A 55,535-nucleotide genomic window follows, 5' to 3' on the forward strand; every position below is an offset into this window, starting at 1 on the left:
CGTACGGCCGATCAGGTCCGCGCGGACATCCTCGCCGATCTCCTCCTGACCGCCGCACCCGACGCCGACCCCACCCGCGCCGATGACGGCCCCGGTGTCCTCGGGGCGATCCGCGCGCGCGTGCAGGTCGTCGTTCCCGCGCTGACGATGCGGCACCCCGGCACCGAGAACTCCGACCCCGCCACCCTCGTCGGACACGGACCCATCGACGCCGACACCGCCCGCGCCCTCGCCGACGCCACCCCGCTGCCCTGGGACCGGGTCCTCACCCACCCCGTCACCGGCGCCGTGCTCCACACGGACACCTACGCCCGCACCACCGCGATCGACCGACACCTCCGCGCCCGCGACCGCCACTGCCGCTGGCCCGGCTGCACCACCCCCGCCGTCCGCTGCGAAGTCGACCACACCCGAGACCACGCCCTCGGCGGCCCCACCAACGTCACCAACCTCGCCCACCTCTGCCAGCGACACCACACCCAGAAGCAGTTCACCCGCTGGAAAGTCCATCAACTCCCCGCCGGGGTACTCGAGTGGACCTCCCCCACCGGATGCGTCTACATCGACGAACCGCTGCCCTATTCACCCGCGGTCAGATTCCGCCCTGACGACCCCACCTCGCCGCAGCCCTCGACCGACCCGCCACCCCCGACCGACCATGAACGCGAACCGGCACCGTTCTGAAACCGGACGTGGGCGCATCCGCGCGGTCGCGCGCGCCTGCGTCACGTATCTCGGATCACACGCCAGAACTGCGCGGAGCGAGGCAGTCACGCGGCTGCGCCGACTCTTCCGCAGCGTGGCGAGCCGGCACCTACGCCAGCAGCTCGCGGAGCCGCGCGTACTCGTCTTCCATGCCGGAGTTCGCGCGGCGCGGGTCGGTCGACTCGCCGACCCGCCGCATGTCGGCGAGATATCGCCGGTCCGCCTCGAGCCGCGCGTGAGCGTCCGAGCCGACGTTGCCGTGCCCCGGGATCACCACCCGCGCCGCGCGCGCGTACGGCGCCAGCACGTCGAGCGCCCGCTCGTACGCCGGAACGTCGTCCGGGTCGAACGGCAACGGCAGCTCGACGTCGCTGAGCATGTCGCCCGCGACCAGCACGCGCGACCCCGGGAGCCAGACCGCCGTGTGCCCCGGGGCATGCCCGTCGTGCACGACGAGCTCGACGTCGAACGTGGGGGAGCCGGCATCCACTCGCCCCATCAGTTCGACCAGGTCACCAGGGAACTCCGGCCCGAGCGCCGCGACCAGAGCATCCCTTTCCGCACGCGCGAGCTCGGCCGTCCGCGCCGACGCCCACCTCGGCACTTCACCGAAGGAGGGATGCCACAGCAGATGATCGTGATGCGCGTGCGTCGCGAATCCCTCGGCGACCGTCAGACCCTTCTCGCGCAAGGAAGCCGCGAGCGCGTCGAGCTCATCCGGCATCCAGCCCGGATCGATCAGCAATGCGCGACCCGAGGCCGTCACCACCGTCGTGTTCATCTGCATGACACGACTGGTGGCGACGAGCACCCCCGGTGCGACCTCGTGAAGCGACGGGAGCGGGGAAGACATGGTCCGGCTACTCTGTCACCTCCGCACGGTCCACGCGGAACGTCTCCGTCCGCCCGTCGGGAGCCGTCACGGTCACCTCGGCCACGCCCGAACCCCCCGGGAAGACCCGCAGCGTCAACCCGTCCAGGTAGTCGTAGTCGGGCCGGTCCTCGCGCGCCCCCCAGGGCAGCACCGCGCCCGGCCGCACGTACAGAGGCAGCGAGTCGAAGCCGTGCGTCTCGCGACGCCACACTCCGCCGGTGACCCGCTCCCCCGAGAGCAGGTGCGTCCACTCCCCCGGCGGCAGGTAGAAAGTCACGTCCCCGGATGCCGAGAACACCGGCGCCACGAGCACGTCGGGTCCGAGCATGTACTGCCGGTCGAGGTGCAGCGTCGTCGGGTCGTCGGGGAACTCCAGAGCCATCGGCCGCATCATCGGAACGCCAGTGGACGCCGCCGCGCGCGCCGCAGCGTACAGGTACGGCATGAGCCGGAGCTTCAGGCGCGAGAACTGCCGCGTCACGTCGACGGCTTCGTCGTCGAACGCCCACGGCACCCGGTACGAGTCCGAGCCGTGGAAGCGACTGTGCGACGACAGCATCCCGTAGGCGATCCACCGCTTGAACACGGCGGGGTCGGGGGTGCCCTCGAACCCGCCGATGTCGTGGCTCCAGAACGAGAAGCCGCTCCACGCGAGCGACAGACCGCCGCGCAGCGTCTCGGCCATCGACGCGAACGTCGAGGAGTTGTCGCCGCCCCAGTGCACGGGCATCGTCTGCCCGCCGGCCGTCGCCGAGCGCGCGAACAGCACGGCTTCGCCGACGCCCCGCTCCTCGACGAGCACCTCGTGCACGGCCTGGTTGTACAGCTGCGCGTAGAGGTTGTGCATGCGCTCGGGGTCGGTGCCGTCGAAGTACACGACGTCGGTGGGAATCCGCTCGCCGAAGTCGGTCTTGAAGCAGTCCACCCCCTGCGCGATGAGGCGCCGCAGGTACGACTGGTACCAGCGCACGGCATCCGGGTTCGTGAAATCGACGAGCGCCATGCCCGGCACCCACAGGTCCCACTGCCACGGCGTCCCGTCCGGCCGCCGCACGAAGTAGCCGTGCTCGACACCCTCGGCGAACAGCGGCGAGCGCTGCGCGATGTACGGGTTGATCCACACCGACACGCGCAGGTCACGGTCGTGGAGGCGCCGGAGCATGGCATCCGGATCCGGGAACACCCGCTCGTCCCACGTGAAATCGGTCCAGTTGAACTCGCGCATCCAGAAGCAGTCGAAGTGGAACACCGACAGCGGCAGGTCGCGCTCGGCCATGCCGTCGATGAACGAGTTCACGGTCGCTTCGTCGTAGTCGGTGGTGAACGACGTCGTCAGCCACGTCCCGAACGACCACGCCGGCACGACGGGCGGCCGCCCGGTGAGGGCCGTGTAGCGCTCGAGCACCTCCTTCGGGGTCGGGCCGGCGATCACGAAGTACTCCAGCGCCTCGCCCGAGACCGAGAACTGCACGCGCTCGACGTTCTCCGAGCCGATCTCGAACGACACGTGGCCGGGGTCGTTGACGAGCACGCCGTACCCGCCGGACGACACGTAGAACGGCACGCTCTTGTAGGCCTGCTCGCTCGAGGTGCCGCCATCGGCGTTCCAGATGTCGACGGTCTGCCCGTTCTTCGCGACGGGCCCGAAACGTTCGCCGAGGCCGTAGATCGCCTCGCCGACGCCCAGGTCGAGCTGCTCGTGGACGAAGTGCCGCGAGAACGGCACGCCCGTGTCGGCGCCGGCGTTGCCGATCACCCCGGTCTCGACGTCGGCGCCCTCGGCGAGGCTGACCCGACCGAGCGACCGGATGCCACTGCCCGTGACGCGCGTCCCATCGACCTCGAACGACAGGTCCCACGGCGCTCCCGGCGCCACCCGCGCGGTGAGCCGCCCCGCGGTGAGCGTGCCGGCCTCGACGTCGACGCTCCCCCCGCCCACCACCGCACCCGGCAGGGCGAAACCGACCGGTCGGCGGGCACCGTCGTGGTGGACGACCCGCACCCGCACGACGCCCTCGAGCGGCGACGACAGCGTCACGGTGAGGACGCTGCGGTTGAGCACGTCGCCGCGTTTGGCGATGACCTTCGTCGGGGCGTGCACGATCAGCCCCGGCCCGTCAGGGGTGTCGGTGGGCGCGATGTCGTACGCCTCGGCGGCGTAGTCGACGGTGACACCCGGCCGCATGAGCCAGAAACCATCGGTGAACTTCATTGCGTGACTGCTCCTGCCGTGATGCCGCGGGTCGGCGTAGACGAAAAGGGGAAGATCCTCACTTCACGGCCCCCGCCGTGATGCCGCGCGTGAGCGTGCGCTGGAAGATCAGGAAGAAGATCAGGGTCGGGATGATGCCCAGCAGGGCCGAGGCGCTGATCGTGGTGACATCCATCAACCGGTCGCCCTGCAGCACGCTGATGGCCACGGGGACGGTCTGGTTGTCATTGGATGCCAGGAACGTCAGGGGGATCAGGAACTCGTTCCACGTCCAGATGAAGAAGAAGATGACGAGCACCGACAGGGTCGGGCGGCTGATGGGGAAGACGACGCGCCACAGGATCTGCCAGCGGGTCGCGCCGTCGATCGACGCGGCCTCGAGGATCTCGCGGGGGAACGTGCCGTACACCGACGACAGCAGGTACGTGCCGAAGGCCGCCTGGATCACCGTGAAGACGATGATGACCGACAGCAGGTTGTCGTAGAGGCCGACGGATTTGAACATGTAGTACAGCGGGTACAGGAGCGCTTCCTGCGGCAGCAGGTTCGCGAGCAGGAACAGCAGCACGATCCCCGTGCGACCCCGCACGCGTCCGATGCCGATCGCGAAGGCGTTGAGCATCGAGATGCCCACGGCCAGCACCGCGACGACTCCGGAGATGAGGATCGAGTTGCCGACCTTGCGGGGGAAGTCGACGCGGTTCCAGAAGTCGATGATCCCGCCGAAGTCGAGCTGCTGCGGCAGAGCGAGCGGACCCGACGTGGCGTAGTCGACCGGCGACTTGAACGAGTTCACGAGCACGAGGTAGAACGGCGCGAGCACGAGCAGCGCGCCGACGACGACGAGCGCGAGCAGCAGCCAGTCGACGGGACGACGACGTGTCATGCCACCCCGGCCGCTGCGCCGCGGCGGGCGTCCGGTGGTGATGACGGCGGTGGCGGTCACAGTCCGGCCCTTTCCTTGCGTTCGAGCGAGGTCTGCACGCGGATGAACACGATCGACACGATGACGACGAGGATCGTCAGCACCGTCGCGATGGTCGCGCCGTAGCCGACGTTCCGCTTCGTGAAGAACTCGAGGTAGGCGTAGTACGCCGGGACGATGGTGGATCCGGCCGGCCCGCCCTGCGTGATGACGTACACGGGTCCGAAGACCTTCAGCGCCGCGATCGTGCAGGTGAGGGTGACGACGAAGATCTCGGGGCGGATGATGCTGACCGTGATCGCGGTGAACCGCTGGAACCAGTTGGCCCCGTCGAGTTCGGCGGCTTCGTACAGCTCGGGGTCGACGCGCTGCAGGGCGGCCATGAACACCACGACCGGGTAGCCGATCTGCACCCACACGAGCACGACCATGAGCACGATGAGCGCCGACGGCATCTGTCCGAGCCAGTCGTACGAGGGGATGCCGAGGCTGCCGAGGATCTGGTTGAGGGCGCCGGTGTCGCCGGGCCGGACGATCCAGCCGATGACGATGCCGGCCACGGCGATGGGGAGGATCTGCGGCAGGTAGTAGGTGGCGCGGAGGAAGCTGCCGACCTTGCCGCCGAACTTCCGACCGACGACGTCGAACAGCAGCGCGGCGACGGCGAGGCCGATGACGGTGGGGACCACCACCATCGCGAGGACCATCCACACCGAGTTGGTGAAGGAGGTCCAGAAGTCCTCGTCGCCGAGGAGCTTCACCCAGTTGTCGAGGCCGATGAACTCGGGGTCGCCGACACCGCGCCACTTCGTGAAGGTGAGCAGCACGTTCCACAGGAGGGGGACGATGACGATCACCAGCAGCAGCACGAAGCCGGGCAGCAGGTAGAGCCAGTACCCGGCGGTGCCGCCGCGGCGTTGGGGGATGGCCGGCTGCTCGGGCGGGAGCGCCACCCGAGCAGCCGGTCGGTTGAGAAGGGCCATCAGCGGAAGTCCGCCGTGCCTTCGTCGTACTTCTTGCCGAGGTTGGCGTTGGTGGTCGCCGGGTCCTGCGAACCGGTCACCAGGCCCTGCAGCTCCTGCACGAGCACGTCGTAGAAGCCGGGCGCGGGCCAGTCGGGGTAGAACGACAGACCGTCGTCCTGCAGGATGCCGTTGAACGTGTCGATGAGCTCCTTGCTCTTGGCATCCGTGATGTCGGCGGTGTCGGCCGCGACGGGCACGCCGCCGTTGTTGCCGATGATGGCCTGGATCTCGGGGCTCATCGTGATGTCGATGAACTGGTACGCGAGGTCCTTCTGCTTCGAGCGCTCGGGCACGACCCACAGGTTGCCCGACGATCCGAGCGACAGCTTCGACCCCGGGAAGGCCGAGAGGGTCCAGTCGAAGGTCGCGTCCGAGGCGAAGCGGCCGTACCACCACGAGCCGGACACGAAGATCGGCGAGGTGCCGTTGATGAACGAGACGCCGGCGTCCTCGGCCTTCACCGACGAGACGTCCTTGGCGATGTAGCCCTTGTCGACGTACTGCTTGAGGGTGTCGGAGGCGTAGGTCACCTCGGAGCCGTTCCAGTCGACGGGGTTCTTGTACAGCTGGTAGTCGTCGACCCACGAGCGGTCGGCCTTCGACAGTGCCAGCTGGTACCAGAGCTGTCCGAGGGGGTATTCGGCACCGGCCTCGGCGAGCGGCGTGATGCCCTTCGCGACGAACGCGTCGAGCACCTTCGTGAACTCGTCGTAGGTCTTCGGCACCTCGAGGCCGGCAGCCTTGAACGCGTCGAGGTTGTAGTAGACGCCGACGAACTCGCCGTAGTTGGGCACGCCGTACCAGGTGTCGCCGCCCATGACGCCGTCGGAGCTGTACTTCGCCGTGGTCTGCAGCGACGGGGCGAGCTTGGCATCCCATCCGTACTGGGTGACGGCGTCGCTGATGTCGGCGATCAGGCCGGTGCTGGCGAGGAAGCCCGCGGTCGCGTTGCCCTTGTTGAACTCGAGGAGGTCGGGGGCGGCGTCGGTGTCGAGCACCTGGCTGGCGGTCTTCTGGATCTGCTCGAAGGACTTCTCCTCGACCTTGACGGTGGCGCCGGTCTGCTTCTCGAAGATCGGGATGGCGGCGTTCCAGGCTTTGGCCATCGCGCTGTCGGCGCCTTCGTAGTGCCAGAGCGTGAGGGTCTTGCCGGCGCCGTCGGTGGAACCGGCGTCGCCTCCTCCTCCGCTGCAGGCGGAGAGGGCGAGGGCGGCGACGGCGATCGAGCCGACGGCCGCGAGGGTTCGGGTCGCGCGTCGTTGTGCGGTGGTGCGTGCCATCGTTGGCACTCCTTTCACTGTGATCCGCTGGGTTGGTGGGTGTCCGCTAGCGGGGGCGGATGCGTCGAAGCGCTTCGATGACGGGCGAACGACGCAGGCTGTGGAGTTGGGAGGGTCAGGCGGAAGGGGCCGCGGCGACGGAGCCGCGGTCCAGGTAGGTCGGTGGGATGAGATGGAGACCGGATGCCACGGGGCGTCCGGCGATCAGCTCGATGGCGAGGTCGACCGCGAGCTCGCAGGAGCTCTGGGGCACCAGCGGGATCGAGTCGACCGGGGTGGGCTGCGCGTCGGTGTCGAAGCTGCTGCCGACCGACACGATGGAGACGTCGCCCGGCACGCTCTTGCCGAGCGCGGCGAGTTCGACGAGCACGACCTGCAGCACCTCTTCCGGGGCGTGCAGCACGATGCCGGTGACGCCGGCGGCGACGAACTCGCGCACCGACTCCCGCACGTGGGCGCGGTCGGTGACGATCTCGCCGGACGCCACGGCCCGGGCATTGCCCCCGCGCTCGGTCGCGCGCGACATGACGGCGGCGCGCACGCGGGGCGGGAAGTTCGACTTCTCGTACGCCCGCCGCGACCCGCCGATCAGGCCGATCTCGCGGTGCCCCGCGTCGGCGAGGCGGTCGACGGCCTCGACGGCCGCGCGCTCGAAGTCGAGGTCGACGCACACGAGATCGTCGTGGTCGTTCGGGATGCCGACGAACAGCGTCGGGGTGGCGCTGGAGCGCGCGATCTCCACGCGGGGGTCGTCGGGGGCGACGTCGAGCACGAGGATGGCGTCCACGAGTCCGCTCGCCGCGACGCGCTTCATGCCGGCCGACGCGTCTTCGTCGGTGAGCAGGAGCATGTCGTACTCCTTGCGGCGCGCGGCGACGGTCATGGCGTGCATGAACGCCATGTGGCTGGGGGCGTGACTGTCGGCGCGCAGCGGCTCGGACAGGGCGAAGATGTTCGTCTGGCTGCCGGCGAGCATGCGGGCACCCGCGTTGGGGCTGTACCCGAGCTCGTGCACCGCGGCCTGGATGCGGCGGCGGGTCTCGACCGAGACCGGACGCTTGCCGCTCAGCGCGTAGGAGACGGTGCTGATCGACACACCCGCAGCGCGGGCGACCTCGTCGATCCCTGCCATAGCGACTCCTTCGTTGCTGTCTAAGCGCTTCCGGGAAGCGCTTCGACGGCAAAGCTAGACCACATCCGACACCGAGCGCAAGGCTTAAGTTGGTTTCGACAACAAAAGCGTGAGGCGGCGGTACGCCCGACCCTTTCGTCAAGGTCCCATCCGTTCGCCCGCCACCTCCGAAAATGAAGGTGGTGCCGCGGATCGCGCACCGCGAAGCCTCGCCGCCGACCGGGGCCTCGCACGACCGACCGGAAGGCCGCGATGCGCGAGTCGCACACTCCTGCCCTGGTGTCCCTGGACGCCTTCGCGAACGTCACCGACCTCTTGGTCCGCCGCGCGGCAGCGGCCCCGGACCACGTCGCCTTCGAGGTCCCCCCGACGGCCGGAACCGGGGACGCCTGGAGCCCGATCACCACGGCGGCCTTCCTCGCCGAGGTGCGCGCCCTCGCGAAGGGCCTGATCGCCGTCGGCCTGGCTCCGGGAGACGCGGTCGCCATCATGGCGCCGACACGCTACGAGTGGGCGGTGGCCGACCTCGCGACGTGGTTCGCCGGCGGCGTGGTCGTGCCCGTGTACGAGTCGTCCTCGGCCTCCCAGGTCGCCGCGATCGTGTCCGACGCGCGTGTGCGCGTGGGCATCGGCGGGGGCCCGACGCACATCGCGCTGCTGACCGACGCCCTGGCATCCGTCGACGAGACCATCGGGGTGTGGGGCATGGACGACCTCCCGGCCCTCTCCGCCCGGGGCGCCGGGGTCTCCGACGACGAGCTCGAGCACCGCCGCACCCGCGCCGGACACGACGACCCCGCGACCATCGTCTACACCTCCGGCACCACCGGCGAGCCCAAGGGCGCCGTCCTGACCCACGCGAACTTCCTCGGCCAGGTGCGGAACATCGCGGCAGCCTACCGCGAGGTCGTGCATCCGGAGGGCAACACGATCATCTTCCTGCCGCTGGCGCACGTGCTCGCCCGCGGCCTGCAGCTCATCTGCATCGCCAGCGGCATGCGCATCGCCCACCTGACGGATCCCGCCGCCGTGGTGCCGACGCTCGCGACGCTGCGCCCCACGTTCCTGGTCGTCGTGCCGCGGGTGCTGCAGAAGATCCAGGCCGCGGCGGGAGACAAGGCCGCCGAGAAGGGGCTGTCGGGCGTGTGGGCGCGGGCGCGCTCCACGGCCGTCGCCGCCGGTCGACTCGCCGAGCGGGAGGATGCCGGCCTCCCCCGCCGCATCCCGCTCGGGCATCGCGTGCGTCACGCCGTCTTCGACACCCTGTTCTACCGGCGCCTGCGGGCCGTGATGGGCGGACGGGTCGACTACATGCTGTCGGGCGGGGCGAGCCTCGACGCCGAGCTGTCGCTGTTCTTCCGGGGGCTCGGCGTGCCGGTCATCGAGGGTTACGGACTCACCGAGACCACCGCGCCGCTGACCGGCAACCTCCCCGGCCGGATCGCGTCCGGCACCGTCGGTCTGCCGCTCCCGGGTTCCACCGTGCGCATCAGCGACGAGGGCGAGGTGCTCGCGAAAGGCGTGGGCGTGTTCGCGGGCTACCGCGATCCGCGTCACGACGCCGAGGCCTTCGTCGACGGCTTCTTCCGCACCGGCGATCTGGGTCGCCTCGACGACGCGGGACGGCTGATCCTCGAGGGGCGCGTCAAGGACGTCATCGTCACCTCCAACGGAAAGACGATCGTCCCCGTCCGCTGGGAGGCCGCGGTCGAAGCCGACCCGCTCGTCCAGCACGCCGTCGTGGTCGGCGAGGGGAAGCCGTACCTCAGCGCGCTGCTGATCCTGGATGCCGAGCAGGCGGCCGCGTGGGCGGCATCCGCGGGTCTGCCCTTCGATGCCGGCACACCCGCGGGCCTGCGCGCCGTGGACGAACCGCGACTGCACGCCCACTTGCAGCGCACCGTGGACGCCGCGAACGCGCTGGTGTCGCGCAGCGAGCAGGTGCGCCGGTTCGAGCTGGTCGTCGCCGACCTCGACGACCGCGAGCTGGTGACCCCGACCCTGAAGATCAAGCGGACCGTGGTGGTCGACCGCGCCGCCGAGACCATCGCATCCCTGTACCGAGGAGCCCCGTCATGAGCGCCCCCGTCACCACCTCCACCGGCTCGCCCGCGAAGCAGAACCGATCCGCGCTGATCGCGGTGGTCGTCGCCGTGCTGATCGGCGCGGGACTCGCCGTCGCCGGGAGCTTCTCGGGGGCGCGGGTCGCCGGCATCCCGGTGTTCGCCCTCGCGGTCGCGGCGGCGTTCCTGATCCAGTTCCTGGTGTTCATCCCCTCGGCCCTGCGTCGCACCGAGCGCTTCTTCGACCTCACCGGCAGCCTCACGTTCATCGCGGTGTCGGTGGCGGTGGCCCTGCTCGCGCCCGGCCAGGATGTGCGCGGCTGGATCCTCGCGGCGATGGTGGTCGTGTGGGCCGCACGTCTGGGGTCGTTCCTGTTCGCCCGGGTGCACCGCGCCGGATCGGACGGCCGCTTCGACGAGATCAAGACGAAGCCGCTGCGGTTCCTGCAGGTGTGGGCGATCCAGGGCCTGTGGGTCTCGCTGACCGCGTCGGCCGCGTGGATCGCGATGAGCGCGGATGCCGATCACCGGGCGCCCCTCGACGTGTTCGCGATCGTCGGCATCGTCGTGTGGATCGTCGGCTTGGTGGTCGAGGTCGTCGCCGACCTGCAGAAGCAGGCGTTCCGCGCCGACCCGGCGAACAGGGGCGAGTTCATCCGCACGGGCCTGTGGTCGCGCTCGCGGCATCCCAACTACTTCGGCGAGATCCTCGTGTGGGTCGGCGTGTTCGTCGTGGCCGCGCCGGTGCTGCAGGGCTGGCAGTGGGTGGCGGTGCTGTCGCCGCTGTTCGTGATCCTGCTGCTCACGCGGGTCAGCGGCATCCCGCTGCTCGAGAAGCGCGCCGACGAGAAGTGGGGCGACCGAGCCGACTACCGCGCGTACCGCGACGGCACTCCGGTGCTGATCCCGGCGCTGACCGCGCGCGGAGGCGTGCGGGAGTAGGTCCGGCTCGGTTCAGTCGGCGCGGCCGAAAGCCCGCCGCAACGCGTCGCGCGTCGCGGGCGTGCGCCACAGAGCGGTGGCGGTGACGGCGAGCGACGCGCCGCCGACGAGGGCGAGGATGATGACGGGGGTCATGGCTGCTCCCGAGGGGGGACGAGAGAGCGGATCCTCCCCCACTCTGCGCGATGGATGCCGCGGAGGCAAGCATCCGCCGGGGAATCAGGGCTGCCGCCGCACTCCCGCCCACGCGTCGCCGTCGCGCGTGAACACGATCCGGTCGTGCAGCCGCGACGGGCGACCCTGCCAGAACTCGATCTCGCGCGGTTCGATGCGGTAGCCGCCCCAGTGCGGCGGACGCGGCACGGGGGCCCCGTCGACGAACCGCGCTTCGACCGCCGCCATCTGCTCCTCGAGGGCGGCGCGGGATGCCACGGTCTCCGACTGGTGGCTCGCCCAGGCCGACAGCTGCGACCCGCGCGGACGCGACGCGAAGTACGCGTCGTCGCGCTCGGGCGGCAGCGGGATCGCTGTGCCGAGCACGATGACCTGTCGCTGCAGCGCGTACCAGGGGAAGAGCACCGACACCGCCGGATTCTCCGCCAGCGCGCGCCCCTTCCGCGACTGTCGGTTGGTGAAGAACCAGAGCGCCCCGTCGTCATCGATGCCGCGCAGAAGCACGGTGCGCGAGGTCGGCGCGCCGGTGGCATCCACGGTCGAGACGACCATCGCGTTCGGTTCGGGAAGGTCGGCGGCATCGGCGAGCCACCGCTGGAACAGGTCGATCGGCGACGCGGCGAGCGCGCCGTCGGCGAGTTCGGCGAGCGTGTAGTCGAGCCGGTGGGCGAGGGGGTTCTCGGTCATCGCGGGGTCCTCCGGTGGGGCTCGGAGGCACCATCGTACGACCGCCGGGGATGCGAGCGACGGCAGCGGACGAGCGGAGGAGATTCACCGAGCGGAGGAAGGGCCGCGCGGCATCCGTCCTCCGCTCACCGTTTCTCCTCCGCTCGTCCCGATGCCGATGAGGAATACCCGCCGCACGCCGCGGGTTGGGATCACCCGGCCCTGTTCCCCCACGAAAGGACACCCGTGAGCCTGTTCAGCCCCACCACCGTCGGCGACGTCGACGTCCGCAACCGCGTTTCGCTCGCCCCGATGACCCGCTTGCGCGCGGACGCCGACGGCGTTCCCGGACACCTCATCGCGACCTACTACGCGCAGCGCGCGGGCATCGGTCTGCTCGTGACCGAGGGCGTGTTCCCGAGCGCCGAGTCGCGGGCGTACCCCGGTCAGCCGGGTATCGTCACCGACGCGCAGGCGGCCGGCTGGGCGAAGGTGGCGGATGCCGTGCACGCCGACGGCGGAGTGCTGTTCATGCAGCTCATGAACGGCGGCCGCGTCTCGCACACCGACATCACCGGCACCGACCGGATCGTCGCCCCCTCGGCGATCGCGATCGAGGGCGAGACCCGCCTCGCCGACGGCACGAAGGTCGCCTACCCGGTGCCGCACGCGCTCGAGACCGACGAGCTCGCGACCGTCCGTGACGAGTTCGTCGCCGCCGCCCGTCGCGCCGTGGATGCCGGCTTCGACGGCGTCGAGCTGCATTCGGCCAACGGCTACCTGCTGCACGAGTTCCTCTCCCCCGCGTCGAACCAGCGCACCGACGGCTACGGCGGTTCGCCCGAGGCCCGTGCCCGTTTCGTCGTCGAGGTCGCCGAGGCCGTGGTGGCCGAGATCGGCGCCGGTCGTGTCGGCATCCGGATCTCTCCCGCGCACAACATCCAGGACGTCTGGGAGAAGGACGACGCCGAGACCCGCGCCACCTACGAGGCGCTCATCGCCGGCCTCGCACCCCTCGGCCTCGCGTACCTCAGCGTCCTGCATGCCGACCCCGCGAGCGACCTGATCCAGGACCTGCGCCGCGCCTTCGGCGGCACGTTCATCGTCAACACCGGCTTCTCGCGCGTCACCACGCGTGACGAGGCCGTGTCGGCCGTCGAGGACGGCATCGCCGACCTGGTGGCGGTGGGGCGCCCCGCCATCGCCAACCCCGACCTCGTCACGCGCTGGGAGCGCGGCGCCGACGAGAACGAGGTCGACCAGGCGTCGGTCTACGGCCCCGACGAGCGCGGATACACGGACTACCCGTTCCTCCAGGGCTGAGACGTCGAGCGGGGCCTCGCACGGATGGTGGATGCCATCTGCGCGGGGCCCCGCTCACCTCAGCGCTCAGGCACTCAGCACGATGTGCATGAGCACCGCGGCGGCCACGAGAGCCACCGCCGTCACGACGAATGCACCGACTCTCGTTGCCGTCGCGAGCCGCCGCGCCCCCGTCGCATCCATCACGGCCGCCCCGATGGCCAGGACAAGCACCGCGAACGCGCTCGACAGCGTCGTGATGCTCGCGGCGTTGACCAAGTGCCCCGTACCGCGCAGCGTGCCCATCACCGAGATCGCGCCGGAGAGCACGGCGACCCAGGCCGTGGCGAGAATCGGCGCCAGGAACCAGACGCCGACCTTCAAGAGCTTCCCCATAGCGCCCCCTCCTCGCGGGCTCATACCCTGTCACGGACATCACTGCTATATCGCCGTCGATAACCCCCGCGATACCCTGTCGATATGGACATCCGTGCGGAGCGACGAGCGGCCGGCCTGAGCCAGGCCGAGCTCGCCCGCGCCGCGCAGGTGCCGCAGCCGAACATCTCGGCGTACGAGAACGGCCGACGCCAGCCGAGCCCCGAGGTTCTTGAGCGTCTTCGCCGAGCGCTCGCGGGCAACCTCCGCGACCGGCTGATCCGCCACCGCGACGAGATCCACCGAATCGTCGTGGAGTATCACGGCTCCGACCCGCGCGTCTTCGGGTCCGTGGCCCGCGACGAGGCCACCGAATCCTCCGACATCGATCTCCTGGTCGACTTCACGCCGGAGGCCGGCCTGCTCGACGAGATCGGTCTGCGCCTCGCACTTGCAGACCTCCTGCACGCGGAAGTCGACATCGTGGCATCTGACACCCTTCGAGGGGATCTTCGCGACCGCATCCTGCGCGAGGCGGTGCCGGTGTGAACCCGGCGGCGCAGAAGGCGAGGGATGCCGGGAACCGGGTTATCTCAGTGTGCGATGTGATCGCGCGGATCGTGGCCGGCGGCAAGGATTCCTTCCTCGCGGACGTCCAGGCGCAGTGGGCGGCGGAGATGGGGCTGATTCGCATCGGTGAGGGGGTGGCGAAGATTCCGACCGACGTGCGCGAACGGTTCGCCGATCAGCCCTGGCGACAGATCATCGACATGCGGAACTTCGCCGCGCACCAGTACGACGACCTCGACCCGCACCGCGTCTGGCGGACGCTGACCGTCGACGTTCCCCGGCTGCGGGAGTACCTCATCGACGTGCTGATCCCGGGAGTGTGACCGGGCCGCTACCGCTGCGTCACCGGGCAGAGGTCGCCCGCGAATACCGCTCCGCCAACACCCCGAACGCCTCCGCCAGCTCCGGCGGCCCCACGACCTCCATCTCGGCGTCGAACCGCCCGAACGACGCGGCGAGCGCTCCCCACGACCACGAGCCCATCTCGAGCGTGCACGTGTGTTGGTCGACCGCGGTGACCGTCCCGTCACCGGCGTAGGGCAGCACGTCGCGCGCCGGGAGGTGCAGCAGAACCGTTCCGCGGCACGGCCAGGCGTTGGCATCCGCTCCCTTGAACCGGGCCGAGACGAATGCGTCGACGTCTCCGCCGGGCACCGTGCGCGGAGTGAAGGGGGCGCCGTGCGGGATGCGCGGCTGGAGGCGATCGACCCGGTAGATCCGCCAGTCGTCGCGGTCGAGATCCCACGCGACGAGGTACCACCGGCCATCCGAGACGGCGAGGTGGTGCGGCTCCGCCCGCCGCAGCGCGTCGCCGTAATCGAATCGCAGCGTCACCCGGTCTCGGATCGCCTGCGCGAGCGTCACGAGCACGTCGAGAGAGATACCGATGGATGCCACCTCCCCCGGCCGCGCGACCGTCGTGACCTCGAGGGTGTCGAGGCGGTGCCGCAGGCGTGAGGGCATGACCTGGCGCATCGTCGCGAGCGCGCGGATCGCCGCCTCACCGATGCCCGCGCCGAGCGCCGGGGCGGTGCGCAGCGCGACCGCCACGGCGAGCGCCTGGTCGTCGTCGAAGAGCAGCGGGGGCAGCTCGGCGCCGGAGTCGAGACGGTACCCGCCGTCCGGACCCATCGTGGCCTCGATGCGATAGCCCATCTCGCGGAGGCGATCGATGTCGCGGCGCACCGTGCGGTCGGTGATGCCGAGCCGCGAGGCGAGCACCGACCCCGGCCAGTCGCGTCGCGTCTGCAACAGCGACAGCAGGGTGAGCAGTCGCGATGTCGTGGTCATGGCATCCAGGGTATTTCCGGTCTAGGACAGAAACCGCCCTACATGGCTGCGATGGTCGTGGCACGAGGCGATCCGGCCCGAGACCCAAGGAGCAGACATGTCCGTGCAGACCACCCCTCACCTGAACTTCCGCGGCGACGCGCGTGCGGCGCTGGAGTTCTACCAGTCCGTCTTCGGCGGGCACTCCGTCATCAACACGTACGCCGATTTCGGGATGCCGGCCGAGATCCCCGGTGCCGACAAGGTCGTGTTCGGCCTCGTCGCCGCCGAGAACGGGTTCCGCCTCATGGGGTACGACATCCCCGGCCAGACCGAGGGCGGCATCGCCGGCGGCGGCTCCACCCGCCGCGAGAACCACGCGACGATCACCGACCAGGCGCTGTTCGTCTCGATCAGTTCGCCCACGCTCGACGAGCTGCGAGGCCACTGGGATGCCCTGGCGGTGGATGCCACGATCGTCGAGCCTCTCGCGGCGTCGGCCTGGAGCGCCGGGTTCGGCATGCTGACCGACCGGTTCGGCGTGACGTGGAGTGTTTCGGTCGTCACGGAGTGACCCGTGGTCGCCTGCCTACTGGATGCCCGACCCCGCGAGCAGGCTGATCAATACCGGCACTACACGTCTCGCGAGCACTTGATGTCGGCGCACGGCGTGTGCCAAAGACGTCACGCATTGCCGATGAAGAGAGACAGAGAAAGCCAAGTCCGCGAACTCACTTGCGCTGACGTTGCAGGATGCCGCCAAGCTCATCGGCGTTGGGAACCGAACCCTCCAGCTCGACATCGAGCGGAACGCACCCCACCACCCAGCTCGACCCCCACCTAGCGATCCCCCGCGTGCCCGTCAGCCACGTTCGACGCCGACACCGGCGCACTCGTGCGTCGACCGCGCTCAGCAGCCGACTTCACGAAGGAGAACGTCCTGCCGATGCAGAAGGACACAGAGTCTTCAACCTTCGAGGCGGCCCTTCGGTACATCGCTGTAACCGGCCCGGTACCCGCTGTATCCTGCGTATCCGGCGTAGCCCGGGTAACCGGCGTAGCCCGGGTAGCCCGGGTAGCCCGGGTAGCCCCTATACGGTTGTGAGTCGCGCTTCAGCAGCCGATTCCCGATCACCGTTCCCAGGTAGCGACCCTCCTTATCGACAGCGTCGGCATCACCCCACGGGAACCAGCCGATCCATCGGCCGGACTTATCCCACAAGAACTTGTCATCAGCACTCCGGCGGAACGCGATGGCGTGTCCACTGGTGTCGAACAGGAAGTGGACCATGCGTTCACCCCTTCAGCGCGTCGTTGTTTCCTGTCGGGAGGCGCCGACATCGGCGGCGCGACAGGTCAGGCTCGCACGCCCAGCGTACTCGGATTGGGACACGCTGGTCCTGGGTGTCCGTCACGGGACGTTCTCAGTGGGCGACTCTTGAGCAGCTGACTCGGGGTTACGTCTCTCGATGCGCTCCGCTGTCTTGAAGGTCGGAGCCGTATGATAGGCAGTCACTAGGCGCTGGGATGCTGGCGACCAACAAGAGGAGCCTAGATTGAGCCTAATCACCGAACATGGCCGGCGCGAGCGGCAGCGGATTGACGAAGCTGTCGCAGAGCTCAGCCGGAAAGTGTTGGAGACCGTAGGCGAGCGGGAAGTTCCCCTGGCCGATCTCCTCAGTGCAGAGCCAACGCAGTCCGAGCTGACTCGGGAAGCGATCTGGAAGCTGCTCGACGAGCGCAAGCTCCAGTTCACCGTGACGCGGCGCCTGCGACGCACGCGAACGTGAATCCTGCAGATGACTATCGGTCAGCCGGGGCACACGATTGCGATCGCATTCTTTACTCCTCGGCTTACCGCCGCCTAACCGGCGTAACACAGGTTGTGGCTGTCGGCGAGCGGCAACTCTTCCATAACCGCCTCACGCACACGCAAAAGGTGGCACAGCTAAGCCGGCGGATCGCTCAGTACCTCAACTTCCGCCCCGACATGGCGGAAGCCCGCAGTGGTTTGCCAGGCAGCACGGTCGATGTTGATGTTGCGGAGGCGGCTGGACTGGCGCACGACCTGGGACATCCGCCATTTGGGCATATCGCGGAGAAGGCGTTGCAGGATTTGTGTGGTGCGACCGATGGCTTCGAGGGCAACGCTCAAAGCTTTCGCATCGTGACGAAGCTCAGCCAGCGGCGAAATACTCGCGGCTTGGAGCTTTCCCCACGAACTCTCCGAGCAATTTTGAAGTACCCGTGGATGAGCAATCATGAGAAGGCAGATCCGAAGAAGAAATGGGGCGCCTACAAGACTGAGCGCGACCAGTTCGAGAGGGCGATGGAAGGTGACCCAGGCACGGAGCAGAGCATCGAGGCCGCCATCATGGACTGGGCGGATGACATCAGCTACGCGGTCCATGATCTCGAGGACTTCTACCGCGCGGGCCTGATCGACATCGAAGTGCTACGTCGTGATACCGCCCGCAAGGCAGAGTTCATTGAGCAAGCGCTTGCCGAGTGGCAGGATGGCGATTGGTCGTTCACAGACGCTGCACAGGACTTCGACTCCACGCTGGATCTGCTTCCCCCTGGACTCGATCGGTACGACGGTACGGTCGATGCCCGAAAGAACGTGAACAGGCTCGGCTCTGAACTCATCGAGCGGTACGTGTCAGGAACCGGATTGGGTGACGATGGGGCACTTGCGGTCTCCTCGACGTTTCGGCGCGAAGTCCACTTTCTGAAACAGTTCACGTGGCAGTTCGTGATAAACGACCCTTCCCTTGCATCTCTACAAAGAGGGCAGGTGCGTGTCATCCAAGATCTTTTTCATGATCTGAGCGAGTGGACCGAGTCAGAGAAGCGAAAGCAGCGTCTGCCCACGCGATTCCGCGACCTTCTAGATCTCGCGCATAAAGAGGAGTCTGGTTATGCCGCAAATCAAAGGGCAGCGGCGGATTACATTTCATCGCTGACGGAGGAGCAGGCATACGACTTGCACGGACGATTCAGAGGCGCCGCACGTGCGAGTATCCGCGACGGCTGGGTGGCGTATTAAGGCGTGGGTCGCCGCTGACCGAGTAATGATGATGAAGCGCAGGGCGCCCGAACTGCCGGCAGGCGTCGCTATCGCTCCCGCTCAGTTCCGCGGCGCCGAGCTCTTCGCGGCGTCGACGTGGAGCGCCGGGTTTGGGATGCTGACCGGCCGGTTCGCCGTGACGTGGAGTGTTTCGGTGGCCGCGCGGATTGGCTCACGAGCGAAACGGGATGCCAGGGCGCGCGACCACTCCGCGCGGGGCCCTTGCTATGCCGCCGGCCGGTATCGCTGCACCGTGACGCCCGAACCGAACTCCCGCCGCTCGATCAGCTCGAGCGTCAGCTCTACGCCGTCGAGCAGCCGCGGCCCGCGACCCGCGATCACCGGATGCACGACGAACACGTACTCGTCGATGAGCCCCGCCGCGGCGAGCACCGCCGGCACCCGCACCCCACCGAGCGAGATCCCCCGCCCCGGCTGCTCCTTGAGCCGCCGCACCGCGTCGACGAGATCGCAGCGGAGGAGTTCGGCGTTCCAGTCCACTGTGTCGAGAGAAGCGGATGCAACGACCTTCCGCATCGGATCCATCACCTCCGCGAACGCGACCTCACTGGCGTCCATCCAGTCCGGCCACTGTCCTGACGCGGGTCGCCGCCACGCGCCCTGCATCAGCTCGTACGTGCCGCGCCCGTAAAGGAGCGTGTCGGAGCGGCGCAGCTCGTCGGTCCAGAACGCCATCGACTCCGCGTCCGGCAGCATGCCCGCCTCGTGGTGGACGCACCCGTCGAGGGAAACGTTGATGCCATAGCGGAGGGGTTGGCGCATGGCGGTCTCCTTCGACCCGGGTGGGTGGGGTCAGGCTACCGAGGTGCTTGCGCGACGAATAGCCCCGGCATTTATCTGCCGAGGCCGCGGGGGGTCAGCGGCCAAACGCACTCTGCTTGCGAATGACGCGAGCTTGAGGGCCCCAGCTATCAGGACCAATACGGGGCGCCACGCAGCCGTGGGAATCCCTGACGGGCAGACGGTGTGCGACACCTACAGCCTGCAAGGTCAACACCCAGGCAATGATGGCCCGACAAAGAAAGGGGGCGCGTCGTGAGCATTGGTAGCGTGCTGGGCCGAGCCGCCGCACCATCGGCATGCGTACCCGTCGCGAGCCTCGTGCATCACTGTGCCGCAATGCTCGCAGCGCGGCTGCTGAACTGCATCAAAGAGGTCCACGGGGTGAGCGTATGTTGCCGGGCCTCTGTTACTCGCACCGCCGTCATCGCGGAGCTGCGGGCGAGGCGGGTGGTGCTCCACGCGAAGATGCCCACAGCCTCGAGGGGCGCGCCTGAGCCCGTCGATGCGATTCGAGACGGTCGCTGATTGCCGAAGACCAGCGGCGGCAAGATCATGCGCCGCCTCCTCCGTGGCGTGGCGGAAGGTCGCGAGGTCGGCGACACTCGCCCACGCGATGGTCATGGCCACTATTGAAGGACAGGTCACGAACAAGTAGCCGCAGAAGAGCGACACGCGCTCCCCCGCTTACCGGACATCGCTGTGCTTCTATCTGCGCGCCGCGCCTCCGTGGTGGTGTTCTGACACGACCTCGAACGATCGTGTGACCAGACCGCCACCCCTCGTGTCCAGTGGGTCATCCGGTGTCGCGTCGCGGCAGGTGACGTCGGAGGTCGCCGCTAGTGTCAAAGTATGGCGAAGAACAGCAATCTGGTGGCCGCGCGGGCGGCGAAGGCAGACGAGTTCTACACGCAACTAAGTGACATCGAGCGCGAGCTGAAGCACTACCGTCAGCACTTCAAGGGCAAGACGGTGTACCTCAATTGCGACGATCCGCGCGTGAGTAACTTCTTCCACTACTTCAGTTACAACTTCGAAGCCCTAGGGCTGAAGAAGCTGATCGCGGCATGCTACAAGAGCGAGGAGATCGACAACTTCAGCTCCGAGGACAGCGAGCAGGCGATCTGGCTGGAGTACGAAGGGGACAAGAACGGCAGTGGGGTCCCCGATCTTGATGAAGTTGGTGTCAACCACTTCGAGGGCGACGGCGACTTCCGCAGCGAAGAGAGCATCGCCCTCCTCAAACAGGCTGACGTAGTGGTAACCAATCCTCCATTCTCGCTCTTTCGAGAATACGTGGCGCAGCTCATGGAGCACGACAAGAAGTTCGTCATCATTGGCCCCACCAACGCTGTCACGTACAAGGAGCTGTTCCCGCTCTTCAAGGAGAACCGGATCTGGTTGGGCAACGGCTTTCAGGCAGGTAACGCGTACTTCGCGACCGCACACTCCGGCGAGGAGTACGCGAAGGGCGTCTACGACGAACAGACGGGGCTCGTGAAGTTTCGGAACGTTAGCTGGTTCACGAACCTCGATATCGCGAAGAGGCACGAAGAGCTGATTTTGTGGAGGCCTTACGATCCTGATCTCCACCCGCACTACGACAACTACGACGCCATCGAAGTGAGTCGCCTGAAAGACATCCCTGCGGATTGGGAGGGGGCCATGGGCGTCCCAATCACGTTCATGGACAGTTACAACCCCGATCAGTTCGAGATTTTGGGCATCACTGACCGCGATAATAACTCCGGACTCAAGACGAAGGAGTACTCGCGGGCCGACGTACCTAACGCTGGAGACCTTAACCGTCGAGGCGCACTGCTCATCAATGGCAAACTCAAGTCAACGTTCGCTCGACTTCTCGTCCGAAGGAAATAGCCGTGAAGATCACTCCCCTTCAGCTGACGGTCGCTGACCTCACGGATGGCTTCGAGGACAGTTCCGAGCTAGGTGCGAGAGCCTACGGAGGTAAGCTCGACATCAGGCCCCCATACCAGCGGGAGTTCGTCTACACGGGCAAACAGCGTCAAGCGGTGATCGAGACGGCCGCGAAGGACTTCCCGCTGAACGTGATGTATTGGGCTGTCAACGGCGAAGATGACTTCGAGGTAATCGATGGGCAGCAGCGCACCATCTCGCTTTGCCAATACATGGACAGCGAATTCGCTCTGCCGCTGTTCGGTAAACCGGAACAGCGATACTTTCACAATCTTCAGCCCGACGAGAAAGATCGTCTCCGCAACTACAAGGTCACCGTGTACCTGTGCGAAGGCACCCCAAGCGAGAAGCTTGACTGGTTCAGGGTCATCAATACTGCGGGGGAGAAGCTCACCGACCAGGAGCTGCTCAACGCGATCTACTCGGGGCCATGGGTCTCCGATGCCAAACGTTACTTCAGCAAGACCGGCTGCCCTGCATATCAGCTTGGTTCCGATTACGTGACCGGCTCCCCGATCCGTCAGGAGTACCTGGAGAAAGTCATCAAGTGGATCAACGACGGTGACGTGGAGGGCTACATGGGCCTCCATCAGGAGGACGCCAACGCGGCTCCCCTTTGGCAGTACTTCCAGGGCGTTATCGCCTGGGTGAAGGCAGTCTTCCCGAACTATCGCAGCACCATGAAGAGCGTGAAGTGGGGCACGCTCTACAACCAGTTCAAGGATGCACCCCTGAACTCCATTGAGCTGGAGCAGGAGATCGGCAAGCTCATGACGGACGACGAGGTCCAGAAGAAGCCTGGCATCTACGCGTACCTCCTCACTCAAGATGAGAAATTCCTGGCGCTCCGCACCTTCTCCGAGAACCAGAAACGTGCTCAGTTCGAGAAGCAGAAGGGTGTGTGCTCGGTCTGCCAGAAGACCTTCACTTACGAAGAGATGGCGGGCGATCACATTGTGCCGTGGAGCAAGGGCGGGAAGACGGTGCCCGAAAACCTCCAGATGCTTTGCTCGTTCGACAACAACTCCAAGGGCAACAAGTAGCCCGACCGCGACGCAGTAAGGCTGAGCAATGACGCTAACAGAAAGCAAGACCGTTCCTCAGGACCACGCGAGCGACTACAGCATCACGATTCGTGACTGCAACAGCATCGATGAAGCGGCTATAGCTCTGCGTCGTGGTGCGCTCAACATCAAGTACGGGCCGAACGGCATAGGCAAAAGCACTATCGCCCGCGCTCTTACGCTCAGGGCGGCGGGAGACGACCAGCTCGCCGAGAAGCTGACGCCGTTCAAACACCGAGACAGGGTTGCACCCCGCCCCTCCGTGCAGGGCGCTGATGAGATCACGAAGGTGATGACGTTCAACGACGACTACGTGTCGACGTTCGTGTTCCGTCCCGACGAGGTGTTGGAGAACAGCTTCGAGATCTTCATCAACACCGAGGAGTACCGCACCGGCGTAGAGGAGATCGCGGCCCGATTCGACTCTCTGAAGCAGACCTTTACGGACGAACCCGAATTCGACGCGGCTCTGGCAGGTTTCGAAGAGCTTCGCGACGCCTTCAACGTCACGAAGGGCGGCACACTGGCAAAGACGAGCAAGGCCTTCAAAGGCATCGGCGTCGGCGGGAAGATGGCGCAGATCCCTGAGCCACTACAAGGATTCAAGAGTTTCATCGAGAGCGACGACCCCGCGACGTGGATCAAGTGGCAAGCTACAGGCAAGGCGTACTTAGACCTATCCGATAACTGCCCTTTCTGCTCAACCTCCAACGTTGACAAGGCTGTAGCGGCCAAGCTTTCGGAGGAGTTCGACTCCGCGTCGGTCCGTAACCTAAGCAGCCTGCGTGCCGTCATCGACCGTGTAGGTCGGTACATCGCACCCGAAGATCTTCAGAAGCTCACAGAACTCACAAAGTCCATCTCGGGCCTGACTCCAGAACAAGAGTCCTTCGTGGTTTCACTCAGGAGTGCCGTAGTTACCCTGCTGACCAAGCTGGCTGCAGCCAGGAGTCTTTCTTTCCATTCACTCAAGGACGAAACAGACGTAGCACCAATTCTGAGCGATCTGAAGATCGATCTCACATACCTTTCGGTCCTCGATTCGGAGGCCACTCGATCAGTAGTCGCTCTTATCAACGGCAAGCTGGCAGATGCCATCAGCGAGATCAACGACATCAATGCGCAAATCGGAAAGCAGAAATCGCGGGTCAAGAAGCTGATCCGCGACAATCAGAACGCCATCAACTCATTCCTGACATCGGCCGGCTATCGGTACGCGGTACGTATCGAGCCGAGCGAGGGTAGCTATCGAATGTTGTTGGAGCACGTGGACTTCTCCGGTCACATCAAGGCCGCGCACGAACATCTGAGCTACGGCGAGAAAAATGCTTTCGCATTGGTTCTTTTCATGCATGACGTTCAGCACAGGAAGCCCGACCTCGTTGTTCTGGACGATCCGGTGTCGAGCTTCGACAAGACAAAGAAGTTTGCGATCCTTCACCAGCTATTCCGCGGAGACAACAGTCTGAAGGGCACGACGACCTTGCTTCTCACTCACGATATAGAGCCCGCTATCGACATGGTGCGCACCGGCACAGCGAAGAAGTTCAAGGCCGTGAAGCCTGCGGTCCACTTCCTCAGTGGACGGGAGGGGGTCGTGACCGAGAAGCCGGTCGCAGCCACTGACATTTCCACCTTCAGTGCAGTGTGCGAGGCTAACATCAGCTCCGCTGCGGACACGATCATCAAGTGCATCTACTTGCGTCGGCTTTTCGAGGTGCACGGATCGAAGGACGTTGCGTATGAGCTTCTGTCGAGTCTTCTCCATGTTCGCGAGACTCCAAGTCGAATGTTAAGCCTCGAAGAGTTTGAACCGCTTACGGCAGATGAAGTCACCAGCGCCGCGAGCGAGGTGCGCAAGCACATCAGCGACTTCGACTACAGCTCTGCGCTCGCCGAGATCAAGGGGGCCGGAGCGCTACGCAGCCGATTCGATGCGACTCCCGTCGGCTATGAGAAGGTCCAACTGTTCCGCATCATGCTTGCACTCGACCCCGAGAAAATGAAGGGTGACGAGGTATTCACCAAGTTCGTCAATGAGACCTTCCACATCGAGAACGAGTACGTCATGCAACTCAACCCTCGCGAGTTCGACGCTGTGCCCGAGTTCGTGATCGCAGCGTGCACCGCACTGGTGGAGCAGGCTGACGCGGAGTAGGCGGCGACAGCCGGCAAGTCTTGACGGTCCGCCGGAGGGTACTAGTTGTGGTCACGATGGGCGGTCGGCGTGCGCTGGCTGTCGGGAAGGTGCAGCACCTCGTAATTCAGGTCGAGGTCGCCCACCTTCGGGTGGTGCAACCGCTTCGTTCCGGTCGAACACAACCGCACGTCGTGCTTGGCCCACAGGCGCGCGAACTCCCGACTGTTCATCGACAACTCACCCACAAGCTCGGCCAGCGCGCGATCGCCCAGATATTGCCCTGCGACGCGACAGCCGAGGCCGCCTCGTCCGCCCAGTCGCGGTGCAACTCACGCGTGTGCCAGTCGACAATTAGAGCCACCAGAGCATCCGGTCCGCGGCTGCTGCCACCGTGTCAGCGAGCAGACCCGCCGACGGCTCCTCCCGCAGGTCGGTCGATCACCCATGGAATGTGAGGTTCCCCACGCACAATTCCGAGGTCGGTAGGCGCGAATGCCCCCCGACGGAGGTTGCGGACGTCGCCGCCGAGATGCGATGCAAGTTTCCGATTGAGCGCGTGTGTTGGCTCGTCCCCCGCGGCGGTGGCGCCGGCGATGTTCATGCCAGGCACTTCGTCGGCGGCTGCCGATAGCAAGGCGATTCCGGCTCCTCGACGACGGGCCGGCGGGACGACGCCGACGCGCTGAATGAACAGGTGCTCCGAGTTGTAACGCCCTACCGAGGCGACGCACAGCCCGACAGGGCAGTCATCTACTTCTGCCAGGAACACGAGGCGCTTCGCGATCTGCCGGGCATTCTCCGTGACCGACTGAATGAACAGCTCCTCGCACTCTGCCTGTATCCACCGCATGATCTGCGCGTCCCGGTCCGTCTGCTTAGCCCTGCGAACACGCAGTCCAGTTGGTGGCAGGGAGGCCAGCCGATTCCGCCACACGTCAAACCCGTCGTCCGTGTACGGCGAGAACCCTGGCATCATCCTCGAACCCTAGCGATGGACCGTGCCCGGCACATCGCGCATCCAGCTCTTGGCACACGCACGACCGCTTAGCCAGCGACGATTGCGATGACCATCGCTGATGAAGCCGCCAGTCGCCCCGGTTCGAGAGCCCACGTCAACGCTGAGCGCCTACCCCACCGGCATCCCCCATCTCGACGCCACGTCGCGACAACGCACGCGACCGCAATGCTCGGCGCGATCACATGTCGCGCATGGCGAAGTTGACAGCCGAAGGGGGTGAGTTCGAGGGTGCTTCGAGAATGGTGGCCCGCTGAGGCATAACCGTCGGCCAGCCCGGGGGCGAGAGATTGCTAGCGAGATCCCGCGTAGATGCGGCGCGTGGGAGTTCGTCGGACTGGCCGGTGTGAGCTTCACCACCAGGGCCGGACTCGCGATCACGGCCCGGCGTTCATCGGGTGATTCGGAGAATCGACCGTTACCGGTCATCTCAGCAACGACCTCACCCGAAAGGCACCGCCATGTCTCAGACACCCGACAACACCTCAGCCCTTACCCCCCCCTGATCTGAATCGCCGCACGATCCTGCAGGGCGCCGCCTGGACCATCCCCGCCATCGCGGTCGCCACCGTCGCCCCAGCGGCATCCGCCTCCACCACCACCGTTCTCGCCTTCAACCAGGCCAGCTACTCCGGCACCGCCTGCAGCACCATCACCGGCGCGTACCTCACGGTGACCGTCGGCGGCACCCCCACCGCCGGCCGCTCAGTCACCACGACGCTGAGCGACGGGTACACGTTCGCGGATGGAACGACCGCGAACACGCAGGTCAGCGACGGCAGCGGGCGCGTGAATCTGCCGTCCATCAACGTGCCGTCGCAAGGCGGCAGCGGAGTTCTGTCCGCGAGCACGGCATCAGCGACTAGCGCATCCGCTTCCACGAGCGCTGCACCGTCCTCGAGCAAGCTCGTCGGGGCTAGCTGGGGCAACACCGCATTCCCCGCCCTCCCCGCCGGCATCACCGCAACCGACGTCACCATCGGCGCCCAAGATCCCACCCTCTACGCCTACTTCCTCGGAAGCGATGGCTACCTTTACCAGTCCGTCAACAAGGGCGCCTGGGCGAAAGTCTCCCCCGCCGGAGTCACGCACATCAGCACTGCCTTCGACGGCGGCGTGCTCTACAGCACCGGCACCACTGTCGGCGCCAGCTGGGGCAACACCGCATTCCCCGCCCTCCCTGCTGGCGTCACCGCGACCGACGTCACCATCGGCGCCCAAGGCCCGACCCTCTACGCCTACTTCCTCGGAAGCGATGGCTACCTCTACCAGTCCGTCAACAAGGGCGCCTGGGCGAAAGTCTCCCCCGCCGGAGTCACACACATCAGCACCGCCTTCGACGGCGGCGTGCTCTACAGCACCGGCACCACCGTCGGCGCCAGCTGGGGCAACACCGCATTCCCCGCCCTCCCCGCCGGCATCACCGCAACCGACGTCACCATCGGCGCCCAAGGCCCGACCCTCTACGCCTACTTCCTCGGAAGCGACGGCTACCTCTACCAGTCCGTCAACAAGGGCGCCTGGACAAAAGCATCCCCCGCCGGAGTCACACACATCAGCACCGCCTTCGAAGGCGGAGTCCTCTACAGCACCGGCTCCACCGTCGGCGCCAGCTGGGGCAACACCGCCCTGCCCGCCCTCCCCGCCGGCGTCACAGCGACCGACGTCACCATCGGCGCGCAGGATCCCACCCTCTACTGCTACTTCCTCGGAAGCGACGGCTACCTCTACCAGTCCATCAACAAGGGCCCCTGGGCGAAAGTCTCCCCCGCCGGCGTCACCCACATCAGCACCGCCTTTAGCGGCGGCGTGCTGTTCGCCCTGGCATCAGCCTGTTAAAGATCACCACACACCAACACGCGGCACCCGGCGCATCACGTCGCGCCGGGTGCCGCCTAGTTTGGCCAGCCATTGCCATCTGCGTAACCCTCGGCAGCGACGCGACGGCCCACACATACTCAAACCCGTAGGTGCCGCACGAAGAACCTCCCGGCATCCTCCCCCGCGAACGCCGGAACCCCCGTGTGCCCGCCCATGTTGGCGACGAGGGTCTTCTCGGTCGAGGCGAACGCGTCGAACAGGTCGAGCGCCGCCTGACGGTCGTTGCCCTCGTCGTCCCACTGCAGAAGGACATGGATCGGGATGCCGATCCCCCGCGCCTCGTCCATCGTCGAGCGGGGCACGTAACTTCCGGCGAAGAGCCCCGCTGCCGCGATGCGCGGGTCGGTCGCGGCCAGGCGGACGCCGACGGCGATGACTCCGCCGGAGAAGCCGACGCGGTCGCCGATTTCGGGCAACGCCAGGACGGCATCCAGTGTGGTCTGCCACTCGGGCACGGCGGCATCCACGAGCGGGAGGATGAGCCGGTCGATCACCTCGGCGCCCGGCTTCTCGCCCGCGGCGAGCGCGGCGCGCAGGTCGGTGCGAGCCTCGTCGGCGCCGGGTAGGGGCGGGCGGTCGCCGGTGCCGGGCAGCTCGATCGTCACCGACCCGAAGCCCTCCTTTGCGGCCGCCGCGGCGCGGGCGACGAGCCGCGGGTACATCCGTCGTGTGTCGAAGCCGCCGGGCTGGTTCAGGAGGAGGAGCGGCACCTGCGAGGACGGGGTGGCGGTGGGTGGCATCCACAGGATGCCGGTGAAACCGGCGAGCGTGAACTCGCGCTCGAGGACGCCGCCGTCGAGCAGGGTGTGAGAGGTGAAGCGCACGGTCATGCCTTTCGGGAGCACGGAGATGTGGTGCTCCCGGGCGGCCTATCGCCCGACCGTGACTCCGCGAAGGAGCACCCACGTCGATTCGTTCACGGGGACCACCTCCTCAGGCTTCAGCACGGGTCACCGACCAGTATCCCGACCCACCCCTCAACGGAACAGGTCGGCATGGTCGACGACCCACGCGCGGAAGGTGCGCGACGGGCGGCCCGTGATGCGGGTGTACTCGTCGGAGAGGGGCGGAGTCGTGCCGACGGCCTCGCGCCAGTCCTTGATGATCTGCCGCACCCACACCTCGGGCACGAACCGCGACAGCATCGCCGACGACTCGGCCTCAGTCTGCGGGATCACCGTCACCGGCCGGCCGATGACGTCACCGATCAGCGCCACCTGCTCGCGAAGAGTCAGGCGCTCCGGTCCGGTGAGCACCGGCGCGGCACCCACCAGAGCTTCGGTGGCGAGGGCGGCCACGGCGACATCGGCGATGTCCTGCTCGTGGATGGGCGCCTGCACCGCGTCGGGGTACGGCAGCGGAACGGCGCTCTCGCCCTTCACTCCCCAGTTCCATCGGGCCGCGTTGCTCGCGAACCCGCCCGGGCGCAGGAACGTGTACGCGAGCCCCGACCGGGCGACGGCCTCCTCGACACGGAGAAACCGAGAACCGTTGAAATCCTCCGCCGCCCCCGGCAGAGTCACGGACGACGACGACAGCAGCACCACGTGCCGGACGCCCGCCGCCGCGAAGACCGCCAGCAGCGCCTCCGGCTCGGCGAGATCGGCATAGAGGAACACGCGCTCGACACCCGTCAGAGCGTCGGTGAACGAGGCTGGATCATCGAGATCGGCGGCGAACACCTCCACCCGTGTCGGCAGGTCCAGCTTCTGCGGGGTGCGGCTGGTCGCGCGCACCCGCTCGCCACGGTCGAGCAGACCCGCCACGACCGCGCTACCGACGGCACCGCTGGCGCCCACCACAAGAATCGACATGTTCACTCCTTTACGAACGGTGTTCGCGAACAATGTTCGTCACGAATGTTGATCGTGTCAAGTGATAACGTGTGTCCATGTCTTCGCCCGCTGAGCCGGTCTCACGTCGCGCTCGCCCCGCGAAGGCGCCGCTGTCTCGGCAGTCGATCCTCGAGGCGGCGATGGCTCTCATCCGCGAGAACGGCGTCGACGCCGTGAGCCTGCGACACGTCGCCGCGCGGGTCGAAACCGGCCCCGCCTCGCTCTACGCGTACTTCGGCAACCGCGACATCCTGCTCGAACACGTCCTGGATGCCGCGTACGCAGAGGTCGCCCTCGTGGATGCCACGGGCAACCGACGCGACTGGCGAGCCGCTCTCGCGGCGACCATCGTCCACACCATCGACGCGCTGGAGAAGTATCCGGGCCTCGGCACCGTCGCTCTGGGCTCGATCCCCGTCCTCCCCGGCGCGCTGCGCCTCGCGGAACACGAACTGGCCCTGATGGAGGCGGGCGGCATCCCCGCCGACCGCGCCGCGCTCGCGATCGACCTCATCGCACAGTTCGCCGCGTCGACCGCCGTGGAACGCACCCTCAAGCTCAGCAACCGCGATGACGGCGAGGATCGTGGACGCGTGCGAGCAGCATACGAGCAGGCCGACCCCGGGCAGTTCCCCCACATTGCTCGTTCCGCCGCCCTGCTCACCGGACCCGGCGATGCGGCACGACGTGATTTCGCCATCGAGGTCCTCCTCGACGGGATCGAGCGATCCGGCAACGGTGTTCGGGGCGCCTGACACTCGTCGTCCGATACGCACGGGTCTGGTCGATGTCGGCGCCCGGGAGTACCGTCGGCGCCATGAAACCGGACGAGCTCTTCCTCCACGCCGATGCCGCCATTCGCGAGGTCATCGACAAGATCGATCCCGCCGACCTCTCGGCGCCCGTCCCGAAGGAGTGGAGCCAGCTCGAATCGCCGACGCTGCTCGGCATCATCGGGCGGCACGCGTACGACGAAGCCTGGATCCCCGACGTGATCGCCGGACGCGCCGCCGCCGACGGCGACCAGTACGCCGACGCCGACCTGCTCGGTGACGACCCGATCGCCTCGTACGACGCGCTCAACGACCGGGCGGGCGCCGCCGTGCGCGCGGGCGACTTCGCCGAGACCTTCCGGTTCACGTACGGCGACTACCCCGCGGGCGAGGGCTTCGCCCACCTCTCCACCTACCGCGCGTTCCAGGCGTACTCGATCGCGAAGCACTTCGGCATCCCGTTCCACCTCTCCCCCGAGCTCATCGACGGCCTGAACGAGCACGTCACCCCGCACGCCGACGAGTGGCGGCAGTGGGGCGTATTCCCGCCGGCGATCGAGCCGCCCGCGGACGCCGACGACGAAACGCGGCTGCTGTGCGCGGTGGGGTTCTGGGTGAAGTAGGCGCAGTAAGTCGACTCGTTCCGCGCGAGGGAGCACGGCGGCCGGTGGCCGTCAGCGCGTCGACAACCCGCTCAGAAAGGCAGTGGTGGAGGTCGAGATCTCCACCGAACGCGTGTGGTGGAGATAGTGCTCGCCGTCGAGCGGAACGACCGATCCGTGTTCGCTGACGGATGCCTGCCGCTCGTGAAGCGCGAGCCAGCCGGGGATCTCTGCATCACCGTTCGCGACGAAAAGCAGGACCGGGAGCGACGGGGGGAACGAGAGCCCGTCGACCGCCGAGAAATTCACCACCGAGTGATCCATTTCGTCGAGCATCGTCGGTGCGGTCGAGTTCTTCGTGGCGAGCAGGCGCATCTGCTCTTTCGACTGCTCGTCATACGGCATCCCGGCGTAGGCGTCACCGGAGGTCGCCGCCAGGAGCCTGAGGATGCCGAGATCGCGCAGAGCGACCAGCCCATCGGTGGGGATGGGTTCGTTCCACCCCGGTTGCCCGGGAACGCTGCTGTCGATTCCGACGAACGCGACGAGCTCTTCGGGGTACAGGGTGCTGTAGTGCATGGCGTAGATGCCGGCGATGGAGTGCCCCATGAGGACATACCGATCCACCCCGAGTCGCTGGAGGGCGGAGTGGACCTCACGGGCGATGTTGTCCACCGTTCGTGGAGTGTCCGCCTGGTCGCTCCGCCCGGTCCCCAGCGGCTCTATGGCAATGACGCGGTGGGCGTCCTCGAGGGCGTCGATCAGGGGCGCGAAGTCGAGTGCCGGCGCGGCCGTACCCAAGCCAGGGAGGAGGACGATCGTCTCCGCTCCGTCGCCACGGTCCACGACATTGATGCGCTTGCCCCCGATGTCGACGAGTTCCCCGTAGGGCGCGATCGCGTCGGCTTCCGACGCGGTTGCAACGGCATTCACCGTCGACGTCGTCGCGAGGAACAGGACGGGGATGGCGGCGATGATGCCGAGGGTGACGAGGGTGGCCTTCACGGGCTTTTTCATGGCGCTTCTCTCAAAGGGCGGGCGGGAGGCCCGCGGGATCCTCCGTCCATCACAGCGGCGTGGGATGAGCGGGAGAAGTGTCGCCATGTCACCTCGCACGGTGACATGCGTCACTGATCCTGGTGACTCCGTGCACGTCTCGGAGGTTCTCGATGCTCTTCCGAACGGCGCACCGACGAGGAGGCGCGGCTGTCGCGACCCGATCGCGACCGCCTAGCGCCCGACGTACCCCATGTGCTGCGCGTTGTAGCGGTCGCCCTGCACGCGGACACGCTGCGCGAGGCCGTCGAGATCCGCGAGGTCGTCCGCCGACAACGCCACCGCGGTCGACCCGGCGTTCTCTTCGATGCGGGACGTGCGGCGGGTCCCCGGGATGGGGACGATCCACGGATGCTGGGCCAGGAGCCACGCGAGCGCGACCTGTCCCGACGTCGCACCCCTCGATGCAGCGATCGCGCTGATGTGATCGACGAGGGCACGGTTGGCCTCGCGGTTCTCTTCGGTGAACCGCGGAATCGTGGCACGCACATCGCCGTCCGCGAACGACGTGCTCTGGTCCACCGTTCCGGTGAGGAATCCCTTGCCGAGAGGGCTGAACGGCACGAGACCGATCCCGAGTTCCGCGAGCGTCGGCAGAACCTCCGACTCCGAGTCGCGGGTCCACAGGGAGTACTCGCTCTGCAGCGCCGTCACGGGGAAGGCCGCATGGGCGCGGCGGATCGTCGCGGCGGAGGCCTCGGACAGGCCGAAGTGACGGACCTTCCCCTCGGCGACGAGCTCCCCCACGGTGCCTGCGACGTCGTCGATCGGCACGTCGGGATCGACCCGGTGCTGGTAGAACAGGTCGATCACATCAGTGCGCAGCCGCCGCAGCGACGCCTCGGCGACGGCGCGGATCCGGTCGGGCCGGCTGTCGAGACCCACGCTCTTGCCGTCTCGGATGTCCCACCCGAACTTCGTCGCGATGACGACCTGGTCGCGGACCGGTTCGAGGGCTTCACCCACGAGCTCCTCGTTGACGTATGGGCCGTAGACCTCGGCCGTGTCGAAGAAGGTGACGCCGAGGTCGACCGCGGAGCGGAGGACCTCGATCATGTCGTCACGGGTGCCGGGATTGGGGCCGTAGCTCTGCGACATGCCCATGCAGCCCAGCCCCACGGCCGAGACCTTCAGCCCCTGTCCCAATGTGCGGGTGTGCATGATCGAGTCCCTTCGTCGTGTGACCTCGACGCTACGCCCGCCCACGGTGGTGTGGGGCATCGAGCCTCGCCCCCGAGCGCCGGGTTCACGGGGCGGTGTCGGCGTCCGCCCGGGGCGGCATCCGGAGAAGCGCGGTGAGTTGCGACCGGACGGTGGCTTTCACCTCGTCGGGGGTATCCCCGAGGTGCAGCGTCGCCGTCATCGTGATGTGGAGGATCGACGTGATGATCCGCGCGAGCGTGGTCGGTGCATCCTGATCGAGACCTGGGAGCGCGCGCAGCAGCTCGGCGATGGACGCCTCCAACCGCCATGCCTGAGCCAGGCCCGCCTTCCGGTGCTCCTCCGCGGGGTCGCCGAAGATCACCTCGTGCAGGTACAGGCGACCGTTCTCGGGGTGTTCGCGCACGCAGTCGATGACGGGCGACACGAGAGCCATCACGGCGTCCTCGACCGGGGCATCGCCGGCTGACAACACCCCGGATTCCGCGAGGCCGTCGTCGACGGCCGCGGCGAACTTCTCGTTCTGCACCATGATCAGCAACTCCGCCTTGCTCGCCGCATAGCGGAACAGCGTCCCGATCGCGACGTCCGCGCGGTCCGAGATCTCCTTCGTCGTGACGCCCCCGACCCCGCGCTCAGCGAACAGCGACCGTGCCGCCTCGACGATGCGGCGCCGCTTGTCGGCCATCGTCCTCGCGCGACGCCCGACGCCTCCGGGATGCGGGCTCATGTCGCCTCCTTGACAATTTATCTGAGTGCACTCATTATTGAGTCTACTCGCCGACTGCGAGCAGAGCACAAGGATTCGACGGAGGGCAGGATCGGGAATGACCGCGGCATCGCCCAGCAACCACGACACCCCGTCGTTCGTGGCCGCACCCACGAAGACGGTGCACGTCGACGGCGCCGCCCTCGCGTACCGGGAGATCGGTTCGGGCACCGGACGTCCTCTCGTCGCGCTGGTGCATCTCGGCGGCAACCTGGATGCCTGGGATCCCGAGGTGATCGACGCCCTGGCGCAGGACCGGCGCGTCCTGACGCTCGGCTATCGCGGGGTCGGACGGTCGACCGGCAGGGTGCGCGACAGCGTCGAAGGCATGGCGCACGACGTGATCGATGCCGTCCGCGGACTCGGTCTGGGCCGCATCGACCTCTTCGGCCTCTCGATGGGAGGCATGGTCGCCCAGGTGATCGTCGAGCGGGAGCCCGAGCTGGTGGACCACCTCGTCATGGCCGGCACCGGCCCCCGGGGCGGCGAGGGGCTCAACCGGATGACGGGCGTCATGCTCCGCGGCATCGCGCGCAGCCTCGTCACCGCACGCCCCGCGACCTCCGCGCTGTTCTTCACCGGATCCGACCAGGGCCGCCGCGCGGCCTCCGACTACCAGCGCCGGCTCAAGCGGCGCCACACGGACCGCGACTCGGCCGTCACTCCCGCGGTGTTGCGCGCACAACTCCGCGCCGTCGCGCGGTGGGGTGCGCAATCCCGCACCGTCGACGCGCGCATCTCCACGCCCGCGCTGACCTTCCACGGCGCCGACGACATCCTCGTCCCGGCGGCGAACGCGCAGCAGCTACGCGAAGGGTTCTCCGCTCTCGACGTCAGGACATTCCCGGATGCCGGGCACGGCGTGGTCTCGCAGCACCGCGACGCCGTGACGCGCCGCATCCATTCCTTCCTCCGCGCCTGACTCGGCGCCCCGACACCCCCATCCAGAACAGGACACCGCGACATGCGCGCATTCATCATCGACGGGTACGACAAGCCCCTCCACGAAGCGGAGGTCCCCGAGCCCAGCGTCGGCCCCGACGACGTGCTCATCTCGATCGCCGCCGCCGGGCTCAACGGCATCGACGAGCGCATCCGCACGGGCTATTTCCGACTCATCCTCCCGTATCGGCCCCCGTTCACGCTCGGCCACGATGTCGCCGGGACAGTGATCCGCGTCGGCGCGCAGGTCCGCTCGTTCGTGCCCGGCGACGTGGTGTTCGCGCGGCCGCGCGATCACCGGATCGGCACTTTCGCAGAACGCATCGCCGTGGACCAGGCCGATGCGGCAAGTGTTCCCTCATCGATCAGCATCGTCGAGGCGGCATCCCTCCCCCTGGTCGCACTCACCGCGTGGCAGGCCCTCGTCGAGAAGGGCGGAGTGACGGCGGGGCACAAGGTGCTCATCCACGGCGGCGCCGGCGGTGTCGGAACGATCGCGATCCAGCTGGCGAAGCACCTGGGCGCGCAGGTGGCGACGACGGCCTCGGCGAGGAACGCCGACTTCGTCCGCTCCCTGGGCGCGGACGTCGTGATCGACTACGCGAGCCAGGACTTCGCCGAAGAGCTGTCGGGATACGACTTCGTGCTCGACAGCCTCGGGGGCGAAAACCTCATGAAGTCACTGGGCGTGCTGCGCCCCGGTGGCATCGCCGTGGGTATTGCCGGCCCGCCGACGCCCGCCTTCGCTCGCGAAAACGGCCTGAACCCCCTCCTTCGGCTCGCGATGAGCGCGCTCAGTCGCCGCGTTCGCGGACGGGCGAAGAGGCTCGGCGTCGGCTACGAGTTCCTCTTCATGCGCGCCGACGGCACGCGCTTGCGGGAGATCGCCGAGCTCGTGGATGCCGGTGTGATCCGCCCCGTCGTCGGCGCCACCCACGCCTTCGACGAGGCACCGAACGCTCTCGCGGCGCTGGAGCGCGGCGGCATCCGTGGGAAGTCCGTCCTGCTCGGCGCGTGACCCGCCTCCCCTCCACCCTCAGCATCCATCTCACGACCCAGAGGACACACCGCTCATGAATGAACCGACCATCACCTCCTACGCTCAGGCCCCCGCGAAGACCGTCAGGGTCGGCGGCGACACGTTCGCCTACCGCGAGCTGGGACCCAAGGAGGAGATCCCGGTCGTCTTCTTCGTCCACCTCGCCGCGACCCTCGACAACTGGGACCCCCGCCTCATCGATGCGATCGCCAAGACCCGCCGCGTCATCACCTTCGATCAGCTCGGCGTCGGCGCGTCCAGCGGCCGGGTTTCCGACACGCTCGAAGAAGCCGCTGACGACGCGTACCGCTTCATCACGACGGGCCTGGGTTACGCCAAGATCGACCTGTTCTCGTTCTCCATGGGCGGGATGATCGCTCAGGATCTCGTGGTGAAGCACCCCGACCTCGTCCGTCGTCTCGTTCTCACCGGCACGGGCCCCCGCGGCGGCAAGGACATGGACAAGGTCGTCGGCACGACCTATTGGGACATCTTCCGCTCCGTGATCACGCGCTCCGACCCCAAGGAGTTCCTTTTCTTCAACCGAGACACCGCCGGCAAGAAGGCCGGCAAGGCGTTCGTCGAGCGACTCAAGGAGCGCACGGTCGACCGCGACAAGGCGATTTCCAACAAGGCATTCAGCACGCAGCTGAAGGCGATCGTGAAGTACGGCCGCTCCGCGCCGTCCGACCTCTCGGTGATCACGTCGCCGACGCTCATCGCCAACGGGGACAACGACCGCATGGTCCCCAGCGTTCTGTCGGAGGATCTCCACCGCCGCATCGCAGGCTCGGAGCTGATCATCTACCCGAACTCCGGCCATGGCGGCATCTTCCAGTACTGGGAGAAATTCGCGCCCGTCGCCGCGGCGTTCCTCACCGAGCCACGCGCCTGACGCTCCCTCGCGAAGGGAGCGATCGGCGCCTCCGCGCGCTATCCGACGGGGTTGCCCGACAAAACCGCTCGCACCTGCGTGCGAACGACCGCGAGGATATCGTCGACACTCGTCTCGGCCGAAGGCTCCGATGCCATCGCGACCAGGAGCGCCGACGAGATCACGCGCGCCAGGACTCCGGCATCCGCTTCGCTCCGCCCGGCGCGCGCGGCGATCAGCTCGGTGATCGATCGCTCGGATTCGCCGACGATCCTGAGCGCTTCGGCGTGATGCGGTTCGCCGGCATCGCCGAAGATCATCTCGCGCAGGTACGTCCGTCCGTTGTCGACCTGAGTCCGGTTGCAGGCGACGACCGGCGCGAGGAGCGCGAGGACGCCGTCGACCGCTCCGGTTGCGGCGGCCGCGGCGACGCGGCCTTCGTCGAGCGCACGCGCGTAATGCGCGTTCTGCACGAGGAGGAGCAGCTCGCCCTTGGTCTTGGCATACAGGAAGAGGGTGCCGGTGCCGATGTCGGCGGCGTCCGCGATCTCCTGAGTCGTCACGTCATCGACGCCGCGCTCCGCGAACAGGGCACCCGCGGCGGCCACGATGCGCTCGAGCTTCTCCTGCTTGTTGCGCTCGCGCCTACCGACGGGCGATGACGTCACTGACATGTACGCGCCTCCGGGAATAGATCATGAGCAGCCTCAGTTATGAGCGTAGTCGCTAGGAGGTCTGATCCACCCCCGATTCTCTCACCGACGTCCGCCTGATCCCGAACAAGAAAGAGGCACAGCCATGACCGCACTCAACGGAGCCACCGTCCTTGTCACCGGCGCGAACGGAGGAATCGGCACCCACTTCGTGCGGGAGGCACTCGCACGCGGCGCGGCGAAGGTCTACGCCACCGCCCGCACCCCTCGCATCTGGGACGACGAACGCGTCGTCGCTCTTCCGCTCGACGTGACGGACGCCTCCTCGATCGAAGCCGTTGTCGCCGCCGCGCCCGATGTCACGATCCTGATCAACAACGCCGGCGCGTCGCCCGCGAGCGTCGGCATCCTGAACCACACCGAGTCCGAGATCCGCGACAACATCGAAACGAACTTCGTCGGACCGCTGATGCTCGCGCGCGCCTATGCGCCGCTGCTGTCGGCACAGCAGGGCGGGACCGCGATCATAGACATCCACTCGGCGATGGCCTGGTTCGCCGTCGGCGGCATCTACTCGGCCACGAAGGCCGCCCTCTGGTCGGCGACGAACTCTCTGCGCCTCGAGCTGCACCCGGCCGGCGTCCAGGTCGTGGGCGTTCACGTGGGGTGGGTCGATACGGCGATGGCCGCAGGGTCGACGGACCCGAAGCTCGACCCCGCGGTCCTCGTCGCGAAGGTCCTGGATGCCACGGAGGCCGGGGAGTACGAGGTGCTGGCCGATGAGACCTCGGTGCATTTGAAGGCGGCACTGTCCGGTCCGTTCGAGGCGCTGTACCCCGAGCTCGCGAGGTAGCACCGGCCGCACCGTGGAGCGCGCTTACGTGTGGGGTGCCGGCGCCGGCGGGTCCGCCTCACGGGAGGGACCGCCGTCGAAGAACTCCCAGCTCCCCTCGGAGATCACCCGCACGTCCGTGCCCACGACGGCGAGCGCCGTCTGATCGTCGATCGCGTACGACGGTCCGGCGATCTTCGCCGCCCACCGTCGCGCGCTCTCCGTCGTGTTCGACGACCAGCCCGGATAGTCCAGGTGCGGAAAGATCGAGAAGTCGACGAGACCGAGGGTCTCGTCGGCGCCGTCCGGTCGCCACTCGACGAACTCCTCGCCGATGCGCGGTGTGAGCACCATGCTCCCGCCGCTCACGCCGACCCAGACCGTGTCGCGCAGCGACGGGAGGAGCGCCGCAAGACCCGACTCGCGCATCCAGTGCGCCAGGTAGACCGCCTCGCCGCCGTCGACCAACAGGACATCCGCTTCGCGGACCCATGGCATCCATCGCTCCTCACCGACGGTGGGCAGCGCCGTCAGCTCGAGGACGCCGACCGACTTCCAGCCCAGGTCAGCGAAGCGTGCGTCGCCGCCCCACCGGCCTGAGACGGTGCGCCACACACTCTCGGGCGTGCACATCGGGTGCCCCCACTGAGCGGACGGGATCACCAGCGCACGAGCCTCCTCGATCGGCTTGCCGAGCAGCTCGACGAGCGCCGCACGGATGCTGTCGTTCGTGATTCCGCCGGAGGTCAGGAGGAGCTTCACGATTCACTCGATTCGATCGACGAGCGGGTATATGCCGCGGGTAGGTGTCCGGCCAAGGCTAGTTTCCGGGGATCGATGTCCCAAGAACAGCCACCCAATTTCGCGCACGAGACCCGTCCCAAGAGCGGGTGCGCAGCCACACTCGACGATCTCCGATCCGATCGGACCGCGATAGTAGGGTGCCGATCGTGGCGACCGGGAAACGTGGATGTCGAAGGAGGCGGCATGATCGCGGAGCTGAACAGGCTGATTGAGCTGGTCGAAGCTCATCTGGACGACGACCTCGACGTCGCATCGTTGGCGAGGGAACTCGGCACGACCGAGTACCACCTCCGTCGGATGTTCTCGTCGCTGGCCGGGATGCCGCTATCGGACTACATCCGGCGTCGCCGCATGTCGGTCGCGGCAGCAGACGTTCTCGGACCCGACGACCTGCTGAGCATCGCGGTGCGCTACGGCTACGGGTCGACCGAGGCCTTCGGTCGAGCGTTCCGATCGGTGCACAACATCAGCGTCGGTGACGTCAAGCGAGCCGGCGGCCCCCTTCGAATACAACCGCAACTCAGGTTCCGCCTGACCGTCGAAGGGAAAATCACCATGGACACCCGAATCACCGATCGACCGGGCTTCCGCCTCGTCGGGCACGCCACACGCGTGCCCCTCATCCACGAGGGCGTCAACCCGCACATCCAATCGCATATCGCCTCCCTGCCAGTGTCGGAGCACGTGCGCCTCAAGGCCCTGAGCGACACCGAGCCGGCCGGGTTGCTGCAGGTCAGCGCAGACGTCGACCCGGACTACACCGAGGGAAGCGAACTGACCTACCTGCACGGCGTAGCCGTCGCAGGCACGGCCCCGGTGGCCGACGATCTCGACACGATCGAGGTCACGGCCGGTACGTGGGCCGTATTCCGCACCGAAGGCGATTACCCGGCAGCGTTGCAAGAGGCTTGGGCGGCGACAGCGACGGACTGGTTCCCGTCGAACCCTTGGCGGCTCCGACCGGGGCCGTCCATCGTCGCGGTGCTCGACCGTGCCGCCGACTTCCGTACAGCCATCTGCGAGCTGTGGCTCCCCGTGGAACGCGCCTAGACGAGAACGGACCTGCCGATGGTGAGATGTCGGCAGGTCCGTCGACTCACATGCCCGGCGCCATGTCCGCGAACCGCGAATAGTGCCCCTGGAACGCCACCGTGATGGTGTCCGTAGGCCCGTTACGGTGCTTCGCCACGATCAGGTCGGCCTCACCGGCACGCGGCGAGTCCTTCTCGTACGCGGCCTCACGGTGAAGGAGCACGACCATGTCGGCATCCTGCTCGATCGAGCCCGACTCACGCAGGTCGGACAGGGCGGGCTTCTTGTCGGCGCGCTGCTCGGCACCACGGTTCAGCTGCGACAGCGCGATGACGGGAACCTGCAGCTCCTTCGCCATCAGCTTCAGCGCACGCGAGAACTCACTGACCTCCTGCTGACGCGACTCGACGCGCTTACCACTCGTGAGCAGCTGCAGGTAGTCGATCACGACCATCTTCAGACCCTCGCGCTGCTTCAGGCGACGGCACTTCGCACGGATCTCGACCAGCGTCATGTTCGGGCTGTCGTCGATGTAGAGGGGCGCGTCGTTGATACGACCGCGGGTCGAGGCCACCGTCGTCCAGTCGCGCGAGTCGAGGGTTCCCTTGCGCATGCTCTGCAGCGGAATCGACCCCTCGGCGCTCAGCAGACGCATCGCGATCTCGCTGCGCCCCATCTCGAGCGAGAAGAAGATACACGGCGCGTTCGACTTGATCGCGGCGGCACGGGCGAAGTCGAGCGCGAGCGTCGACTTACCCATGGCGGGACGCGCGGCGAGCACGATCATCTGACCCGGGTGCAGACCGTTGGTCAGCTGGTCGAGGCCGGCGAAGCCGGTCGGGATGCCGGTCATCGACCCATCGCGACCGCGAGCGGCCTCGATCTCTTCGACCGCGGCATCCACCGCCATCGTCAGGGGGATGTAGTCCTCCGCGCTGTCGTCGCCCGAGACGTTGTAGATCTCGGCCTGCGCGCTGTTGACGAGCTCTGTCGGGTCGCCCTCGCCCGCGTAGCCCATCTGCACGATGCGCGTGCCCGCCTCGACCAGGCGGCGCAGCAGCGCACGCTCGGCGACGATCGACGCGTAGTAGCCCGCGTTGGCCGCCGTCGGGACGATCGAGGTGAGGGTGTGCAGGTAGTCGGCGCCGCCGGCGCGCTGCAGCTCACCGGTCTTGATGAGCTCGTCGGTGACCGCGACCACGTCGGTCGGCTCGCCGTGCGAGTACAGCGTGAGGATGGCCTCGAAGATCAGCTCGTGCTTCGGCACGTAGAAGTCGGGTCCGCGAAGCGTCTCGATGACATCGGCCACCGCATCCTTCGACAGCAGCATCCCGCCCAGGGCGCTCTGCTCGGCGAGCATGTCGTGCGGCGGGGTGCGCTCCGGCCGGGGCTTGGATCCCCCGAGACGCTCGTCGGCGATGTCGGCAATCGACACAGGCACTCCTTCTCGGTTTCGGACGCACTCCCCCACGGGCCGTCACGCGCACGCGGACGCGGCGGACGAGTCGGGACGACGACCTCGAGCAACATCCAACCCGGGGCCTCCGACATCGACGCGCGTGAAGGGAACGGGTGTGCCCGATGGGATGCACCCACGCTAAGGACGACCCCTCCTCCACGCAAACAGGCCTGTGGATAACTCTGTGGACAGCTTGCGAGAAACGCCGCGATTGCTGTGCACAACTCCTGTGGAGAACTCGGTGGATGATGTGGAAACAGTTTCTCGAAGTGAAGCCTGATCTGGTGTTTATCTGTCCACAGGAAAGCTGTGGGAATCCTGGTTGAAGCATAGGTTGAAGGTTGCTCGACTTGACAAAAGTGTGTGGACAACACGGGGGATAACTTCGGCGAGCAGCTACTGACAACCGCCTCCGCTGTCAAGTTATGTTCACGTGCGGCGTGTCGGTCGGTTCCCCCGCCGACACCGCGTGGTAACTGGGCATTCCCTGAGTCTCTGGCCTTCTCAGCGCGAGAGGCGTAAAGTCGCCGCCCATAGACACGTCATAGGCGAGTGTCTACCGACTTTGGGGAGTCAGACATGGATGCCGCGACCCGGCGAAGCGCGATCCCGGCGCTTCGCGTGCTCGGGTGGGCGTTCATCGCCGCCCTGGCGTGGGTCTTCCTCTCCCTCACTTTCTCGTCGTCGGCGGCGTCCGCGAACGACGACTCCGGCTCGGGTCTCCTCGGTCTCGTCACCGACACCGTGAACAGCACCACGGGAGCGGTCGGCGACACCGTGGCATCCGTGGTCCAGACGGTCGAGCCCGTGACGGCTCCCGTCGCAGCCGTCGTCCCCGCACCCGTGAGCGAGCCGGTCCGCGCGGTCACCGAGACCACGGTCGACACCGTGAACGCCGTCGTCGACACGGTCAACGACACCGCGACGAGCACCGTCGACACCGTCACCGACACCGTGTCGGAGGTCGCCTCGTCGGGGGTCGTCGGCACCGTCGTCACCCCCGTGGTCGACACCGTCGTCTCGGTACCGGTCGTGGGCGGAGTCGTCTCGGGCATCGGCCTCGACGACGTCGTGACCGGCGTGGTCGACACCGTCGACCAGACTCTGCCCGCCGTCATCGGAACCGCGCCGTCCACCGACCCGATCGTGCCCACCCTCCCGGGCGGCGGCACGCTTCCCGGCAGCAGCGTCGACCCCACGACTCCCCCGCAGCCCGACCAGCCGGCCGAGAGCGCGGTGCCGACGGCCGCCGTGGCACCCGCGCCCGCACCCGCGGCTACGGCGAGCGCCGCCGAGCCCACGGCCGCCACCGCGCGCGCCGAAGCCGCAGCCGAGGCGTTCGCCGCCACCGCGGCAGACTCCCCGGGCCACACGTCTGTTCACGGCACCACTCCGCCCGCAGAGGCGCCCGTCGGCTACGGGCTGGGTGATGGCATCCCGGGTTCGTCCTCGGCATCCCTCTCGTCGGGTGCCGGCGGACCCGGCGCCGCGCGTCTCGACGACCGCGCCGGTGCGCCGACCTTCGTTCTTCTCTTCCGCAGCGCACTCGTCGACGACGATCTCCCCGGCGCCCCGGTCTTCTCCACCGACGTCTCTCCCGACTGAGGCGGGCCGCGTCGTGCCCCGGTACGACAGACGGTCCCGCGCGTTTCCGCGCACCCTCACTCACTACTCAGGAGAGAACTCTCATGCGAAAGATCTACTCGCGTGCCATCCTCGGCGCGCTGATCGGCGGCGGCCTGGCCGTCGTCGGAGCCGGCATGGCCAATGCCGCGGAGACGTCGGGCACCGACGGCCTCCTCTCGGGCGATCAGGCGATCATCTCGGTCGACCTGCCCGTCACCATCGGCGGCAACGCCGTGTCGGTCCTCGGCGACAGCCACAGCGAGGATGCCACCACCTCGGCACCCGCGTCGCAGCCGGCGCCCGAGGCCACCACTGACGGAAGCGACAGCCTCCTCGGCGGCAACCAGGGCCTCATCTCGGTGGACGTCCCCGTGACCATCGGCGGCAACGCCGTGTCGGTCATCGGTGACAGCCACACCTCGGATGCCGAGACCTCGGCCCCCGCGGAAGAGACCGCCCCGCCCGCGGAGGAACCCGCTGCCGCTCCGGTCGTCGAGACCGACGGCACCGACAGCGTCGGCGGCGGCAACCAGGCCGTCCTCCCCGTGTCGGTGCCCGTGACCATCGGCGGCAACGCCGTGTCGGTCATCGGTGACAGCCACTCGGAGGATGCCACCACCACCGGCGGCACCACCACGGGCAGCACCGGGGACGTCACCACCGACGGCGGCGACAGCATCCTCGGCGGTAACCAGGTGATCGCCCCGATCTCGGCGCCCGTCACCATCGGCGGCAACGCCGTGTCGGTCATCGGCGACAGCCACAGCGAGGACGCCACCACCACCGGCGACACCACCACCACGGGCGGCACCGGCGACGTCACCACCGACGGCACCGACAGCCTCCTCGGCGGCAACCAGGTCATCGCCCCGATCAGCCTGCCCGTCACCATCGGCGGCAACGCGGTCTCCGGAATCGGCGACAGCACGTCGGAGAACGCCACCACCACCGGCGGCGGCTCGGGCGGCCTGCTCGGCGACGTCACCACCGACGGCGGCGACAGCCTCCTCGGCGGCAACCAGCTGATCATCCCGATCGCCCTGCCCATCACCATCGGCGGCAACGCGGTCTCGATCATCGGCGACAGCACCACGGAGGGCTCGGAGACGGGCACCCCGGGAACGCCCGGAACCCCCGGAACGCCCGGAACGCCCGGAACGCCCGGCACCCCCGGCACCCCCGGAACGCCCGGCACCCCCGGTACCCCCGGCACGCCCGGGACCCCCGGCACCCCGGGCACGCCCGGCACCCCCGGCGCCCCGGGCACGCCCGGCACCCCGGGCACGCCCGGCGTGAACGGCACGGTCGCCTCGGTGTCGTCGGCTTCGGCGGTGTCGTCGATGGCCGCGCCCCAGGGCGCGCTGGCCGTCACCGGAGTCAGCGGCGGCATGATGTGGGGCCTGCTCAACGCAGCTCTGATCCTGCTCGCCCTCGGAGGGGCGCTGGTCATCCGCCGCCGCCTCACCACCTGACACCCGTCCGGGAGGGGCTTCGGCCTCTCCCGACGGGGCACCGGATGCCATGGCTCATTGGGGGCGTGGCATCCGGTGTCCGGCATGTCCGGGGTCAGTCGCCGTCGGAGCCCCCGCCGCGCGACGACGGCGGGAGGAGATTCGGCCAGGGGAGGACCGAACGCGCCCGCGGCGTCCTCCCTCCGCCGAATCTCCGCCGCTCGCCGCGCGTGCGCGCGCAGCCGCCGCCGCGCGCGGCGCACCGACCTCAGTCGGCCAGGCGCCAGTCCTCGAAGCTGAACCCGGGCGACACGAGGCAGCTCACCACGGCTTCGGCATCGTCGACGAGCCGCGCCGACTGCCAGACGCCGGCGGGGACGGTGGCCTGCAGCCGCTCCCCCGCGGCCAGGTCGGTGCCGAGCACCACCGTCTCCGTCAGCTCGGGGGAAGGCCCGTCGCCGCCGAACGACAGCGCGAGGCGCCCCGGACCGTGCCACAGCCACACCTCGTCGCTCGTCACGACGTGCCACGCGCTGTGCTCGCCGGGGGTCAGCAGGTAGTGGATCAGCGTCGCCGCGGGACGCGCGCCCGCGGGGGTGTCGACCGCGTACGTCCCCGTCCACATGCGCCGGAACCAGCCGCCCTCGGGGTGCTGCGCGAGGTCGAGCAGTCGGGCGGTGATGGGACGGTCGTCAGTCACGGGACACTCCGGTCTCTCGGGCGAAGACGGCGGATGCGAAGCGCACCTCGCCGTCGATGAGGGTCGCGGCCGCGCGCCCGGCGCCGTCGACCACGAGGTGCTCGATCATGTCGTCGGGCGCGGCCACGTCGCCGTCGAAGAACGCGAGGTCGGCCACGGCGCCGACGGCGAGGTATCCCGTGCGCTGCGGGCCGGTGTCGAGTCCCATCGCGTGGGCGCCCCCGAGCGTCGCCGCGCGCAGCAGCAGCGCCGACAGGTCGCGGTGGGCATAGCCCTGCGCCCGCGCGAGGCGGTGCAGCGCCGCGACATCGGACAGCAGATCCAGCGACGGCGACGACGACAGCGAGTCGGTGCCGACGGCGAGCGCGTTGCCCTCGACGAGGTATGCGGCCACGGGCGGCTCGTCGAGACCGATCACGGCGTTCGACCGCGGACACAGGGCCACGGTGGTCCCCCGCTGCCGCAGAATCGACCGGTCGCGGGCCGTCATGTACACGCCGTGGGCGATGTGACAGTCGGGTCCGAGCACGCCGAGCTCGTCGACGAACTCCGTCGCCCCCGTGCCGAAGCCCTCGTCGCGCAGTGCCTGGAAGCTCGCCGGACGCCGCTCGCGCCACGGCAGCGCCTCGCCCTGCTCGCGTTCGAACGCCGCCTCGCCGAGGTGGATGTGCAGGCGGCTCCCCCGCTCCCGCACGATGTCGGGGATCTCCAGCAGCGGCTCGACGTCGAGCGAGTACGGGGCGTGCGGCGACAGTCCGGTGCCCGGCGGCGACGGCAGCGCATCCAGCCGCGCCTCGACCTCGGCCCTCCCCCGCTCGGCCCACGCGGCGTTGGTCCAGCTCATCACCTCCCAGTAGGTGATGCCGTGCAGCCGTGCATCGTGCAGCGCCGAGGCGGCCTCGACGTCGGTAACGATGTCGGCCACCGCGGTCGTGCCGGCGGCGATCATCTGCGCCGCGCCCGCCCTGGCATCCGCCGCCCAATCCAACCCCGACTCGTAGACCGGCTCGAACGCCGCGGCCCACTCCTCGAACCCGGCGTACGACCCGCGCCCGACCTCGGCCATGCCCGTGTACTGCAGATGCGAGTGCGCGTTCACGAGGCCGGGGGTCAGGATGCCGGGCCAGTGCACCTCGTCGAAGTCCACGCCGCGCTGGCGCAGCTCGTGCCGCACCCACTCGCGGTCGCCGACGTGGCGGATGCGGCCGCCGGCGACGGCGATCGCCCCGTCGACGATGGGCGGAGCGGTGATCGGGACGACGAGGGATGCCGAATACAGCACGACCCGCGGGCGCTCGGGTGCGCGATCGACGGTCATGCCGTTCAGCCTAGGGACGCGGTGTGACGGCCGCGTGTCGTGGGCACCGGGCGGTGCGCCGGTCTCCTCACGGTTCGGGGCGGATTCCGTGCTCTGGGGCGCACAATTCACGCCCCAAAGCACAGAGCGCGCCCCAAACCCGCAACCGCCGCCCCGGCCCCAGCCCCCGCCCGCGAACGCAGAACGGCCCCGGTCCGCCGAAGCGGGACCGGGGCCGTTCTCAGACGCGAATTACTTCGCGGCGACCACCTGGAGGGTGATCACGGCGGTGAGGTCGTCGCGGAGGCGAACGGTCGCCTCGTGCTCGCCCACCGACTTGATCGCCGAGGTGATCTGGATCTTGCGCTTGTCGAGCTCACCGAGACCGGCGGCCTTGACCGCGTCGGCGACGTCGCCCGTCTTGACGGAACCGAAGAGACGACCCTCGGCACCGGCCTTGACGGCCAGCTTGACGGTGTTCGACTCGAGCGTGTTCTTCAGGGCCACGGCCTCTTCGTGGTCGTGGATCGCGCGGGACTCGCGAGCGGCGCGGATCGACGCGACCTGCTTCTCGCCACCGCGGCTCCAGGCCACGGCGAAGCCCTGCGGGATGAGGTAGTTGCGGGCGTACCCGTTCTTGACCTCGACAACGTCACCGGCGCTACCGAGCCCGGTGACCTCATTCGTGAGAATCAGCTTTGCCATCGGGTGCTCCTTAGCGGCCGGCGCCGGCGTAGGGCAGGAGAGCCATCTCGCGCGCGTTCTTGATGGCGCGGGCGATCAGGCGCTGCTCCTGCACGGAGACACCGGTGATACGACGGGCGCGGATCTTCCCGCGCTCCGAGATGAACTTGCGGAGGGTTGCGACGTCCTTGTAGTCGATGACGCCGACGCGGATCGCCTTCGCGGGGGCGGCGTTCTTCGCGCCCTTCCGCGGCTTGCGGCGGTCGCCAGTGGCCTTTCCAGCCATGCTTCCTTCTTTCGTGTGGATTCGGATGCCGGGGGCTTTCGCGTCGCCCGGGCTCGGCATCCGGAATGTTGGGGTTCGTCACGCCGTGAGGCGTAGCGAGATCAGAACGGGGTGTCGTCTCCGTAGGAACCGGGAGTGCTCCACGCGTCGGCGCCGCCGCCCTGGTTCGACCCGGGGGTCGACCACGGCTCGTCGTTCGACTGCTGCACCTGCGGGCGTCCGCCGCCGCCACCGCCGCCGCCCGAAGAGGCAGCGCGGGTGACCTGAGCGGTCGCGTAGCGGAGCGAGGGGCCGATCTCGTCGACCTCCAGCTCGATCGAGGTGCGGTTGTTGCCCTCGCGGTCCTGGTACGAGCGCTGCTTCAGGCGACCGGTCGCGATGACGCGGGACCCCTTCGTCAGCGATCCGGCGACATGTTCGGCGAATTCGCGCCACACCGAGGCGCGCAGGAAGAGCGCCTCGCCGTCCTTCCACTCGTTCGCCTGACGGTCGAACGTGCGGGGGGTCGACGCGATGGTGAAGTTCGCCACGGGCAGACCGTTCTGCGTGTAGCGCAGCTCCGGGTCGGCCGTGAGGTTCCCCACGACGGTGATGACGGTTTCGCCGGCCATCGTCGTTACTTCGCAGCCTTCTCGGCGGACTCGACCTTGCGGGGAGCGGCAGCCTTGCGGGCGGCCTTCTCCTCGGAGCGCTTCGCCTCGGCGGCGACCTGCGCGATGGCCTCTTCCGCACGGAGGACCTTGGTACGCATGATCTGCTCGCTCAGCTTCAGCTGGCGGTCGAGCTCCTGCGTGGCCTCGCTCGTGGCGGTGAAGTCGACGACGGCGTAGATGCCCTCGTTCTTCTTCTTGATCTCGTAGGCCAGACGGCGGCGTCCCCAGACATCCACCTTCTCGATGGTTCCCCCATCGTTGGTGATGACCTTGAGGAACCCGTCGAGCTTCGGAGCGACCTGGCGCTCGTCGATCTCGGGGTCGAAGATGACCATGAGTTCGTACTGGTGCGTCACTAACCCACCTCCTTCGGACTAGAACGGCTGACGGGCATTTCCCGGCAGCAGGAGGGTGTGGTGCACGTCGTCTCGGACTTACACGCGCATGGGCGTCGCCAGACAACCTTCATAGTCTAACGGATGCCACCCCGCAGCGGGAATCGAGCTTCGGCGCCGCGCTCGGTAGCGTGGGGCCATGAGCGGCACGACGCTGGACACCTCCGCCCTGACGCAACCGGTCTCCCGCGCGGAGGTGCGGCAGTTCACCGCGCAGCTGCGCCGCGAGGGGAAGCTCACCAGCGTCGTCGTCACGACCATCGGTTTCGTCGTCGTCGGTGGCATCCTGCTCGTCTCCGCGTCGCTGATGGCGGCCGTCGTGAGCTTCGGGCTGTTCGCCGACGAGGGCCGTCCGAACCCGATCGGCATCGGCTTCCTCCTCTTCTTCGTCGCCGTGATCGCGGTGATCGCGTACGCGCTGATCGTGATGTTCCGCGGGCGGGCGACGCGCCGCTACCGGATCGCGCACTTCGCCGCGGCGAACGGGATGACGTGGTTCCCGACGGTCCCGAACCCCGCCCTGCCCGGCATGATCTTCAGCGAGGGCCACTCCCGCGAGGCCACCGATGTCGTCCACGGCCCGCGTCCCCGCTGGGTCGAGGTCGGCAACTACACGTACAAGACCGGGTCGGGGAAGAACGAGCAGACGCACAAGTGGGCGTACGTCGAGCTGCGGCTGGACACCCCGCTCCCCCACATCGTCCTGGATGCCGTGGGCAACAACGGGCTGTTCGGGGTGTCGAACCTGCCGGCGATGTTCTCCCGCGACCAGCGCCTGAGCCTCGAGGGCGACTTCGACCAGCACTTCGCGCTGTACTGCCCGAAGGGCTACGAGCGCGACGCCCTGTACCTCTTCACGCCCGACGTGATGGCGCGGTTCATCGACAACGCTGCGGCCCTCGACGTCGAGATCGTCGACGACCGCCTCTTCCTCTACGCGCGGCGCGAGCTGTCGACCACCGACCCGGCGACGTGGGAGTGGATCTTCGGAACGGTGGATGCCATCGACGAGAAGCTCGGCCAGTGGGCGCGGTGGCGCGACGAACGGTTGCCCGCGGCCGCCGCCCCCGTGGCATCCGGGATTCCGCTGCTCACTCCCCCGCCCGCCGGCGTCGCGCCCGAGGGCCGCCGGCTGCGCCGTGGCTTCTCGTGGATCGGCGGCGTGATCGCGGTGCTGGCGATCGGCTGGTGGCTGTTCTCCGTGGTGTCGGACATCTTCCTGCGCTGAGCGGCGGTTCCGCGCTCCGGAGCTTCGGGCCGTGATCGGCGCCGTGGCGGCCGGTCGGCGGCACCCAGCGGCCAGCGGTCCGGAGCGCGGGACGCGCGAAACTCCTGACTTTCGTCACCGCACCGCGCCGAACCGCCCGGAACGACGGGCGTACCCGCGAAAACTCAGGAGTTTCGCCCGGGCGGGGGCCTCACACCCCGCGCGTCGACCGCCACAGCTCGCGGCGGGACTCCTGCGCGACCGGGTCCGGCACCGGGAGGGATGCCAGCAGCCGCTTCGTGTAGTCGTCGCGGGGCTCCGTGAGCACCTGCACCGTCGTGCCCTGCTCGCGGATCACGCCCTGGCGGAGCACCACGATGCGGTCGGCCACCTCATCGACGACCGCGAGGTCGTGGCTGATGAAGAGGCACGCGAAGCCGAACTCGCGCTGCAGTTCGGCGAAGAGCTGCAGCACCCGCGCCTGCACCGACACGTCCAGCGCCGAGGTCGGCTCGTCCGCGATCAGCAGCTTCGGGTCGAGCGCGAGCGCGCGGGCCAGCGAGGCACGCTGGCGTTGGCCGCCCGACAGCTCGTGCGGGTACCGGTCGCCGAACGCGGTCGGCAGCTGCACGGCATCCAGGAGCTCGTCCACGCGCGCCCGCGCGGCACGGGCGCCCGACGCGCGCCCGTGCACGAGGAGCGGCTCGGCGATGCACTCGGCGATGGTCAGGAGCGGGTTGAAGCTCGTCGCCGGGTCCTGGAAGACGAACCCGATGTCGGGGCGCGTCTTCGCCAGCGTGCGGGGCTTCGCACCGCGCATCTCGGTGCCGAGCACCTTCAGCGACCCGCCGACGACGGAGGTGAGTCCCACCATCGCGCGGCCGATCGTGGTCTTGCCCGAGCCCGACTCCCCCACCAGGCCCAGCACCTCGCCGGGACCGATCCAGAAGTCGACGCCCTTCACGGCGATGACGCCGGGCGAACCGAAGCGCCCCGGGTATCCGATCTCGACCTTCTCGGCCACGACCAGGCTGCCCTCGGGCGGCGCGGTCGGGGCCGGGGTGTCGAGCGACTGCTGCGCGCTCTTGCCGCGGCCGACGTGCGGCACGGCGGCGAGCAGCTCGCGCGTGTACTGCTGCTGGGGCGCGGCGAACAGCTCGCGCACGGGCGCCTGCTCGACGATGTCGCCGCGGTACATCACCACGACGCGGTCGGCGAGGTCGGCGACCACGCCCATGTTGTGGGTGATGAGCACGATCGTCGCGCCGAACTCGTCGCGGCACGTGCGCAGCAGGTCGAGGATCTCGGCCTGCACGGTGACGTCGAGCGCCGTGGTCGGCTCGTCGGCGATGATGAGCCCGGCGTCGAGCACCAGCGCCATGGCGATCACCACGCGCTGCTTCTGTCCGCCCGAGAACTGGTGCGGGTAGTCGTCGACGCGCTTCTCGGGATCGGGGATGCCGACCCGGCGCAGGATGTCGACGGCCTTGGCCTTCGCCTCGGACTTCGACAGCTTCTCGTGCGCGCGGAGGCCCTCGGCGATCTGCCAACCGACGGTGTAGACGGGGTTCAACGCCGTCGACGGCTCCTGGAACACCATCGCGGCGTCGCGCCCGCGCATCGCCCGCAGCTGCGCGTGCGTCGCGTGCACGATGTCGGTTTCCTCGCCCTCGCGGCCGCGGACGATCACGGCGCCCGACAGGGTCGCGGTCTCGGGCAGCAGCCCCAGCAGCGTGTTGGCGGTCACGGTCTTGCCCGACCCCGACTCGCCCACGATGGCGAGGACCTCGCCGGCGTGGGCTTCGAGCGAGATGCCGTTGATGGCGGCGACGGGCTCGCCGTCGGTGGCGAACGCGACCCGGAGATCGTCGATACGGGCGACGGACTCGGCGGTGCCGGTCATGCGGGACTCCCGTCGGAAGGGGTGGATGCCGGGGACCCGGCGGGGGCGACGGTCGCCGGGGCCGCGGGCGGGAGCGGCGCGGGGGCGTTCCGCGCCCGGCGGCGCGTGCGCAGCCGCGGGTCGCTGAGGTCGTTGAGGCTCTCGCCGACGAGCGTGATGCCGAGCACGGCGAGCACGATCGCGACGCCCGGCGGGATGGCGGTCCACCAGATGCCGCTGGTGACGTCGCTGACCGAGCGGTTGAGGTCGTAGCCCCACTCGGCCGCCGCGGTGGCCTCGATGCCGAAGCCGAGGAAGCCGAGGCCCGCGAGGGTCAGCAGCGCCTCCGAGGCGTTGAGCGTCACGACGACCGGGAGCGAGCGCGTGGAGTTGCGCAGCACGTGACGCAGCAGGATGCGCGCGGTCGGCACACCGATCACGCGGGCCGACTCGACGAACGGTTCGGCCTTCACGCGCACCACCTCGGCGCGGATCACGCGGAAGTACTGCGGCACGAAGACGACCGTGATCGAGATGGCGGTGGCGAGGATGCCGCCCCACAGCGTCGACTGTCCCTTCGTGATCGCGATCGACATCACGATGGCGAGCAGCAGCGACGGGAACGCGTAGATCGCGTCGCAGAGGACCACCAGGACACGGTCGATCCAGCCGCCGAAGTAGCCGCTGACCAGGCCCAGGAAGATGCCGAGGAAGATCGAGAAGGCGATCGCGCACAGGATCACCAGCAGCGCCGTCTGCGCACCCCAGATCACGCGGGAGAGCACGTCGTACCCGCCGACCGTCGTGCCGAGGAGGTTCATGGCGTTCGGAGCCTGCTGCGTGCCGAATTTCGTGCCGCCCGCCTCCTGCTGCGAGAAGCCGTAGGGCGCGAGGACCGGCGCGAGCACGGCCGTCAGCACGAACACGGAGGTGATCACGAGACCGATCACGAGCATGGTGCGCTGGAGGCCGACGCTGCGGCGCAGGTGCGAGATGACCGGCAGGCGGTCGCGCAGCGGAACCTTGCGCGCGGTCAGGGCCGCGGGGGCCGTGGCATCCGTCATGTCAGTACCTCACTCGCGGGTCGATGATCGCCGCGATGACGTCGACGAGGAAGTTCGTGAAGGCCACCAGCACGGCGATCATGACGACGATGCCCTGCACGGCGACGAAGTCGCGCGCCTTCAGGTACTCGCTGAGCATGAAGCCGAGGCCCTTCCACTCGAACGTGGTCTCGGTCAGCACCGCGCCCGAGAGCAGCAGGGCGATCTGCAGACCGATGACCGTGATGATCGGGATGAGCGCCGGGCGATAGGCGTGCTTGGTGACCAGGCGGTACTCCCCCACGCCGCGCGACCGCGCCGACGTGACGTACTGCGCGCCGAGCGTGCCGATGACGTTGGTGCGGACGAGCCGCAGGAAGATCCCGGCGGTCAGGATGCCGAGGGCCAGGCCCGGCAGGATCGCGTGGGTCAGCACGTCCCCCACCGCGGCGCCGTCGCCGAGGCGGATGGCATCCAGGAGGTAGATGCCGCTGGGGTTGTCGAGGCCCTGGAGCTTCAGCTCGGTGCGCGTGCTCGCGCGACCGGCGACGGGCAGCACGCTCAGCCACACCGAGAAGACGAGCTTGAGCAGGAGGCCGACGAAGAAGATCGGGGTGGCGTAGCCGAGGATCGCGCCGATGCGCAGCACCGCGTCGGGCCAGCGGTCGCGGCGGTAGGCGGCGAGGAGGCCGAACGGGATGCCGATCAGCAGGGCCACGATCAGCGCGTAGATCGCCAGCTCGAGGGTGGCCGAGCCGTACTGCAGCAGGATGCTGAGGACGGGACGGTTGTCGGTGATCGTCGTGCCGAAGTCCCCGCGCAGGATGCCGCCGATGTACTCGAAGTACTGGATGTACAGCGGACGGTCGTACCCTGCCTCGGCGATGCGCTGCGCCAGCTGCTCGGGAGGGAGGCGTCCGCCGAGGGCGGCGGTGATCGGGTCGCCCGTGACCCGCATGAGCAGGAACACGACGGTCACGAGGATGAAGACCGTCGGGATGATCAGCAGGAGTCGGATGAGGATGTAGCGCCAGAGGCCGCCGCCCTTCGGGGCGACGGGCGCGGCGATGACGGGGGCGTCGACGGCGGTGGCCATGGGTACCTAACGAGGAGGAACGCGGCGGGTGCCCGGCCCCGCGAGGGACCGGGCACCCGCCCGTCGATTACTTGTGCAGCGGGGCGTAGCGGAACTTGAAGGATCCGTCGAGGACGGCACCCTCCACGCTCGAGCCGACGACCGCGACCTGCTTGCCCTGGAGCAGCGGCAGCGTGGAGAGGTCGGCCGCCACCGCGTCCTGGATGTCGCCGATCTCCTGCTCACGCGTGGCCTTGTCGGTCTGCGTGGCCTGGTCGGCGAGCATCTTCTGGACCTCGGCGTTGTCGTAGTGGTTGCCGAGGAAGTTGTCCGCCGTGAAGAACGGGGTCAGGTAGTTGTCGGCATCCGAGTAGTCCGGGAACCAGCCGAGCTGGTAGGCGGGGTACACGTCGGCGACGCGGTCCTTGGTGTACTGCACCCACTCGGTCTGCGCGAGGTTGACGGTGAACAGGCCGTCCTTCTCGAGCTGCGCCTTGACGGCGGCGTACTCGTCACCCGACGAGGGGCCGTAGTGGTCGCCGTTGTACTGCAGGTTCAGCGTGACGGGCGTCTGGACGCCGGCGGCCTCGAGGGTCGCCTTGGCCTTCGCCGCGTCGGGCTTGCCGCTGCCGTCGCCGTAGAGACCCTTCAGCGACTCGTTGGCGCCGGCGAGACCCTGCGGAACGTAGGAGTACAGCGGCGAGTAGGTGTCCTTGTACACGTCGGTCGCGATCGCCTGGCGGTCGACGAGGTCGGCCGCGGCCTGACGCACGGCGAGCGACTTGGCGGCGTCGGCCTCGGGGGTCTTCGCGCCGAACGGCATCGTGTCGAAGTTGAAGACGATGTAGCGGATCTCGCCACCGGGGCCGTCGACGACCTTCACCGCGTCGTTCGACGACAGGTCGGCGATGTCGGTGGCGCTCAGGCTGCGGAACGCGACGTCGATCGCACCCGACTGCACGTCGAGCTTGAGGTTCGAGGCGTCGGCGTAATACTTCGCCGAGATGCCGCTGTTCTCGGGCTTGGGCAGCGAACCCTGGTAGTCGGCGTAGGGCGCGTACGAGATGAGCTCGTTCAGCTTGTACGACTCGATCGTGTACTGGCCGGCGAACGCCTTGCCCTCGACGATCGTGTCGTCGGGCGTCACGGCGTCGGCCGAGAAGACCTCTTCATCGACGATGGGAGCCGCGGGGCTCGACAGGATCTGCGGCCAGATCTGGTCGTTGCCGTTCTTCAGCGTGAACACGACGGTGGTGTCGTCGGGCGTCGCGACGCTGTCGAGGTTGCCGAGCAGCGACGAGGGGCCGTTGGGGTCGGCGATCTTCACCTGACGGTCGAACGAGAACTTCACGTCGGAGGAGGTGAGGTCGTGGCCGTTGGCGAACTTCAGGCCCGACTTCAGCTTGACCGTGTACTCGGTCGGCGAGGTGAACTCGGCCGACTCGGCGATGTCGGGCGTGACGTCCGACGTGCCGTACTGGCTGTTGAGGAGGAACGGGTAGACCTGGTTCATCACGGCGAACGAGCCGTTGTCGTACGAGCCGGCCGGGTCGATGGAGCTGATCTTGTCGGTCGTGCCGACGACCAGCGGGTCGCCCGAGCCGCTGTCGGAGCCGTTGTCTCCCCCGCCGGCCGAGCAGCCTGCGAGGACGAGTGCCGAGACGCCGAAGGCGCCGAGAGCGAGGCCCAGACGGCCCCGACCACTGTTGTGCAGTGTCATTGAGTTACCTCTGCTGTGAAGTGTCGATCGCGACAGATGCCGCAGTCCTTCGGACATCTTTGTCGTCGGCAGGCCAGTCGCCAACTATTGGCCTGTCTTTTTACGATAACGAAACTTCGAAGATTCTCCGGTTCCCGTGATGGGGCGTCGGATATGTTCCGGGCGAGAGCGCTCCCGGCGGCGCGCTCCCCCCACCCTCAGTGCGCCGACCAGCCGCCGTCCATGACGTAGCTCGTGCCGGTGACCATCGCGGCATCCGGAC

The 55,535-nt window shown here is 68.1% G+C and carries 56 protein-coding genes (1 of these 56 only partly in view); 23 read left to right on the forward strand and 33 right to left on the reverse strand.

Features of this window, described 5'->3' with window-relative positions; genetic code table 11:
- Positions 1–684 (forward strand): HNH endonuclease signature motif containing protein (locus BGO45_RS12500; RefSeq protein ID WP_292694729.1); only part of this gene is annotated, 684 nt, incomplete at its 5' end.
- Between the two features lie 130 nt (positions 685–814).
- Here BGO45_RS12500 and BGO45_RS12505 read toward each other — a convergent pair.
- The 6 genes from BGO45_RS12505 to BGO45_RS12530 all read right to left on the reverse strand — a co-directional run bounded on the left by BGO45_RS12505 (position 815) and on the right by BGO45_RS12530 (position 8,153).
- A complete protein-coding gene (locus BGO45_RS12505; protein ID WP_292694730.1) occupies positions 815–1,558 on the reverse strand; it encodes an MBL fold metallo-hydrolase in 744 nt (247 codons plus the stop codon).
- Between the two features lie 7 nt (positions 1,559–1,565).
- Positions 1,566–3,791, reverse strand: coding sequence for an alpha-xylosidase (gene yicI / locus BGO45_RS12510; RefSeq protein WP_292694732.1), 2,226 nt, complete (start codon positions 3,789–3,791; stop codon positions 1,566–1,568).
- A gap of 58 nt (positions 3,792–3,849) precedes the next feature.
- A complete protein-coding gene (locus tag BGO45_RS12515; protein ID WP_083696632.1) occupies positions 3,850–4,737 on the reverse strand; it encodes a carbohydrate ABC transporter permease in 888 nt (295 codons plus the stop codon).
- The gene (locus tag BGO45_RS12520) at positions 4,734–5,699 is read right to left on the reverse strand and encodes a carbohydrate ABC transporter permease (RefSeq protein ID WP_292694735.1); all 966 of its coding nucleotides are present in this window, start codon (positions 5,697–5,699) and stop codon (positions 4,734–4,736) included. Before BGO45_RS12520 ends, BGO45_RS12515 begins: the two co-directional genes overlap by 4 nt.
- Entirely contained in the window at positions 5,699–7,021 is a 1,323-nt protein-coding gene (locus tag BGO45_RS12525; protein WP_292694736.1) for an extracellular solute-binding protein, read from the reverse strand. The genes BGO45_RS12520 and BGO45_RS12525 overlap by 1 nt, the downstream gene beginning before the upstream one ends.
- A 115-nt stretch (positions 7,022–7,136) precedes the next feature.
- The gene (locus BGO45_RS12530; RefSeq protein WP_292694738.1) at positions 7,137–8,153 is read right to left on the reverse strand and encodes a LacI family DNA-binding transcriptional regulator; all 1,017 of its coding nucleotides are present in this window, start codon (positions 8,151–8,153) and stop codon (positions 7,137–7,139) included.
- 252 nt (positions 8,154–8,405) lie between these two features.
- Here BGO45_RS12530 and BGO45_RS12535 point away from each other — a divergent pair, with 252 nt between their 5' ends.
- The gene (locus tag BGO45_RS12535; protein ID WP_292694739.1) at positions 8,406–10,232 is read left to right on the forward strand and encodes a long-chain fatty acid--CoA ligase; all 1,827 of its coding nucleotides are present in this window, start codon (positions 8,406–8,408) and stop codon (positions 10,230–10,232) included.
- The gene (locus BGO45_RS12540) at positions 10,229–11,158 is read left to right on the forward strand and encodes a DUF1295 domain-containing protein (RefSeq protein WP_292694740.1); all 930 of its coding nucleotides are present in this window, start codon (positions 10,229–10,231) and stop codon (positions 11,156–11,158) included. Before BGO45_RS12535 ends, BGO45_RS12540 begins: the two co-directional genes overlap by 4 nt.
- Before the next feature lie 12 nt (positions 11,159–11,170).
- On the opposite strand, the gene BGO45_RS12545 is transcribed toward BGO45_RS12540, so the two are convergent.
- Both BGO45_RS12545 and pdxH read right to left on the reverse strand, forming a co-directional pair.
- Positions 11,171–11,293, reverse strand: coding sequence for a hypothetical protein (locus BGO45_RS12545; RefSeq protein WP_292694741.1), 123 nt, complete (start codon positions 11,291–11,293; stop codon positions 11,171–11,173).
- A gap of 84 nt (positions 11,294–11,377) precedes the next feature.
- Positions 11,378–12,019: a pyridoxamine 5'-phosphate oxidase gene (gene pdxH, locus BGO45_RS12550; protein ID WP_292694743.1), complete on the reverse strand. Its 642-nt coding sequence runs from the start codon at positions 12,017–12,019 to the stop codon at positions 11,378–11,380.
- A gap of 225 nt (positions 12,020–12,244) precedes the next feature.
- Here pdxH and BGO45_RS12555 point away from each other — a divergent pair, with 225 nt between their 5' ends.
- A complete protein-coding gene (locus BGO45_RS12555) occupies positions 12,245–13,321 on the forward strand; it encodes an alkene reductase (protein WP_292694745.1) in 1,077 nt (358 codons plus the stop codon).
- Between the two features lie 66 nt (positions 13,322–13,387).
- On the opposite strand, the gene BGO45_RS12560 is transcribed toward BGO45_RS12555, so the two are convergent.
- Positions 13,388–13,696, reverse strand: a complete 309-nt coding sequence (locus BGO45_RS12560; RefSeq protein ID WP_292694747.1) for a hypothetical protein — start codon at positions 13,694–13,696, stop codon at positions 13,388–13,390.
- Between the two features lie 84 nt (positions 13,697–13,780).
- On the opposite strand from BGO45_RS12560, the gene BGO45_RS12565 reads away from it, so the two are divergent.
- Positions 13,781–14,224 carry a helix-turn-helix domain-containing protein gene (locus BGO45_RS12565; RefSeq protein WP_292694749.1) on the forward strand — a complete coding sequence of 148 codons (444 nt, stop codon included), beginning with the start codon at positions 13,781–13,783 and terminating at the stop codon, positions 14,222–14,224.
- A gap of 47 nt (positions 14,225–14,271) precedes the next feature.
- Entirely contained in the window at positions 14,272–14,568 is a 297-nt protein-coding gene (locus BGO45_RS12570; RefSeq protein WP_292694751.1) for a HepT-like ribonuclease domain-containing protein, read from the forward strand.
- 19 nt (positions 14,569–14,587) lie between these two features.
- Here the strand turns inward: BGO45_RS12570 and BGO45_RS12575 are convergent, their stop codons facing one another.
- Positions 14,588–15,535: a YafY family protein gene (locus BGO45_RS12575; protein ID WP_292694753.1), complete on the reverse strand. Its 948-nt coding sequence runs from the start codon at positions 15,533–15,535 to the stop codon at positions 14,588–14,590.
- 97 nt (positions 15,536–15,632) lie between these two features.
- Between BGO45_RS12575 and BGO45_RS12580 the strand changes: the two genes are divergently transcribed.
- Positions 15,633–16,088, forward strand: a complete 456-nt coding sequence (locus BGO45_RS12580; RefSeq protein WP_292694755.1) for a VOC family protein — start codon at positions 15,633–15,635, stop codon at positions 16,086–16,088.
- Positions 16,089–16,481: 393 nt separating this feature from the next.
- On the opposite strand, the gene BGO45_RS12585 is transcribed toward BGO45_RS12580, so the two are convergent.
- Positions 16,482–16,805, reverse strand: a complete 324-nt coding sequence (locus BGO45_RS12585; RefSeq protein WP_292694756.1) for a hypothetical protein — start codon at positions 16,803–16,805, stop codon at positions 16,482–16,484.
- A 265-nt stretch (positions 16,806–17,070) separates the two neighbouring features.
- On the opposite strand from BGO45_RS12585, the gene BGO45_RS12590 reads away from it, so the two are divergent.
- Both BGO45_RS12590 and BGO45_RS12595 read left to right on the forward strand, forming a co-directional pair.
- Entirely contained in the window at positions 17,071–17,304 is a 234-nt protein-coding gene (locus BGO45_RS12590) for a hypothetical protein (protein WP_292694758.1), read from the forward strand.
- Positions 17,301–18,563 carry a dGTP triphosphohydrolase gene (locus tag BGO45_RS12595; protein WP_292694760.1) on the forward strand — a complete coding sequence of 421 codons (1,263 nt, stop codon included), beginning with the start codon at positions 17,301–17,303 and terminating at the stop codon, positions 18,561–18,563. Before BGO45_RS12590 ends, BGO45_RS12595 begins: the two co-directional genes overlap by 4 nt.
- 246 nt (positions 18,564–18,809) lie before the next feature.
- Here BGO45_RS12595 and BGO45_RS12600 read toward each other — a convergent pair whose 3' ends face one another.
- Positions 18,810–19,367: a dihydrofolate reductase family protein gene (locus tag BGO45_RS12600; RefSeq protein ID WP_292694762.1), complete on the reverse strand. Its 558-nt coding sequence runs from the start codon at positions 19,365–19,367 to the stop codon at positions 18,810–18,812.
- Positions 19,368–20,237: 870 nt separating this feature from the next.
- On the opposite strand from BGO45_RS12600, the gene BGO45_RS12605 reads away from it, so the two are divergent.
- The 3 genes from BGO45_RS12605 to BGO45_RS12615 are packed head-to-tail and all read left to right on the forward strand — an operon-like array spanning position 20,238 to position 24,545.
- On the forward strand, positions 20,238–21,263 hold the full coding sequence (locus tag BGO45_RS12605) for an adenine-specific methyltransferase EcoRI family protein (protein ID WP_292694764.1): 1,026 nt from the start codon (positions 20,238–20,240) through the stop codon (positions 21,261–21,263).
- A 2-nt stretch (positions 21,264–21,265) separates the two neighbouring features.
- Positions 21,266–22,366: a DUF262 domain-containing protein gene (locus BGO45_RS12610; protein ID WP_292694766.1), complete on the forward strand. Its 1,101-nt coding sequence runs from the start codon at positions 21,266–21,268 to the stop codon at positions 22,364–22,366.
- A gap of 28 nt (positions 22,367–22,394) precedes the next feature.
- Positions 22,395–24,545 carry an AAA family ATPase gene (locus tag BGO45_RS12615; protein WP_292694768.1) on the forward strand — a complete coding sequence of 717 codons (2,151 nt, stop codon included), beginning with the start codon at positions 22,395–22,397 and terminating at the stop codon, positions 24,543–24,545.
- Positions 24,546–24,586: 41 nt separating this feature from the next.
- Here BGO45_RS12615 and BGO45_RS12620 read toward each other — a convergent pair whose 3' ends face one another.
- Positions 24,587–24,757 carry a hypothetical protein gene (locus tag BGO45_RS12620; RefSeq protein ID WP_292694769.1) on the reverse strand — a complete coding sequence of 57 codons (171 nt, stop codon included), beginning with the start codon at positions 24,755–24,757 and terminating at the stop codon, positions 24,587–24,589.
- A 164-nt stretch (positions 24,758–24,921) separates the two neighbouring features.
- Positions 24,922–25,503, reverse strand: a complete 582-nt coding sequence (locus tag BGO45_RS12625) for a GNAT family N-acetyltransferase (protein ID WP_292694771.1) — start codon at positions 25,501–25,503, stop codon at positions 24,922–24,924.
- A 711-nt stretch (positions 25,504–26,214) separates the two neighbouring features.
- On the opposite strand from BGO45_RS12625, the gene BGO45_RS12630 reads away from it, so the two are divergent.
- Positions 26,215–27,381, forward strand: coding sequence for a hypothetical protein (locus BGO45_RS12630; RefSeq protein ID WP_292694772.1), 1,167 nt, complete (start codon positions 26,215–26,217; stop codon positions 27,379–27,381).
- Between the two features lie 119 nt (positions 27,382–27,500).
- Here the strand turns inward: BGO45_RS12630 and BGO45_RS12635 are convergent, their stop codons facing one another.
- Together BGO45_RS12635 and BGO45_RS12640 are read right to left on the reverse strand one after the other, a co-directional pair.
- A complete protein-coding gene (locus BGO45_RS12635) occupies positions 27,501–28,247 on the reverse strand; it encodes an alpha/beta hydrolase (RefSeq protein WP_292694773.1) in 747 nt (248 codons plus the stop codon).
- A gap of 153 nt (positions 28,248–28,400) precedes the next feature.
- A complete protein-coding gene (locus BGO45_RS12640; RefSeq protein ID WP_292694775.1) occupies positions 28,401–29,237 on the reverse strand; it encodes an SDR family oxidoreductase in 837 nt (278 codons plus the stop codon).
- Between the two features lie 77 nt (positions 29,238–29,314).
- Here BGO45_RS12640 and BGO45_RS12645 point away from each other — a divergent pair, with 77 nt between their 5' ends.
- Together BGO45_RS12645 and BGO45_RS12650 are read left to right on the forward strand one after the other, a co-directional pair.
- Positions 29,315–30,013 (forward strand): TetR/AcrR family transcriptional regulator, encoded by a 699-nt coding sequence (locus BGO45_RS12645; RefSeq protein WP_292694778.1) that lies wholly within the window; start codon positions 29,315–29,317, stop codon positions 30,011–30,013.
- 62 nt (positions 30,014–30,075) lie between these two features.
- Positions 30,076–30,654: a hypothetical protein gene (locus BGO45_RS12650; RefSeq protein ID WP_292694780.1), complete on the forward strand. Its 579-nt coding sequence runs from the start codon at positions 30,076–30,078 to the stop codon at positions 30,652–30,654.
- Positions 30,655–30,705: 51 nt separating this feature from the next.
- On the opposite strand, the gene BGO45_RS12655 is transcribed toward BGO45_RS12650, so the two are convergent.
- The 3 genes from BGO45_RS12655 to BGO45_RS12665 all read right to left on the reverse strand — a co-directional run bounded on the left by BGO45_RS12655 (position 30,706) and on the right by BGO45_RS12665 (position 33,580).
- Positions 30,706–31,650 carry an alpha/beta hydrolase gene (locus BGO45_RS12655; protein ID WP_292694782.1) on the reverse strand — a complete coding sequence of 315 codons (945 nt, stop codon included), beginning with the start codon at positions 31,648–31,650 and terminating at the stop codon, positions 30,706–30,708.
- Positions 31,651–31,863: 213 nt separating this feature from the next.
- Positions 31,864–32,850 carry an aldo/keto reductase gene (locus BGO45_RS12660; protein ID WP_292694784.1) on the reverse strand — a complete coding sequence of 329 codons (987 nt, stop codon included), beginning with the start codon at positions 32,848–32,850 and terminating at the stop codon, positions 31,864–31,866.
- 85 nt (positions 32,851–32,935) lie between these two features.
- A complete protein-coding gene (locus BGO45_RS12665; RefSeq protein ID WP_292694786.1) occupies positions 32,936–33,580 on the reverse strand; it encodes a TetR/AcrR family transcriptional regulator in 645 nt (214 codons plus the stop codon).
- A 97-nt stretch (positions 33,581–33,677) separates the two neighbouring features.
- Here BGO45_RS12665 and BGO45_RS12670 point away from each other — a divergent pair, with 97 nt between their 5' ends.
- From BGO45_RS12670 to BGO45_RS12680, 3 genes are read left to right on the forward strand one after another with little or no spacing between them, the layout of a single operon-like run.
- Positions 33,678–34,541: an alpha/beta hydrolase gene (locus BGO45_RS12670; protein ID WP_292694787.1), complete on the forward strand. Its 864-nt coding sequence runs from the start codon at positions 33,678–33,680 to the stop codon at positions 34,539–34,541.
- A gap of 42 nt (positions 34,542–34,583) precedes the next feature.
- Positions 34,584–35,579, forward strand: a complete 996-nt coding sequence (locus tag BGO45_RS12675) for an NADP-dependent oxidoreductase (protein ID WP_292694789.1) — start codon at positions 34,584–34,586, stop codon at positions 35,577–35,579.
- Positions 35,580–35,634: 55 nt separating this feature from the next.
- Positions 35,635–36,495 carry an alpha/beta hydrolase gene (locus BGO45_RS12680; protein ID WP_292694791.1) on the forward strand — a complete coding sequence of 287 codons (861 nt, stop codon included), beginning with the start codon at positions 35,635–35,637 and terminating at the stop codon, positions 36,493–36,495.
- 38 nt (positions 36,496–36,533) lie between these two features.
- On the opposite strand, the gene BGO45_RS12685 is transcribed toward BGO45_RS12680, so the two are convergent.
- Positions 36,534–37,148, reverse strand: a complete 615-nt coding sequence (locus tag BGO45_RS12685) for a TetR/AcrR family transcriptional regulator (protein WP_292694792.1) — start codon at positions 37,146–37,148, stop codon at positions 36,534–36,536.
- Positions 37,149–37,272: 124 nt separating this feature from the next.
- On the opposite strand from BGO45_RS12685, the gene BGO45_RS12690 reads away from it, so the two are divergent.
- Complete coding sequence (locus BGO45_RS12690) at positions 37,273–37,980, forward strand: SDR family oxidoreductase (protein ID WP_292694794.1); 708 nt, start codon at positions 37,273–37,275, stop codon at positions 37,978–37,980.
- Positions 37,981–38,004: 24 nt separating this feature from the next.
- Here BGO45_RS12690 and BGO45_RS12695 read toward each other — a convergent pair whose 3' ends face one another.
- Positions 38,005–38,721, reverse strand: coding sequence for a Type 1 glutamine amidotransferase-like domain-containing protein (locus BGO45_RS12695; protein ID WP_292694795.1), 717 nt, complete (start codon positions 38,719–38,721; stop codon positions 38,005–38,007).
- Between the two features lie 225 nt (positions 38,722–38,946).
- Here BGO45_RS12695 and BGO45_RS12700 point away from each other — a divergent pair, with 225 nt between their 5' ends.
- Entirely contained in the window at positions 38,947–39,813 is an 867-nt protein-coding gene (locus BGO45_RS12700; protein WP_292694797.1) for an AraC family transcriptional regulator, read from the forward strand.
- Between the two features lie 46 nt (positions 39,814–39,859).
- Here BGO45_RS12700 and dnaB read toward each other — a convergent pair whose 3' ends face one another.
- Complete coding sequence (dnaB, locus tag BGO45_RS12705; protein ID WP_366515019.1) at positions 39,860–41,155, reverse strand: replicative DNA helicase; 1,296 nt, start codon at positions 41,153–41,155, stop codon at positions 39,860–39,862.
- A 678-nt stretch (positions 41,156–41,833) separates the two neighbouring features.
- Between dnaB and BGO45_RS12710 the strand changes: the two genes are divergently transcribed.
- Complete coding sequence (locus BGO45_RS12710; RefSeq protein WP_292694801.1) at positions 41,834–42,859, forward strand: hypothetical protein; 1,026 nt, start codon at positions 41,834–41,836, stop codon at positions 42,857–42,859.
- An 83-nt stretch (positions 42,860–42,942) separates the two neighbouring features.
- On the forward strand, positions 42,943–44,352 hold the full coding sequence (locus BGO45_RS12715) for a chaplin family protein (RefSeq protein WP_292694803.1): 1,410 nt from the start codon (positions 42,943–42,945) through the stop codon (positions 44,350–44,352).
- 247 nt (positions 44,353–44,599) lie between these two features.
- On the opposite strand, the gene BGO45_RS12720 is transcribed toward BGO45_RS12715, so the two are convergent.
- The 6 genes from BGO45_RS12720 to rpsF all read right to left on the reverse strand — a co-directional run bounded on the left by BGO45_RS12720 (position 44,600) and on the right by rpsF (position 48,307).
- On the reverse strand, positions 44,600–45,031 hold the full coding sequence (locus tag BGO45_RS12720) for a cupin domain-containing protein (protein WP_292694805.1): 432 nt from the start codon (positions 45,029–45,031) through the stop codon (positions 44,600–44,602).
- Positions 45,024–46,349, reverse strand: a complete 1,326-nt coding sequence (locus BGO45_RS12725; protein WP_292694806.1) for an amidohydrolase family protein — start codon at positions 46,347–46,349, stop codon at positions 45,024–45,026. The genes BGO45_RS12720 and BGO45_RS12725 overlap by 8 nt, the downstream gene beginning before the upstream one ends.
- A 231-nt stretch (positions 46,350–46,580) precedes the next feature.
- Positions 46,581–47,033, reverse strand: a complete 453-nt coding sequence (gene rplI / locus BGO45_RS12730; RefSeq protein WP_022879874.1) for a 50S ribosomal protein L9 — start codon at positions 47,031–47,033, stop codon at positions 46,581–46,583.
- 10 nt (positions 47,034–47,043) lie between these two features.
- Complete coding sequence (gene rpsR / locus BGO45_RS12735; protein ID WP_013584646.1) at positions 47,044–47,298, reverse strand: 30S ribosomal protein S18; 255 nt, start codon at positions 47,296–47,298, stop codon at positions 47,044–47,046.
- Between the two features lie 101 nt (positions 47,299–47,399).
- Entirely contained in the window at positions 47,400–47,909 is a 510-nt protein-coding gene (locus BGO45_RS12740) for a single-stranded DNA-binding protein (RefSeq protein ID WP_076492801.1), read from the reverse strand.
- 5 nt (positions 47,910–47,914) lie between these two features.
- A complete protein-coding gene (rpsF, locus tag BGO45_RS12745) occupies positions 47,915–48,307 on the reverse strand; it encodes a 30S ribosomal protein S6 (RefSeq protein WP_022879872.1) in 393 nt (130 codons plus the stop codon).
- 178 nt (positions 48,308–48,485) lie between these two features.
- On the opposite strand from rpsF, the gene BGO45_RS12750 reads away from it, so the two are divergent.
- A complete protein-coding gene (locus BGO45_RS12750; protein WP_292694813.1) occupies positions 48,486–49,574 on the forward strand; it encodes a hypothetical protein in 1,089 nt (362 codons plus the stop codon).
- 190 nt (positions 49,575–49,764) lie between these two features.
- Here the strand turns inward: BGO45_RS12750 and BGO45_RS12755 are convergent, their stop codons facing one another.
- The 5 genes from BGO45_RS12755 to BGO45_RS12775 form a co-directional block, all read right to left on the reverse strand.
- Positions 49,765–51,456: an ABC transporter ATP-binding protein gene (locus BGO45_RS12755; protein ID WP_292694815.1), complete on the reverse strand. Its 1,692-nt coding sequence runs from the start codon at positions 51,454–51,456 to the stop codon at positions 49,765–49,767.
- Positions 51,453–52,499 carry an ABC transporter permease gene (locus BGO45_RS12760; RefSeq protein WP_292694817.1) on the reverse strand — a complete coding sequence of 349 codons (1,047 nt, stop codon included), beginning with the start codon at positions 52,497–52,499 and terminating at the stop codon, positions 51,453–51,455. Before BGO45_RS12760 ends, BGO45_RS12755 begins: the two co-directional genes overlap by 4 nt.
- Before the next feature lies 1 nt (position 52,500).
- Positions 52,501–53,574, reverse strand: a complete 1,074-nt coding sequence (locus tag BGO45_RS12765) for an ABC transporter permease (RefSeq protein ID WP_292694818.1) — start codon at positions 53,572–53,574, stop codon at positions 52,501–52,503.
- A gap of 67 nt (positions 53,575–53,641) precedes the next feature.
- The gene (locus BGO45_RS12770; protein WP_292694819.1) at positions 53,642–55,273 is read right to left on the reverse strand and encodes an ABC transporter substrate-binding protein; all 1,632 of its coding nucleotides are present in this window, start codon (positions 55,271–55,273) and stop codon (positions 53,642–53,644) included.
- A gap of 197 nt (positions 55,274–55,470) precedes the next feature.
- Positions 55,471–55,535, reverse strand: partial view of a 3-hydroxybutyrate dehydrogenase gene (locus tag BGO45_RS12775; protein WP_292694821.1) — the final stretch only. The gene runs 685 nt beyond the window's last position; the window shows 65 of its 750 coding nt (coding positions 686–750); its start codon lies off the right edge, out of view; its stop codon occupies positions 55,471–55,473.

The sequence above is a fragment of the Microbacterium sp. 71-36 genome, assembly GCF_001898305.1.
Lineage (GTDB): Bacteria > Actinomycetota > Actinomycetes > Actinomycetales > Microbacteriaceae > Microbacterium.

Bases quoted from the DNA above. Each gene is read 5' to 3' on its own strand.
- BGO45_RS12505 (WP_292694730.1), bottom strand. From the start codon at position 1,558: ATGTCTTCCCCGCTCCCGTCGCTTCACGAGGTCGCACCGGGGGTGCTC.
- yicI (WP_292694732.1), bottom strand. From the start codon at position 3,791: ATGAAGTTCACCGATGGTTTCTGGCTCATGCGGCCGGGTGTCACCGTC.
- BGO45_RS12520 (WP_292694735.1), bottom strand. From the start codon at position 5,699: ATGGCCCTTCTCAACCGACCGGCTGCTCGGGTGGCGCTCCCGCCCGAG.
- BGO45_RS12525 (WP_292694736.1), bottom strand. From the start codon at position 7,021: ATGGCACGCACCACCGCACAACGACGCGCGACCCGAACCCTCGCGGCC.
- BGO45_RS12530 (WP_292694738.1), bottom strand. From the start codon at position 8,153: ATGGCAGGGATCGACGAGGTCGCCCGCGCTGCGGGTGTGTCGATCAGC.
- BGO45_RS12535 (WP_292694739.1), top strand. From the start codon at position 8,406: ATGCGCGAGTCGCACACTCCTGCCCTGGTGTCCCTGGACGCCTTCGCG.
- BGO45_RS12540 (WP_292694740.1), top strand. From the start codon at position 10,229: ATGAGCGCCCCCGTCACCACCTCCACCGGCTCGCCCGCGAAGCAGAAC.
- BGO45_RS12545 (WP_292694741.1), bottom strand. From the start codon at position 11,293: ATGACCCCCGTCATCATCCTCGCCCTCGTCGGCGGCGCGTCGCTCGCC.
- pdxH (WP_292694743.1), bottom strand. From the start codon at position 12,019: ATGACCGAGAACCCCCTCGCCCACCGGCTCGACTACACGCTCGCCGAA.
- BGO45_RS12560 (WP_292694747.1), bottom strand. From the start codon at position 13,696: ATGGGGAAGCTCTTGAAGGTCGGCGTCTGGTTCCTGGCGCCGATTCTC.
- BGO45_RS12565 (WP_292694749.1), top strand. From the start codon at position 13,781: ATGGACATCCGTGCGGAGCGACGAGCGGCCGGCCTGAGCCAGGCCGAG.
- BGO45_RS12575 (WP_292694753.1), bottom strand. From the start codon at position 15,535: ATGACCACGACATCGCGACTGCTCACCCTGCTGTCGCTGTTGCAGACG.
- BGO45_RS12580 (WP_292694755.1), top strand. From the start codon at position 15,633: ATGTCCGTGCAGACCACCCCTCACCTGAACTTCCGCGGCGACGCGCGT.
- BGO45_RS12585 (WP_292694756.1), bottom strand. From the start codon at position 16,805: ATGGTCCACTTCCTGTTCGACACCAGTGGACACGCCATCGCGTTCCGC.
- BGO45_RS12600 (WP_292694762.1), bottom strand. From the start codon at position 19,367: ATGCGCCAACCCCTCCGCTATGGCATCAACGTTTCCCTCGACGGGTGC.
- BGO45_RS12605 (WP_292694764.1), top strand. From the start codon at position 20,238: ATGGCGAAGAACAGCAATCTGGTGGCCGCGCGGGCGGCGAAGGCAGAC.
- BGO45_RS12615 (WP_292694768.1), top strand. From the start codon at position 22,395: ATGACGCTAACAGAAAGCAAGACCGTTCCTCAGGACCACGCGAGCGAC.
- BGO45_RS12620 (WP_292694769.1), bottom strand. From the start codon at position 24,757: ATGAACAGTCGGGAGTTCGCGCGCCTGTGGGCCAAGCACGACGTGCGG.
- BGO45_RS12625 (WP_292694771.1), bottom strand. From the start codon at position 25,503: ATGATGCCAGGGTTCTCGCCGTACACGGACGACGGGTTTGACGTGTGG.
- BGO45_RS12640 (WP_292694775.1), bottom strand. From the start codon at position 29,237: ATGTCGATTCTTGTGGTGGGCGCCAGCGGTGCCGTCGGTAGCGCGGTC.
- BGO45_RS12645 (WP_292694778.1), top strand. From the start codon at position 29,315: ATGTCTTCGCCCGCTGAGCCGGTCTCACGTCGCGCTCGCCCCGCGAAG.
- BGO45_RS12650 (WP_292694780.1), top strand. From the start codon at position 30,076: ATGAAACCGGACGAGCTCTTCCTCCACGCCGATGCCGCCATTCGCGAG.
- BGO45_RS12655 (WP_292694782.1), bottom strand. From the start codon at position 31,650: ATGAAAAAGCCCGTGAAGGCCACCCTCGTCACCCTCGGCATCATCGCC.
- BGO45_RS12660 (WP_292694784.1), bottom strand. From the start codon at position 32,850: ATGCACACCCGCACATTGGGACAGGGGCTGAAGGTCTCGGCCGTGGGG.
- BGO45_RS12665 (WP_292694786.1), bottom strand. From the start codon at position 33,580: ATGAGCCCGCATCCCGGAGGCGTCGGGCGTCGCGCGAGGACGATGGCC.
- BGO45_RS12670 (WP_292694787.1), top strand. From the start codon at position 33,678: ATGACCGCGGCATCGCCCAGCAACCACGACACCCCGTCGTTCGTGGCC.
- BGO45_RS12675 (WP_292694789.1), top strand. From the start codon at position 34,584: ATGCGCGCATTCATCATCGACGGGTACGACAAGCCCCTCCACGAAGCG.
- BGO45_RS12680 (WP_292694791.1), top strand. From the start codon at position 35,635: ATGAATGAACCGACCATCACCTCCTACGCTCAGGCCCCCGCGAAGACC.
- BGO45_RS12685 (WP_292694792.1), bottom strand. From the start codon at position 37,148: ATGTCAGTGACGTCATCGCCCGTCGGTAGGCGCGAGCGCAACAAGCAG.
- BGO45_RS12690 (WP_292694794.1), top strand. From the start codon at position 37,273: ATGACCGCACTCAACGGAGCCACCGTCCTTGTCACCGGCGCGAACGGA.
- BGO45_RS12700 (WP_292694797.1), top strand. From the start codon at position 38,947: ATGATCGCGGAGCTGAACAGGCTGATTGAGCTGGTCGAAGCTCATCTG.
- dnaB (WP_366515019.1), bottom strand. From the start codon at position 41,155: ATGCTCGCCGAGCAGAGCGCCCTGGGCGGGATGCTGCTGTCGAAGGAT.
- BGO45_RS12710 (WP_292694801.1), top strand. From the start codon at position 41,834: ATGGATGCCGCGACCCGGCGAAGCGCGATCCCGGCGCTTCGCGTGCTC.
- BGO45_RS12715 (WP_292694803.1), top strand. From the start codon at position 42,943: ATGCGAAAGATCTACTCGCGTGCCATCCTCGGCGCGCTGATCGGCGGC.
- BGO45_RS12725 (WP_292694806.1), bottom strand. From the start codon at position 46,349: ATGACCGTCGATCGCGCACCCGAGCGCCCGCGGGTCGTGCTGTATTCG.
- rplI (WP_022879874.1), bottom strand. From the start codon at position 47,033: ATGGCAAAGCTGATTCTCACGAATGAGGTCACCGGGCTCGGTAGCGCC.
- rpsR (WP_013584646.1), bottom strand. From the start codon at position 47,298: ATGGCTGGAAAGGCCACTGGCGACCGCCGCAAGCCGCGGAAGGGCGCG.
- BGO45_RS12740 (WP_076492801.1), bottom strand. From the start codon at position 47,909: ATGGCCGGCGAAACCGTCATCACCGTCGTGGGGAACCTCACGGCCGAC.
- BGO45_RS12750 (WP_292694813.1), top strand. From the start codon at position 48,486: ATGAGCGGCACGACGCTGGACACCTCCGCCCTGACGCAACCGGTCTCC.
- BGO45_RS12755 (WP_292694815.1), bottom strand. From the start codon at position 51,456: ATGACCGGCACCGCCGAGTCCGTCGCCCGTATCGACGATCTCCGGGTC.
- BGO45_RS12760 (WP_292694817.1), bottom strand. From the start codon at position 52,499: ATGACGGATGCCACGGCCCCCGCGGCCCTGACCGCGCGCAAGGTTCCG.
- BGO45_RS12765 (WP_292694818.1), bottom strand. From the start codon at position 53,574: ATGGCCACCGCCGTCGACGCCCCCGTCATCGCCGCGCCCGTCGCCCCG.
- BGO45_RS12770 (WP_292694819.1), bottom strand. From the start codon at position 55,273: ATGACACTGCACAACAGTGGTCGGGGCCGTCTGGGCCTCGCTCTCGGC.